This is a genomic window from Streptomyces sp. Q6 (assembly GCF_036967205.1).
GTDB lineage: Bacteria > Actinomycetota > Actinomycetes > Streptomycetales > Streptomycetaceae > Streptomyces > Streptomyces citrinus.
This window is the reverse complement of the sequence record NZ_CP146022.1, coordinates 2664528-2720331: the sequence shown is the minus strand read 5'-3', so window position 1 is coordinate 2720331 and position 55804 is coordinate 2664528. Positions and strand designations below refer to the sequence as shown.

Sequence of the window (55804 nt, the reverse complement as noted above, 5' to 3'; positions counted from 1 at the left end):
GGTCGGGCCAGAGCGGGACCGGCCACAGGAGGGCCTCGCACTCCATGTCGCCGATCCGGCGCGTCAGGCGCTGTTCGGGGGCGCCGAGGATCGCGCGGTAGCGGGAGACCGCCGAGCGGCCGCCCCGCGCGCGCAGCATCGCCTGCCAGCGGCGATTGGCCTCGCGCAGGTCGGCGACGGACACCCCGAGGTCGGCGCGGGCCGTCTCGACCAGGTGCGGATTGTGGTCGGCCATGCGGCGCAGCAGCACCAGCTGGAAGTGGAGCGGCGTGAACGGTTCAGCGGGTCCGGTGGGCGGGCGACGGGGCATGCCGCCCATGGTCGCGCACCCGGCCGGGGACCCGCCCGTCGGGAAGGAAGAGGACCGAGTTCACATAGCGCGGGCGGCGGGCGGACGGGGTCAGGGCCCGGCGCAGGAGACCCTGGGACGCGATGTGGGCCGTGCCCCGCTGGTGGGCCGCCAGGTCGAAGCGGGGCAGCGGGAGCCAGCTGTCCGCCGGCAGGACCCAGCCCTCGTAGCCCCGCGCCCGCAGATGGCCGACGACCGGCGCGATCGGCTGGATACGGGTCTCCAGCTCGATGAAGAGGGCCGGGCGGTCGCGGGCGATCAGCGCGCTCGCGCCGCGCAGCACCTGTAGCTCGGCCCCGTCCACGTCGATCTTCATCAGGTCGACCTCGCGCAGGGCGAGTTCGTCGAGCGTGACGCAGGTGACCTGGTGGCCGGTCTCCGCGTGCAGGTCCGCGCGGCGGACCAGGGACGAGACGCCGCGTTCGCCGCGCTCGTCGTGCGGCGGCTGCCACAGCGGCGCCGTCCCCGGCCGGTCGCTGGCCGCGGCCCGGACGACCTTGACGTTCGAGGGTGCGGAGGCGGTGAGCGTACGGGCGAGGTGCGGGACCGGTTCGAGGGTGACGACGTGCCGGGCGCGGGCCGCGAGGCGGTGGGTCCAGGGCCCGTACCAGCCCCCGACGTCGACCGCCGTGCGGAACGTGCCGCCCGCCGGGGACATGTCGGCCAGGCGGGCCAGCTCCGGTTCGAAGCGCGGGTACAGGGCACGGGCCGCCGCGGCGGTCAGCCGGGCCGGGAGGTAGGGGGCGAGGCGGGCGGCGAGCGTCGTCATGGGGTCGCCCGGCCCGCCTGCTCCACCTGTTTGAGGAGCTGTTCGTGGACGTCCTCGGGGAGCTGCTCGCCGGAGGAGGGCAGCAGTTGCGGGATGCCGTCGACGATCGGGTAGCGGCGGTGCAGGCGCGGGTTGTAGAGGGCCTGGCCGTGCGCGCCGTCGTCGGGCACGAGCAGCAGCGGGCCTTTGTCGAGCGGGCAGGCCAGGATCTTCAGCAGCGGGTCGTCGGGGGTCATGGGGCGGCAACTCCGGTGGGGTGAGGGTCGGACGAGGACGCGGAGGCGGGGGGTGGGTCGTGCTTCGGCATCAGCAGGAGCACGGCCACCGCGAGGGCCGTGCCCGCCACGCGCAGCGCGAGCCGCAGCGGTTCGTGCGGCAGTGACTCGCCGAACGCGAGGGTGCCGAGTACGGCGGTGAACAGGCAGGTCACCGTCGTGCACACCGGCACGATCAGCGAGGCCCGGCAGCGTTGCAGCGCCGCCTGCGACATGACGAGGCCGCACGCCCCGGTGCACAGCAGGAGGTACGGGTAGGGGGACGTGAACAGGGCGGGCACGTCGGGGAGCACCCCGGACACGCCCTTGATCGCCAGTGAGCTCACCCCGTAGAGCAGGCCCACCGCGACGCCGTACTCGACGCCCGTGGTCGGCAGCCGGTGCCGGTGGCGGGCCCTGCGTTCCGCGGACGCGTACAGGAACAGGCCCGCGGCGAGCGACGGGACGCAGACCGTGAGGATCAGCGGTGCCGGGGCCCGGCCGCCGATCGCCTCCTGGCCCTGTCCGGCGTCGCGCAGCGAGAGCACCACCATGAGCAGCGCCGCCAGGATCGCCCCGATCGCGTACCGCTCGCGGCCGCTGGTGCGCTCGCCCAGGAGGCGCGAGGACAGCAGCAGGAGCAGCACCAGACCCGAGACGAAGATGCCCTGCGCCGCCGCGATGGGCAGCGTCCGGTAGACGGCGAGCTGGGCGCCGAACCCCGAGGCCAGGGCGATCGAACCGGCGAGCCACAGCGGGCTCGTGACCACCTGGCGCAGGAGGTGGGCCGGGCGGCGCACGCTCACTTCGGGCAGCCGGGTGAGGGCACGTTTCTCCAGGACGAAGCCGACGCTGTACAGGGTGTTCGCGAGGAGCGCCGCGCCGACTCCCCATGCCACGGCGGGCATCGCCGGTCACGTCCTTCGGGCGTGCAGCAGGAGGATCGAGGCCAGGGCGGGTGCCGCGCAGGCGAGCCGGTCCAGGGGGCGCAGCGCACGGGGCACTCCGTGGAAGGGCGCCCCGGTCAGGCGGACGACCTCGAAGCCGGACGCGGCGACGAACTCGCGCAGCGCACGCGCCGTGTAGAGGCGCAGATGGCCGACGACCTCCGTCCCCGGGCGGCCGTGGATCGCGCGCAGGCTCACCTCGGAGAAGACCGGCTGGACTCCGGCGAGGAGCAGCGCGCGGTTGTACCAGGCGGCCAGGTTCGGTGTGGAGAGCATCAGATGGCCGCCGGGGCGCAGCACGCGGCGGATCTCGTCGAGCGCCGCGTCCGGGTCGACGAGGTGCTCGACGACCTCGGAGAGCAGGACCGCGTCGGCGGCGCCGTCCCTGAACGGCAGCCCGTGGTCGGTGAGTTCGCCCCGTACCACGTGCGGGACGCGGGGCGCCGCGCGGCGCAGGGCGTCCTGCGACCAGTCGACGCCGATCAGCCGGTGGCCGGGCAGCAGCCGGGCGGCGACCGCCGCCGCCGAGCCGTCGCCGCAGCCCACGTCGAGGACCGTGGCGGCCCGGGTCCCGGTCAGCGCGGTCGCGAGGACGCGGGTCTGGCGCAGGGTGCGCGGGGTGCCCGAGGCGACCGGGACGGCGGGGTTCTCGTAGAAGTCCCGCAGCCCGGGGAGCGTGCTCGTCATGGTGCCTCCTCGGCTTCCTCCTGGGTCGTGCGGAGGTGGTGCTCGAACAGGTCGCGCAGGTGCGCCCCGTCACCGTGGCCGAGGAGCGTGCGCGACCAGCGCAGGGCCAGGTGCAGACGGCCCGCCGTGGACGCGGTGGTGAAGGTCAGGCCGCGCGGCATCCGGGCGGGCGCCGAGAACCACACGGCGCTCGCCCGGCCGCCGTCCCCGAAGTCCAGCGGGTACGGGATGCGGCCGATGTTGCTGAGCAGGGTCGTCGATGTCCAGGGCGCGGCCGCCGTGCGCAGGGCGCGGGTGGCGGCCGCCCGCCAGGCGACCGGCGCGTACGGCGCCGTCAACAGAGCGGCGCCATGGCCGAGTTGGGGTCGTGGCACGGACTTCAGGGCGGTGGTGCGGGTGGACGTGAGGTGCAGCAGGCGGGGCGTCGGCAGGCGCAGATCGGCCGGGGTGAAGGGCACCTCGACCAGCCGGGTGCCGTTGCCGATGGGCATCGACGCGTCCCGGGGCCGGTCGTCCACCGGCATCGTGATGCGCAGCGGCCTGCGCCGGCTCGGGGCCGTGCCGTGCTCCTCGTTCCAGTCGGCGAGGGTCCGGGCCGTGGCCACCATGAGCTGGTCGTTCACCGTGTAGGGGGCGCCCTTGGGGCGGCGCGGCACCGGCAGCTCGCAGACCAGGAGGCCGTTGCCGGGGCGCGGCTCGGGTGTGCCGTGCGCGACGCGGGCCGGCCGCGACCAGGTCGAGGGGAGGTCGGGGGCGGCGTGGTCGCGGCGGGCGGGGGCTGCGTCGGCGGGGGCGCGTTGTCGCGGCCGCCGTACAGTTCCGCGGCGGTGGCGAGGACGCGCAGGCACGCGGGACCGTCGAGAGCCGTGTGGTTGATGGTGAGGAAGAGGACCGTGGCGCCCGACTCCGACGCGGGGTCCGCGACCGCCTCCAGGCGGATCGGGGGCGACGCGGTGAGCGGCGGGGCCTCGGCGAGCGCCCGGACGCGGGCCTCCTTGAGGGCGTCGGGCGTGGCCTCGGGGAACGCCACGGGCGGCACGTCCGGGTCGCCGGTCAGCTCCCACTCGTAACGCCGCGCGTACCAGGGCCGGTGCGCCTCCCGCATCAGGATGCGCGGATGGCGGCGCAGCGCCTCGGTGAACGCGGTCGTCAGGCGGTCCGGGTCGAGGCGGCCCGTGAGGTGGACCTCGATGTGCACCGTCTCGGGTTCCTCGCCCTGGAGGCAGTGCCGGGCGATCTCGTCGACGGTGGGGAACGGGACCCTGCGGGGGGCGCGGGTCCGGGGGGTGTCCAGGGTTGTCATGGGGCGGTCCCGTCGTCGGCGTTCTTGCCCTGTCCGGAGGCGGTTCCCCGCGTGGGGGTGCGGGTCGCGGTGCTCTGTCCCGGACTCCGCTCCTCGATCGTCGGAGGGGCTCGCACGGCGTCCGGAGAGGCTTGATCGGTGCGGGTTCGTGTGGCGTAGGGCGTGACCAGGGCCGCGAACAAGGCGATCAGAGCCAGGAGTTGGGCCGCCGTGCTGTACGCGCCCTGCCCCTCGCGGACCGGATGGCCCGCGCCCGTCGCCGCGATGACGCCCGCCGCCGTCATCGCCAGGAACGCGATCGGTACGAGCAGCGCGTGGCGTTTCCACGCGAGCAGGGCCAGGGCCGGGACGAGCGCCGCCCACGGGCCCGCGATCACGATCCCGACGAGGGTGAGGACGACCGTGCCGAGGATCCAGCCGGGCGCCGGTGGCTCCGCGGGGAGCTCGGGGTGCTCGGGCGGTTCGCGGCGCCACAGGGCCAGGGCGCCCAGGGCGAGCAGGGCCACGCCCGCCGCGATCAGCCCGATGTCGTACGTCCCGGCCGGCTCGTACGACAGCTTGACCGTGCCGCTCGCGCCACCGGGGACCAGCCACGCCTGCTGCCAGCCGTCCAGGCGCAGGGACGTGAGCTCCTTGCCGTTCAGGGTGGCCTTCCAGCCGTCGTTGGCGTTCTCGTAGGTGGTCAGGTAGGTGGCCTCGCCCGCCCCGACGTGGACCTGGCGGCGGTCGCCCCGCCAGTCCTGGATGCTCAGGTCCCGGGTGGTGGGCGTCGTCCTCTCGTCCGCGTCCGTCGCGGAGCGGGTGAGGCCGATGTCCGTGAGGGCCAGCGCGCCGCCGCCGGACGAGGTGAGGGTGTGCTCGCCGGCCGGGAGGGTGAGCGTGTCGCACAGGGTGACGTCGACCGGGCGGCGCTCGGTGAGGTCGCGGAGCGTGCCCCGCGCGGAGGTGCGGTGGCGGGTGCCGTCGATCGTGACCGCCGGGCCCTTTCCGCAGGGGAGCTTGAACTCCCGCTCCGGAGTGGGCTGTTGGACGCGGTACTTGTCGAGCGTCGGGATGTAGGCCTCGGTCAGGCCGACCGGGAGCTGGAGGTCCTCGTCCGCGATCGGGTTGTAGACCTTGAGCGGCGCCGTCCTCGTGACGGTGACGTCGAGGCGGTCGGTGGTGATCGGGTCGAAGTGGGCGACCCCGTTCTCGTCGACGCCGGCGACCGCCGCGCCGTCGGGGCTGCTGATCTCGATCTTCTCGGGCCGGGTGGACAGGCCGCCGGCCGCGGGCAGGACGAGGGTGGAGACCGGCTGCTTGTCCGGCCAGCGCAGGTGGATCGTCGGGTCGTCGCCGGCGATCCACGCCGTGGTCAGGTCGCCGTCGGTCAGATTGCGGGCCGAGGTGTTCGTGCCGATCCGCGCCGTGGAATCGGCCGTCGCCGTGATCGCGCGGCGCTGGTCGGGAGCCACGTCGTAGAGGAGCTTGTCGAGGGCCGCGGTGGGGGTCGGGGTGGCCGTCGCCTCGAACGTGTAGCGGCCGGAGGACTCGGTGGTGAAGACACGGTCGAGGTCGGACTCCGTGTCGGTGAGGGTCAGGGCGCCGTCGCCCGTGGCGCGGTGGAAGGTGAACCGGTCGGCCCGCGTGGAGTCGGCGGGCAGGACGAGCGAGCGGGTCGCCTCGACGCCCGGGATCTCGATGTCGGAGAAGCCGGCGCCGGTCACACCGGGGCGGACGCGCTGGGTGTCGAGGATCGTCACCTTCAGCCACTTCGCCGTACCGCCGGGCGAGTCGACGCGCTGCCGCTCGCCGTCCGGCTGGAGGGTGGCGGTGGCCGAGCCCTTGTCCGTCTCGATACGGATGCGGGTGGGCGCCGCCCGTACGCCGTCCTGCGGGAGCGGGGTGACGGCGAGCGTGGTGGGCAGGTCGGTCGGCCCGTCGAAGTCGATGCGCAGCCACTCGCCGTTCGCCGAGTCCGGGCTGCCCTCGGCCCACGCCGTGTCCGGGTCGCCGTCGAACGCGTTCACCGGGTCGAACTGGGGGAGGTACAGCAGCCAGTTGCCGCTGGACGACGCCGTGACCGAGCGCGCGCCCTCGATGCGGGCCGTCGTCTGGTGGCCGCCGCCCTTGGTGGGCAGCAGCTGCTTCGGCTCCTCGCCCGGGTTCTGCGCGGCGTCGGGGCTGTTGCGTTCCTTCGGGGTGTACGGGTACGAGGTGTTGGTGTTGACCAGGCCGAACCGGGTGTCGGCGCGCCGCAGCCCGTCGACCGCCGTACGCAGGGCGGGAGTTCCGATGCCGGGGTGGTTGTCGCCGGTCAGCACGGTCGGGCGGTCGCGGAAGGACGGGTCGGCGGAGAGCGGCAGGAGCGACTCGGGGCCGCCGCTGACCTCCGCCGTGTTGCGCACCGGCAGCAGTCCGGCCTGGCCGGGGCGCTGGGTGGCGGTGGCGGGCGCGTAGATCTCGACGGAGCGGGTGCGCGGGTACAGGCCCTCGACCTGCGTCGGCGTGTCCTCGGCGATACGGCCGCCGGTGATCATCGGCCCGAAGCCGGTGACGCGGTGGAAGCCGGACTCGCTGAGGGTGCGCTTGACCGTGGCCGTGGGGACGTAGCCGAACTGGTCCGGATCGAGGTCGTTGCGGACCACGACGTAGTAGAGGCCCGCGCGGCTCAGGAAGTCCTGGAGGCCCGGGACTTCGACGCCCGACATCAGGGCCTGCTCGACCGCGTCGAGCGCGCGCCGGTTGCCCGCCGTGCCGAACGGCACGAAGTCGCGCTGCGCCCACCGGGAGTCCGCGAGGACGTCGAGCGGCTGGTCGATGGGCGAGCCCCAGGTGTAGATGCCGTGGGCCGTCGCGGGGACCACCAGGGCGCGCGAGTCGGGCGAGTACGTGTGCAGCCAGTCGGCGGTCGTCTCCCAGTACGTGGGGAGCTTCTGGAACGAACCCGGTTGCAGGATCGAGCCGTTGAGGTACGGCCACGCCAGGCCCGGCAGGATCAGGATCGCGGCGATCAGCGGGGCGTGCCCGCGGACGCGCAGCGGGCGCGTGCCCCGGGACTCCGTGGCGATGCCGACGAGGTGCGCGAGACCGAGGACGAGGGCGAGCGCGAGGCCCGTCTCGAACTTGTAGACGTTGCGGAACGGGGCGAGGCCCCCGTCCAGCCACGACTGCACCGTGCCGTGGAAGGGGGCGCCGAGCGAACCCCCGTACCCGGCGAGGGTGATGAGGGCCGCCGTCATGACGGTGAGCAGCAGCCAGCGGCGCTCCGGCACGTCGCGGCGGGCCAGGCCCGCGAGGCCGAGCGCGGCCGCGAGCGCCGAGCAGACGATCGTGACGGCGGCGGTCGCCACGGTCCAGCCCGCCGGGAGCCAGGCGTCGCCGAGATGCAGATAGGCCACCCAGTTGCCGGCGCCGCGCAGGGTCTCCGTCGCCGACATCGTCTCGGTCGTGGTCCGCGCGCTCTCCACGTACGGAAGGAAGTTCTCGCCGTGGATGCCGAGCAGCAGCAGCGGGATCACCCACCAGGCCGTCGCCAGGATCACGGCCGGGATCCACCAGGCGATCTGCTGCCGCTTACGGGGGGAGGGCGGCCGGGACAGGAGGTACAGGCCGACCGGCACGAGCGAGGCGAGGGTCGACGACGCGTTCACACCGCCCATGAACGGAATGAGGAGCGCCGACCGGACCGCCGAGATGCGGCCGGACGTCAGGGGGTTGGTCAGCGGGAGCAGCACCCAGGGAAGGAAGGCTCCCGGCAGGGCCGCCGCCGAGGTCGACCCGACGACGATCGTGAACGTCGGCCACAGCGCGTACGCGACCGCGCCGAGCAGGCGGCTGCGCGGCGTGCCGACGCCCAGCCGTTCCATCAGCCGCAGCGCGCCCCAGAACGCGACCGTCACGACGATCGACAGCCACAGCCGTTCCGCCAGCCACACCGGAACGTGCAGCAGATCGGTCAGGCCGTAGAACGGCAGCATCGGGAACGCGTAGCCGATGTACTGGTCCGCGATCCCGCCGAACCCGGCTCTGTCGTGCCACAACTGGCCCAGGTCCGCGATGAACCGCCACGGATCGAGCGCGACGCCGAGCTTCGTCTCGAACGTCGCCCGGCCCGGGTGCACCGCGCAGAACGCGACGAACAGCACGGCCCAGAACGTGAACAGCCAGCGGCGCGAACGCGGGCCCGGACCGGGCTCCGGGTTCGTCGCCGCGGCGGGTGGGGCCTGGACCATGGTCGTCATGGGGGACACCGCCTGAGGATGAGGAGAAGGTTCCAGGTGGCGAACTCGCGCACCCCGGGCACCCGCGCGACCGCCTCGGTGAGGAACGGCCAGTAGCGGGAGCGCGCCGAGACGACGCTCACGTCGTCGCGGGCGCGGACATGGCGCAGCGTGGGCCCGATGTGATGGGCGAAGAGGTTCTCGCCCAGCGTGTGCTTGGGGGCCTTGCCCGTGCGGCGCCGGTAGCGGGCCTGCGCGCGCTCGGCGCCCAGGTAGTGCCAGGGCGCCCACTCGTGGCCGCCCCAGGGTGAGAACCAGTTGGTGAACGAGACGTAGATCAGGCCGCCCGGACGCGTGACCCGGACGAGCTCGCTCAGGAACGTGTCGCGGTCGGCGACGTGCTCCAGGACGTTCGAGGAGAACGTGACGTCCGCCGACCCGTCGGCCAGCGGCAGCAGATAGCCGTCCGCCACGACCGTCGCCGCCGGCGGCCGCGGGCCCAGCTCGCCGGTGTCCGGCTCGAAGAGGATGCCCGTGGCGCCGCGCGCCCGGAACTCGCGGGTGAAGTGCCCGCTGCCGCCGCCGACGTCCACGACGACCTTCCCGGCCACCTTCCCGTACGCCTCCACCTGGTCGGCGGCGTCCCTGGCGAGCAGCGCGTAGCACGCCTCGGGGTCGCGCTGCTCGCGCAGGAACGCGCGGAAGAGCGTGAGGGAACGGCGCGGCGACGGGTCCCTGAACCCGGCCGCGGTCACGGCGCCCAGCCCCTCACCGCCTCCGCGGCCACGCTTCTGAACTGCCGTACGGAGTGCGCCCAGCGGTACGCCGACGCGCGCTCCTCCGCCGCCTTGCCCATGAGCTCGCGGCGGTGCGTGGACAGGGCGAGGGTGCACCAGGCCGCCGCGAACGACGAGTCGCCGTGGGCGAGCAGGCCGGTGACGCCGTCCTCGACGGAGTCGCGCACGCCGGGCACGTCGAAGCCGACCGCTGGCGTGCCGCGGGCCGCCGCCTCCGTGATCACCAGACCCCATCCCTCGACGGCCGACGGGTGCAGCAGCAGCCACGCCTCGCACAGCAGCCGGTGCTTGTCGGCCTCGGAGACATGGCCCGCGAACTCGACTCCGGCACCCGCCAGTTGACGCAGTCGGGCGCCTTCCGGACCGTCGCCGACGATCACCAGGCGACCGCCGGTCACCGGACGCACCCGCTCCCACAGCCGCAGGAGCAGATCGATCCGCTTGTACTCGACGAGCCGGCCCATCGCCAGGAAGAGCGGCTCGGGGGACCGGTCGGCGCGCGGGCCCGGCTCCTCGACCCCGTTCGGGACGAGGCGGATGCGCGCCGGGTCCACACCGATGCCGTGCAGGGCGTTCGCCGTCGACGGCGAGACGGCGACGAGCAGATTGCGGCGCTGGGCGACCCCGGACAGGGCCCAGTGCTCAAGTCTTCGGCCGAGGTGGGCCGCGGGCGCCAGCGGCCCGCGCAGCCGCATCCGCCACAGGTCCGTGTGGACGTGGTTGACCAGGCAGAGCGTCGGGCCGTGGTGCCACAGCGGCGCCAGGTACGGCATGCCGTTGCAGACCTCGACCAGCAGATCGCAGTCGCCGACCTGACGGGCGAACGCCGAGCGTGCGCGCAGGTAGTGGCCGGCCTGGCCGCCCGCCGACACCACGCGGTAGTCGCGGTACGCGGCCGGCCCGCCGCACAGCAGCGTCACCTGGTGACCCTGGCGCGTCAGCCCGTCGGCGAGCCGGTCGACGAGCAGTTCGGACCCGCCCGCGGCCGGGTTGCCCAGGTCGCGGTGGGCGAGGAACACGATCCGGCGCGGTGGTGGGGGACCTGCCGGAAGCCGCTGCGCGCCGGGTGGGGACGCGGTGCGCAGCGACGAAGGCACGTGCTGGGGCATCGGTGCTCCAACTCGTCTCAGGGTGCGGAACTGTGGGGGGGGGTGGGGTGGTGCTTCGGGTTCCGTGGGGTGGGGCTACCGGGGGGTACTGTGCTGGGCATGTGCGGGGACTGTGCACGGGGTGGGGTGGCACAGTTTTCGCCGCGGCGTTCGCCGCGGCTACTCACCGGCGTGACAAGTTTCGGGCTTTGCTGAGCTGACGTACCGTCACATCGTGGACGTTTCCAGGGTCGTCGGGGACGTATCGGGATCCGGACGCTTCGGCCCTTCGGGCTGCTCACGGCCACCCCTGCCCCGTACGACGAAGACGATCCCGGCCGCCACGAGCAGCACACCCAGCGCACCCGCACCGATGGGCAGCGTCGTGCCGAGCAGCGTGAGGCGGTCGTTGTCGTCCCGGGCGAGAGCGACCTGCTCGCGCTGGGTCCGGGGGGTGAACGCGATCCTCCGGCTGTCCAGCAGGACGGCCGCGTCCTTCGTCCCGCCGGGGGTGCGCAGCGTCTTGCGCGGGCCGATCGCCGCGTACAGGACGCGGCCCGTCAGCTGGTCGACGACCAGCTCGACACGGTGGTTGGCGTACCACTCCTCGGCCAGCACCTGGCTCTTCTCGGGCTGCCCCAGGATCGATCCCGGCACCAGCCGCGAGCCGGTCCTGGCGGGCGCGACGGTGCCGGTGAACCGGTAGCCCTCGTAGCCCTGGATCTTCTTCGTGCCGCTGAAGCGGAGCGGGACGGTCGCGCCCAGCGTGTTGTCCCACCAGGTGTACGTGCGCTTCTCGACGTCGAAGGGGAACTTGAGGTACGCCTCGCCCTCGAACGTCGGCTCCTCGCCGCAGCAGTGCACCGGGGCGTTGGTCGCGCGGTGGGTGACCCAGCGCTCCTGGGTCCACTGGAGCGCGTCGTGCGGATCGGCCGCGGGCAGCGACTTCGCCGTGTCGACGGACGTCACGACGTCCCACACGGCCCGGCCGCTCTTCTCGCTCGCGGCGACGTCGGCGCGCACCTGCCGGGTGATCGTCAGGCGCTTGCCGCGCACCGTCTCGATCTTGTCGGTGTCGAAATAACTCCCGGTTCCGGTGAACACGGTCGTCGTGTCGGTGTCGATCGGCGTGCGCTCGGCGCGCGGCTCCACGTACCAGGCGAGCAGTGCCGCGAGGACGAGCAGAAACGTGCCGAGACCCAGGCTGACCAGGGAAAGAGGTGAGGCGGTACGGGAAGTGGTTCGGCTCATCCGGCACTCCTGATGGATGGGGCACCACGGTGTGCCCGTGGTCTGCCGGTCATGGGCCGGGAACCGTAGACGCGCTCTTGACGAGGTGTCAATGCACTGTCAAGACTGGGGACTTGACGGGGATGAACCGATGTACGGGGCGTACGGGGTGGGGACCAGATCTCGGACGAGAGGCTGACCCTGCGATGAACCGACTGCTCGCCGCCGCGCTGTCCGCGGCCGCCGGCGCCGCGCTCGCCGTGGCCGCCGCCATCGGCGTGCTCGCCCTGATCAACGTCACACCCGACCAGCCCAACACCCCACTCGTGACCTACGAGACCCCAGGGCAGGGGCGCTGAGCCGTGCCCGCCACCACGCGATCCGCCTGGTGCGACGTGCCGCGCCTCCAGGTCAAGCAGTTCGCCGCGCTCGCCATGGACGAGGCGCCCCGGCTCGCCGAGGACATCCTCGACGAGATCCGGCGCGAGTTCCCCCATCTGCCGCTGGTGCTCGACGAGTCGGGCGAGCCGATGGCCCTGGTCGGCATCCGGCGCGCCATCGAGGGCTTCGTGCACCAGCTCACCCATGTCGCCACCACCTCCCCCCTGGAGGGCCAACCGCCGTCCGTCTTCCAGGAGTTCGGGCGCGGCCAGTCCCTGCACGGCCGCAGCCTCGACTCGCTCCAGGCCATGTACCGGCTCGGCGTGAAACTGGCCTGGCGCCGCCTCGCCGACATCGGGCAGCGGCTGCACATCCCGCCGCCGGCGATGTACGAACTCGCCGAGTCCGGTTACGAGTACCTCGACGGCCTCGTCGACCAGTCGGTGCGCGGCTACGCCGAGGCCGCCGCCCGCAAGGAGGGTGAACGCCTGCGCCAGCAGCGCAAGTTGATGGACCTGTTGCTCGAAGGGCGGGCCATGGCGCCGCCCGACCCGGTCAAGGCGCTCACCGAGCGCGCCGCCCGCATCGGCTGGCCGGTCCCCGACCAGGTCGCCGTCGGCGTGCTGCTGCGCCCCGCCCGTGACGCCGTCGCCCCGGCGGTCGGCCCGGACGTCCTGCTCGACATGGAGGCCGAGCGGCCCCGGCTCGTCATCCCCGACCCCGACGCGGCGGGCCGGCCCGATCTGTTGCGCCGGGCCCTGTCCGGCTGGTCCGGCGCGATCGGGCCGCCGGTCGCCCCGCCCGAGGCCGCGAAGTCGCTGCGCTGGGCCGAGGCGGCCGTCGCCCTCATGGAGCGCGGCCTGCTCCCCGCCGACGGGGTCCTGCGCTGCACCGAACACACCCAGGCCCTCGTCCTGCTCCAGCCCGAGGAGCTCGTCGACGACCTGACCCGGCGCGCCCTCGCCCCCCTCGCCCACTGCGGCCCCACCCACGCGCGCCGGCTGGCCGAGACGCTGCTCGCCTGGCTGGAGACGCGCGGCGGCGCCCCCGAGGTCGCCGCCCGGCTCGGCGTCCACCCGCAGACCGTCCGCTACCGCCTGCGCCAGATCCGCGAGTTGTGGGGCGACGAGGTCGACGACCCGGACCGCCGCTTCGAGCTGGAGCTGGTGCTGCGGGCCCGGCGGTTGCGCGGCGAACTCGGTCCCGTATAACCGCGATCAAGGCCGTGTCCTGGGGATTCGGCAGACCCATTGCCGGGTCGAGGCGGCTATGACTAGCCTATGTTCGTCATACCGACCGACCGTTGAAATCTCGAACACCGGAAACGGGTCGACGGAACAACGGCATCTCGACTTGGAGGGGGGCCGGACGTGGGACGCCTCGTACCCGCCGTGACCCGGGCTCTGGACATATTGGAGCTCTTCCTGGACGGGGACGGCACGCTGTCCGCCCCCGACATCGTCCGCAAGCTACAGCTCCCGCGCACCACCGTGCACGAACTCGTCACCACCCTCGCCGCCCGCTCCTACATCGTCCAGGTCCCGGGCCAGCCCGGCCGCTATCGGCTCGGGGTACGCCCCTACCAGCTCGGCAGCCGGTACGCGGAGCAGCTCGACCTCGCCGCCGAGGGCCAGCAGGTCGCCCGTACCGTCGCCGAGACCTGCGACGAGACGGTCCACGTGGCGATCCTCGAAGGCACCGACGTCATCTACATCGCCAAGGTCGACTCCACGCACGCCGTGCGGATGGTCTCCGCCGCCGGACGCCGGCTGCCCGCCCACTGCACCTCGGTCGGCAAGATGCTCCTCGCGTCGCTGCCCGAGCCCGAGCTGGCCGCGCGGATCCCGGACGACGCCGACCTGCTCGCCATGACGGAGAACAGCATCACGGACCCGGCCGTGCTGCGCGAGCACCTCCTCGGCATCCGCGAGCGCGGCTGGGCCGTCGAGAGCCGCGAGTCGAACACGGACGTGTCCTGCGTCGCCGCCCCCGTCCACGACCGCACCAACCGGGTCGTCGCCGCCCTCTCCATCTCCGTACCGATGATCCGCTGGAGCGACGCGCGCGAGGACGAGCTGGCGCAGCTCGCCACCAAGGGCGCCGCCGACCTGTCCGAGCGGCTCGGCCACCGCGGGGTGGCCCGATGACCACGGCGCCCGACGTGGCGGTCCTCGCCACCGCCGAACTGGGCGAGGGCCCGACCTGGGACGCGGCGAAGGACCGGCTGATCTGGGTGGACATCCTCGGCTCGCGCGTCCACACGTACGAGCCCGGCAGCGGCCGCCGCACGGTCCTGGCCACCGAGCAGCACGTGGGCGCCGCGAAGCCGCGCACCGACGGCGGTCTCGTGGTCAACCTCCGGGACGGCGTGGGCGGTTACTCGCCCGAGGGCGCCTTCGCCTGGCTGCACCGCGACCCCGTCCCCGGCCGCCGCGGCAACGACGCGGCGGTCGCCCCCGACGGCTCGCTCTGGGCGGGCTCGATGGCGTACGACGAGACGCCCGGCGGCGGCACCCTGATCCGCCTGGCGCCCGACGGCGCGGTGGCCGGGATCCTCGACGACGTCACCGTCTCCAACGGCACCGGCTGGAGCCCCGACGGCACGCTCATGTACTACGTCGACACGGCGACCCGCCGCATCGACGTCTTCGACGTGGACAGTGAACAGGTGCGCGGGCGCAGGGAGTTGGCGACCGTGGAGGAGGGCGCCGGCTTCCCCGACGGCCTCACCGTCGACGCCGACGGCTGCGTCTGGGTGGCCCTGTGGGACGGCGGAGCCCTGCGCCGCTACACGCCGTCCGGCGCCCTGGACCGGGTCGTCCCGCTGCCGGTGCGCCGCCCGACGGCGTGTGCGTTCGGCGGCCGCGACCTGACGGACCTGTACGTCTCCACGGCCCGCGTGGGCCTCAACTCACCGTCCCCGCTGGAGGGTTCACTGCTGGTGCTGCCCGGCGCGGGACAGGGCTGCCGCAGCCCGCCTTCGGATAGCCGCCGCCGGCCGCACACCCGGCCGCACCCACGCCGCAGCCGCGTCCGCCCGCACACCGGGCGGGCGCGGCTGCGGCTTTTCCGTGCCGTCACGCGACCGAAACTTTTCGGTGTCCAACCCATTGACGGTCGAAGCGCTTCAACCATACGGTCCCGTTCGAAGTTACGGGCAGCAGCCGAAATCTCGAACATCAACAGTAAGGGCAGGGCATGGGACGACCTGGCCTGAGTCGCAGGCAGATCCTTGGCGGGATAGGCGGGTTGACGGTCGCCGGAAGCTTCGGCTTCGCGGCGCTCGGCACCGGCGCCGACGCGCTGGCCTCCGGCGCGGACACCCGAGTGCGCTACTGGAACCTCTTCAGTGGCGGCGACGGCGCGAACATGATCGCGATGCTGGACTCCTTCCGTAAGGAGCATCCGGACATCGACGTGAAGGACTCCACCCTCCAGTGGGGCAACCCCTTCTACACGAAACTCGCCATGGCGGCCGCGGGCAACCGCGCCCCCGAGCTCGGCGTGATGCACCTCGGCCGGGTCGCGGGCTTCTCGCCGGGTCGCCTCCTCGACCCCTGGGACATGGACCTCCTCGCCAAGTACGGCGTACGGAAGGAGGACTACAACCCCGATCTGTGGAACCGCGGCATCATCGACGGCAAGCTCTACGCCCTGCCGCTCGACATCCACGTACAGCTCTGCTTCTACCGCAAGGACGTCCTGAAGAAGGCGGACCTGCTCGACGACGACGGCCGGATGATCCAGGCCACCTCCACCGCCGACTGGTTCGACGTGCTGAAGAAGGCCAAGAAGGTCCAGAAGAAGGGCCTCCAGACCATCGGCCTGTGGACCAACGACCAGAACTTCCAGTGGTGGTTCTTCGTCGCCTTCTACACCCAGCTCGGCGGCGAGTGGTTCAACGACGAGCGCACCGACGTCCGCTTCGACGCCGACAAGGCCACCCAGGTCCTGGAGTTCCTCCGCCGGCACGTCACCGACGGCTATGTGATCCCGGGCGCGCCCACCGGCGAGCAGTTCATCAACGGCGCCCCCTTCACCTGGGAGGGCAACTGGTCGGTGCCCGTCTTCTCCGGCGCCGAGCTGGACTACGGCGCCACCCCGCTGCCGCCCGTCTTCGGCAAGCAGGCCACGCACGCCGAGTCGCACTCCTTCGTCCTGCCGCACCAGGGCGACCGCGGCGGCGCCACCAACGAGGGCGCGCACGAACTCGCCGCGTACGTCGTCAAGCACGCCCAGCAGTGGGCGGCCGGCGGCCACATCCCCGCGTACACGCCGAACCTGTCGACGGCCGCGTACAAGAAGCTCACCCCGCAGAACGAGTACGTGAGCGCCATGGACCACCAGGCCACCGAGCCCAAGGTGTGGTTCGCGGGCTCCACCGGCGTCCTCGCCCAGGACCTCGGTCCGATGGTCGTCTCCTCGACGATGGGCTCCGCCAAGCCGGACGCCGTCGCGCGGCGCATGAAGACGGAGCTCGGCAAGCTCCTCGCCTCGAAGAACCCGATGGACGGCAAGACCGCCGCGCAGGGAGGTGCGGTCGCATGACGACGACCAGTGCTGAGAGCGTCATCGCCCCGGCGCGCGCGAAGAGCGCGGTCGTGAGCACCACCGTCCGCCGCAAGCAGGGCTTCCAGCACGGGGGCTGGTTCGTCGCCCCCTTCCTGGTGCTGTTCGCGCTGTTCGTGATCTGGCCGCTGCTGCGTGGCGTCTACCTCAGCTTCACGGACGCCAACATCTCCGGCGACGGCGCCAGCTTCGTCGGCCTCGACAACTACCGCGACGCCCTGAACGACCAGGCCATGTGGGACGCGCTCGGACACAGCGCGTACTTCACGCTCCTCGTCGTCCCGTGCATCACGCTCCTCGCGTTCCTGCTCGCGATGCTCGCGCACCACATCGAGCGCGCGAAGTGGCTGTGGCGGCTGTGCTTCTTCGCCCCGTTCCTGCTGCCGTCGACGGTCGCGGCCAACATGTGGCAGTGGCTGTTCACGCAGGGCATCGGCCTGTTCAACCACACCTTCGGCATCGAGACGCCCTGGCTGACCGACAAGTCGTACGCGATGCTCGCCATCGTCATCACCACCCTGTGGTGGACCGTCGGCTTCTCCTTCCTGCTGTACCTCGCCGCGCTCCAGGGCATCCCCGGCCACCTCTACGAGGCCGCGAAGCTGGACGGCGCCAACGCCTGGCACCGCATGGTCCACATCACCCTGCCGATGCTGCGCCACATCACGGGGCTCGTCGTCGCGCTCCAGATCCTGGCCTCGCTCCAGCTCTTCGACCAGGCCGTCGTGATGATGGACTTCGGTCCAGGACCCGAGCTCTCCACCCGCTCCTTCGTGCAGTACACCCTCGAACAGGGCTTCACCAGCTACCGCGTGGGCTACGCCTCCGCGATGTCCATCATCTTCTTCGTGATCATCGCGGCCGTCGCCCTCGGGCGGATGGTGCTGCTGCGCAACCGTGAGGAGGGCACTCGATGACCGCCACCGAGACACCGGTCGGGTCCCGCAAGGCACGCAGGCCCTGGACGCCCAGCCAGATCGTCCTCACGCTGCTCGGCGTGGCCGTCTCCGCCGCCTTCCTGGCGCCGATCGCCGCGGCCCTGCTCACCTCCCTCAAGTCCGAGGCCGAGGCCGCCGAGATCCCGCCGCACTGGCTGCCGAAGGTGTGGACGACCCAGGCGTGGAAGGCGCTGTGGGAGACCGGCAACGTCTCCAACTGGTTCGTGAACTCGCTCGTCGTCTCCGTCTGCGTCACCGCGATCGTGCTCGCCGTCGCCGCACTCGCCGGATACGGCTTCGCCCGCACGGAGTTCAAGGGCAAGAACGTCCTGATGGGCGTCGTCATGGCCGGCCTCATGGTCTCCCCGGCGGTCCTCGGCGTCCCGCTGTTCACCACGGTCCAGCAGATGGGGATGGTCGACACGTACTGGGGCATGATCCTGCCGCAGTGCGCCCCGGCGGCCATGGTCTACATCCTCTACAAGTTCTTCCAGGGCATCCCGCGCGAGCTGGAGGAGGCCGCGTTCATCGACGGCGCGGGCCGCTGGCGGGTCTTCTTCACCATCGTCGTCCCGCTCGCCCGCCCCTCCCTCGCGGCGGTCGGCATCTTCACCTTCATCGCGTCGTGGAACAACTTCCTGTGGCCGTACATGGTCACCAACAACCCCGACCTGATGACCATGCCGAACGGCATCGCGACCGTCATGAACTCCTACGGCATCCAGTGGGCCCAGCTCATGGCCGGCGGCCTGATGGCGGGCCTGCCGCTCATCATCGTGTTCGTCTTCTTCCAGCGGCAGATCGTGGCGGGCGTCGCCCACACGGGATTGGCGGGACAGTGACCACGACCGTGCGCGCGGCGATCGGCGCGGCGGCCGCGGCGAGCATGCTCGCCCTCCTGCCGAACGCGGCCCAGGCGGCGCAGAGTTACCCGGACCCGCAGACCATCACCGGCCAGCAGATCATCCACGACCCGACCGTCGTCAAGCTCAAGGACGGCCGCTACGTCGCCTACTCCACCGGCGGGATCATCGGCGCCCGCCTCTCGTCGAACCGCGTCGACTGGTCCGACGAGGGCAACGCCTTCGCCACCCCGCCGAGCTGGTGGTACGAGTACAACGCCACCGGCGACCCGTGGGCCCCGGACATCTCGTACCGGGACGGCAGATACTGGCTCTACTACGCGGTCTCCTCCTGGGGCACGAACCACTCGGCGATCGGCGTCGCGACCTCCGACTCCGGACTCCCGGGCACCTGGACGGACCACGGCAAGGTCTTCTCCTCGGAGACCGGCGACAGCTGGAACGCCATCGACCCGGGGATCGTCCGCGCGGGCGGCAGGCTCTGGATGTCCTTCGGCTCGTACTGGACCGGCATCCGCATGGTCGAGCTCGACCCCCGCACGGGGAAAGCGATCACCGGGGCCACCGTCCACCACCTCGCCACCCGCCCCGACGCCCCGTACGCCGTGGAGGGCCCGGCGGTCGTCAAGCACGGCCGCCACTACTACCTCCTCGCCTCGTACGACGCGTGCTGCTCCGGTGTGAACTCCACGTACAAGATCCGGGTGGGCCGCTCGACGTCGGTCACGGGCCCGTACGTCGACAAGGACGGCAAGGCCCTCCTGGACGGCGGCGGTTCGCTGCTCCTCGCCGGGCACGGCCGGTTCGTCGGCACCGGCGGCGAGTCCGTCTTCCAGGACAAGGGGCGCGACGTCCTCGCGTACCACTACTACGACGCCGAGGACAACGGCACCCCGAAGCTCGGCCTCAACGAGCTGAGCTGGGGCAAGGACGGCTGGCCGGCCGTGTCCTGACGACGCGGCCCACCGGCGCCGGGGCGGGCGCGAAGCATTGACGACGGTTCGCGCCCGCCTTACGGTTTGTCCGCTGGTTCGACCAATGTCCGTGATTTCGAACGAAGTTGGCGTGATCCCTCGCCGGGGGCGCCAGACCCAACCGACACACCACAGAGGCAGTCCTTCATGACTCGTACCGCCCGATTCGCCCTCGACCCCGCGTTCACCGTCGGCAAGGTCGATCCGCGCCTGTTCGGCTCGTTCGTGGAACACCTCGGCCGCTGCGTCTACACCGGCATCTTCGAGCCGGAGCACCCCACGGCCGACGAGGCCGGACTGCGCACGGACGTCCTCGAACTGGTCCGTGAACTCGGGGTCACGGCCATCCGCTACCCCGGCGGCAACTTCGTCTCCGGCTACAAGTGGGAGGACTCCGTCGGCCCCGTCGAGGACCGCCCCAAGCGCCTCGACCTCGCCTGGCGCACGACGGAGTCGAACCGGTTCGGCCTGTCCGAGTACATCGCCTTCCTGAAGAAGGTCGGCCCGCAGGCCGAGCCGATGATGGCGGTCAACCTCGGCACGCGCGGGGTCGCCGAGGCCATCGAGCTCCAGGAGTACGCCAACCACCCGCAGGGCACGGCGCTCTCCGACCTGCGCATCGCCCACGGCGACAAGGACCCCTTCGGCATCCGCCTGTGGTGCCTGGGCAACGAGATGGACGGCCCCTGGCAGACCGGCCACAAGACGGCCGAGGAGTACGGGCGGATCGCGGCCGAGACGGCCCGCGCGATGCGCCAGATAGACAAGGACGTCGAACTCGTCGCCTGCGGCTCCTCCGGCCAGGGCATGGACACGTTCGCCGAGTGGGAGGCGACGGTCCTCACCGAGACCTACGACCTCGTCGACTACATCTCCCTGCACGCCTACTACGAGGAGCACGACGGCGACCGCGACTCGTTCCTCGCCTCCGCGGTCGACATGGAGTCGTTCATCGAGAACGTCGTCGCGACCTGCGACCACGTGGGCGCCAAGCTCAAGTCGTCGAAGAAGATCAACCTCTCCTTCGACGAGTGGAACGTCTGGTACATGTCCCGCACCGACGCCCAGGTCTCGGCCCTGGACTGGCCGGAGGCCCCCCGCCTCCTGGAGGACGTCTACTCCGTCACGGACGCGGTCGTCTTCGGCTCGCTCCTGATCGCGCTGCTGCGCCACGCGGACCGCGTCACGGTCGCGTGCCTGGCCCAGCTGGTCAACGTCATCGCGCCGATCATGACCGAGCCCGGCGGCGCGGCCTGGCGCCAGACGACGTTCTTCCCGTTCGCGGCCGCCGCCAAGTACGGCCGGGGCGAGGTCCTCGACGTCCGCGTGTCGGGTCCCACCTACGACACGAAGCGCCACGGCACCGCGGACCTGCTGCACGCGACGGCCGTCCGCGCCGAGGACGGCACGGTTACCGTCTTCGCGGTCAACCGCAGCCAGACACAAGCGCTTCCCCTCGAAGTCGCCCTGCATGCACTTGAGTTGACGACGGTCGTCGAGCACTCGGTGCTCGCCGACGCCGACCCGGACGCCCGCAACACCCTCACCGACCCGGAGCGTGTGGCCCCGCACGCCGGCACCGGCACGACCCTGGACGCCGGCACGCTCAAGGCCACCCTCGAACCGCTGTCGTGGAACGTGATCCGGCTCGGCTGACCCGCACCGACCCGTCCCCGAGGTGCGATCGGCCGAGGCCGTCCGCGCCTCGGGAACGCGGTGCCTACTGAAAGCTCAGCCGGTGCGGGTGCGTGAGGTCGTCGGGGCACACGAAGACGCGCATCTCGTCCCGGCCCAGATGTACTTCCGTCGGCGTGGACGCTCCGGGGGCGCCGATCAGATGGCGGTCCTCCAGCGGCACCCAGCTCGTGGTGCCGTCCCACTCGCCGGAGCCGACGGTGAGCAGCGGCCGCATCGGCGTCCGGCAGACGGAGCAGTCGACGCGGGCCGGGTCGGTCAGATGCCACGAGGCGTAGCCGCCGACCTTCCAGCCCGGGGCGATGGACAGATCATGCCGGTACGAGAAGGTCTCCGGCGGCGCGGGGCGCGCGGCCATCGCGGCCTCGTACTCCGCGAAGGAGGCGTAGCTCCCGCCCGGCTCCTCCTCGGCTGCCTCCAACGCCGCCTCCTCCAGGGCGAGTTGCTCGTCCTCCCAGGCGTCCACGGCGTCCCGCAGCGCGTCGTCGAGCAGATCCGCGTACTCGTGCTCCACGACCTGCTCCGGATCGAGGACGCACGGGGCAGGAACGCACTCCCGGCGCCCGGCGAGCCGCGGCTCCGGCATGACCGCGAGGGCCCGCGTGACGTCCGCCGCCCGCCGCCACCGCAGCACCACGTCGATCGACCGCTCGGGGCCGTGCGCCTCGAACGGACACCACAGGACCTGGAGCAGGTCGGCACCGTCCGGACCGGCCGGCAGATCGGGGATGTCGCGGGCGTAGAACTGGGCCGCGGCGAGCAGCGGCACCGGGTCCTCGTCCTCGATGCCGGGCACGCGCCGCTCCCGCCGCCCCAGCCGCGTCAGCTCCTCCCGCTCCGCCTCGGTCGGCCCGTGCCCGGGGTCCCGGCGCCAGGCCGCCGCGAGAAGCTCGCGGTACGCGCGTACGTGCGCGAGCCGGTACCCGGTGTTCTTGCGGTGCGCGGCCGCGCACACCGGCCACGGCTCGTCCGCCGGCCACAGCAGCGGCCCGCCCACCGAACTCTCCGCGGGCCCCGCGGTCCCGGGCCGCGGATGCAGCCGCGTCGTCGTGCGCCGGTAGGCCCGCAGCCCGGGGAAGAGCGCCTCGGGGTCCAGCGGGCGCGGGGGAGTCGTGCGGGTCACGGGGGCGGTCCCTTCCGGTGCGACGTGCGGCGGTGCGGCGGCCACTCCATCACGTCCGCGTCTGGTGGCGGGAATCGCCCGGGTCCGTTCCGGCATCCGAGATCCTGGCCCTCCTCATACCTTCCCCATAGGGAACGTCGGCACAGTGGGCGCCATGGACTTCTCGTGGACGATCGTCGTCGCCGGCGCCCTCGTCGGGCTCGCCGTGGGCCTCACCGGCATGGGCGGTGGCGCCCTGATGACCCCGATCATGGTCATGTGCTTCGGGGTCGACCCGACCGCCGCCATCGGCAGTGACCTGGCCACGTCGCTGTTCATGAAGCCGTTCGGCGCCGCCGTGCACCAGAAGGCGGGCACCATCCGGTGGGACATCGTCCGCCGGCTGCTGCCCACCGCCCTGCCCGCGGCCTTCGGCGGTGCCCTGCTCCTGCGGGCCTTCGGGGACGGGGAGCAGCTCCAGACCCGCGTGAAGTACGTCATCGGCGGCGCCCTGCTGCTCGCCGTGACCGGCATGCTCGCCCGGATGTGGCTCGACCGGCGCCGCGGGCTCGGCTCCGCCGCGGCCGAGGACGCCGCCGTGCGGGTCAGGACGGTGCCGACGCTCCTGATCGGTCTGGTCGGCGGGCTCGTCGTCGGGATGACCTCGGTCGGCTCCGGGTCCCTGATCATCGTCATGCTGATGCTCGCCCACCCCCGGCTCAAGGCCAACCACCTGGTCGGCACCGACCTCGTCCAGGCCGTCCCGCTGGTCGGCGCCGCGGCCCTCGGCCACTTCCTGGTCGGGGACGTGTCGCTCGGCCTGGCCGGAACGCTGCTCATCGGCGCGATCCCGGGTGTGCTGGCGGGCGCGCTGCTCTCCACCCGAGTCTCCGGGCCCGCGCTGCGCTGGGCCCTCGTCGTGCTGCTCACCGGCTCCGGCCTCGCCATGTGGGGCATGTCCGGGACCCCGCTGGTCCTGGTCTGCCTGGCGTTCGCGGCCCTCGGCGTGGCCGTGACGCGGCGCACCCGGCGCGCGGAGCGACGCGCACCGGCCGCGGAGCCCGCCGCCGGCACCGAGGAACCGGCCCCCCTGCCGTCCCCGACAATGACCCCGTGAGGATCTCGGCCCGAGTCGACTACGCGGTGCGCGCCGTCCTGGAGCTCGCCGACGGCGGCGACCCGGTCGGGGCGGAGGCCGTCTCGGCCGTCCAGGAGATCCCGCACAAGTTCCTGGCGGGCGTCACGCTCGCCGACATCGCGCACGACCAACTGGCGGACGCCGTCGGGGAACTGGCCGCCGACCCGGCCGCCTGGCGCAACCCCTGACCGGAGCTCAGGCCCCGGCCGTCCGGATGAGCCGGTCCACCGCCGCCGTGCCCGAGCTGTAGGTGGTCCCTCCGCCCAGCTCGGGCACGGCGGCGGGGTTCTGGGGGTGTCCCCCAGAGGACACAGCCCTCCCGCGCCCCATCAGGGCCTCCAGGCCGGCCACCAGGCGCAGGACGTCCGGCTGGGGGCGCACCACGAGGCGCAGGAAGCTACTGGAAGATCCGATCTTGTTGCCGCACTCGCGCACCAGGACCCCGTGCTCGGCGAGCAGCCGGTCGCGCACCTCGACCCCGTCGACGCCGTCGGGCAGGCGCACGTACAGGAAGTTGCCCTGCGACGGATAGACGGTGAGACCGGGCAGGCGGGCCAGGTGCCAGCGCATGTCCTGGCGGTCGCGGCACACCTGGCGGATGCTGTCGGTGTACTCGGGGCGGTGGTCGCGCAGCATGAACACCACCGTCTCCGCGAAGGAGTTGAGGTTCCACTTCGGCAGCGCGGCCCGCACCCGTCCGGCGAGGCCCGGGTTCGCGACGAGATAGCCGAAGCGGATGCCGTGCAGCCCGAAGTTCTTGCCGAGGCTGCGCAGCACGATCACGTTCGGGCGGAGCACCGCCTCCTGGACGAGGCTCGGGTCCTGCCCGCCCTCGGCGTCCGCGAAGTCGAGGAACGACTCGTCGATCACGATCAGATCGAGATGGCGCAGCTCGTCGACGAGGGTGAGCAGGGCGCGCCGCCCGAGGAGTCCGCCGTCGGGGTTGTTCGGATTGCAGACGACGGCGACCCGTGAGCCGCGCGCGTGGATGAACTCGGCGTACTGCGCCGGGTCCAGGGCGAATCCGTCCCGCTCCGCCAGCGGGAACATGTCGACCCGTTTGCCCGTCTCCATCGGCTGGTCGGTCCACCGCCCGAACGTCGGCACCGGCACGGCGAGCGACTCGCGCACCAGCAGGTGGTCGATCCAGGTGATGAGTTCGGTCGAGCCGTTGCCCATCGCGACGGTCTGCGGATTGAGCCCGAGGACCTGGCACAGCTCGGCCGTGATGGTGTCGGCGCCGCTCGGGTAGTACGTCAGGATCTCGTGCAGCCGCCCGCGCAGCGCGTCGAGCATGGCGGGGGTGGGGAAGTACGGGTTGCACGGGATGCAGAAGTCGACGGGGGCCGCGACGGGCCCCGCGTGCTCGGGGTGACCGGCCGCCGCGCCGCTCCGACCGATCTCGGCGAACGAGGGGCTGTGTGCCGCCGTGGTGCGGAACAGCGCGGTGACCTGGCCTGCCACTGCCGCCTCCCTCCCTGTGTGTCGTTACCGGATAGGTGATGTGGGGTGCCCAGGAGTACGCGGGAGAGCGGTGCCGTGTTCAACGCGTGGGGCGGAAATTGCCGCACGGGACACGACACCGGCCCCGCCCGTGGTCGACACAGGGCGGGGCCGGGGGTTTTGGGGTGACGGGTCAGGCGCTGAAGGAGTGCACCGTCGTCGTCCGGTAGGTCTCACCGGGCCGCAGCACGGTGGAGGGGAACGAGGGCTGGTTCGGCGAGTCCGGGAAGTGCTGCGTCTCCAGGCAGAGGCCGTCGCCCTGCCGGTAGGTGCGCCCGGACGGGCCGGTGAGCGTGCCGTCGAGGAAGTTGCCCGAGTAGAACTGGACGGCGGGCTGGTCGGTGGCGATCTTCAGGGTGCGGCCCGACGACGGGTCGCGCAGCGTCGCGAAGTGCACGGGCTTCGCGGTGATCCCCTTGTCGAGCACCCAGTTGTGGTCGAAGCCCTTGGCCGTGACCAGCTGCGGGTGCGCGATCCGGATGTCGCGGCCGATCGGCTTCGCGGAGCGGAAGTCGAACGGGGTGCCCGCGACCTTCGCCAGCTCACCGGTCGGGATGAGCCCCGAGTCGGTGGGCGTGAAGCGCGAGGCGGCGAGGGTCAGTTCGTGGTCGTAGATGCCGCCGCTGCCCTCACCCGCCAGGTTGTAGTACGTGTGGTTGGTGAGGTTCACGACGGTCGCCTTGTCCGTCGTGGCCGTGTAGTCGATCCGCCAGTCGCCGCGCGCGGTCAGCGTGTACGTGACCGTGGTGCGCAGCGTGCCGGGGTAGCCCATCTCGCCGTCGACCGACGTGTAGTGCAGCTTCAGGCCGACGTCGGAGCCCGAGGTGAAGCCCTCCACGTCCCACACCCGCGTGTTGAAGCCCTTGGCGCCGCCGTGCAGGGAGTTGACCCCGTCGTTCACGGAGAGCTGGTACGTCTTCCCGTCGAGCGTGAAGCGGCCGTTCGCGATGCGGTTGCCGTAGCGGCCGATGGTGGCGCCGAAGAACGTGGTGCCCGCGACGTAGTCCTCGATGTTGTCGTAGCCGAGGGAGACGTTCTTGTAGCGGCCGTGGCGGTCAGGGATCTCCAGCGACTGCACGATGCCGCCGTAGGAGAGGACCTTCAGGCGGGTGCCGCCGTTCTCCAGGGACCAGCGGTAGATCTTCGTGCCGTCGGCGAGCTTACCGAAGGGCTCCTTCACCGGCTTCCTTCCTGACGCGGCGTGCGCCGTGCCACCGACGGTGGTGGTGGCGGCGATGCCCGCGGCAGCGGCCGCCGCGAGCACCGTTCGTCTGGTCGTGTCCATCTGACGCTCCTAGCTGGGGGAGTGGTGCCTGATGACGTGCGACGTACGAGTTGCGACTCCTGATCGACGCGCGAGCGGCTACGAGCCGACGCGGCGCTTGTTCCAGACGTCGAAGCCGACCGCGGCGAGCAGGGCGAGCCCCTTGATCACCGACTGCCAGTCGGAGCCGACGCCGAGCAGGTTCATGCCGTTGTTCAGCACACCGAGGACGAGACCGCCGATGATCGCGCCGAGAACGGTGCCGACACCGCCGCTCATGGAGGCGCCGCCGATGAACGACGCGGCGATGGCCTCCAGCTCGAAGTTGAGGCCGGCCTTCGGCGAGGCCGCGTTCAGGCGGGCGGCCACGACCAGACCCGCCAGGGCCGCGAGCACGCCCATGTTCAGGAAGACGTAGAAGGAGACCTTCTTGTCCTTCACGCCGGAGAGCTTCGCCGCCGGGAGGTTGCCGCCGATGGCGTAGATGTGCCGGCCGAAGATCGAGTTGCGCATCAGGTAGCCGTAGCCGACGACCAGGACGCCGAGGATCAGCAGGACGATCGGGGCGCCCTTGTAGCTGGCGAGCAGCATCGTCACCACGGCGATGGCGGCGACGATCGCGACCAGCTTCAGGACGAACAGGTTGAACGGCGGCAGTTCGAGCGCGAACTCCTGCTGGCGGCGCCGGTCGCGCAGCTCCTGGATCACCACGGCGGCGGCGAGCACGACGCCCAGCAGCAGGGTCAGGTTGTGGTAGTTCGTGTTCGGGCCGACCTCGGGCAGGAAGCCGTTGCCGAGCTTGCCGAGGCCCTCGGGGAACGGGCCGAGCGTCTGGCCCTTCAGCAGGATCTCGGTGAGGCCGCGCCACACCAGCATGCCCGCCAGCGTCACGATGAAGGAGGGTATGCCTCCGTACGCGATCAGCCAGCCCTGGATGCAGCCGGCGGCGCCGCCCATCGCGAGGCAGATGATCGCGGCGATCGGCCAGGCCACGTCGTGGCTGACCATCAGGACGGCGGCCGTCGACCCGACGAACGCGGTCAGCGAGCCGACCGACAGGTCGATGTGCCCGGCGATGATGACCAGCATCATGCCGATCGCGAGGATCAGGATGTAGCTGTTCTGCAGCACCAGGTTGGAGACGTTGCGCGGCAGGATCAGGTCGCCGTTGGTCCAGATGGCGAACACGATCACGAGCAGGCCGAGCGCGAGCAGCATGCCGTACTGGCGCATGTTGCGGCGCATCCCGTCGAGCACGAGACGCAGCAGTCCGCCTTCGGCGGTGGTCCCGCCCTTGCCCGGCGGCGCGGGCGCCGGGGACTTGTCCATCACGTCCGTGCTCATCGCGTTACCTCTTCTGTCCCGTTCTTGTCCTTGGTCATCAGGCGCATCAGGGACTCCTGCGTCGCCTCCGCGCGGGTGACCTCACCGGTCAGCCGTCCCGCGCTCATCGTGTAGATGCGGTCGCACATGCCGAGCAGTTCGGGCAGCTCGGACGAGATGAAGACGACCGCCTTCCCCTCGGCGGCCAGCTTGTCGATGACCGTGTAGATCTCGTACTTGGCACCGACGTCGATCCCGCGGGTCGGCTCGTCGAGGATCAGCACCTCGGGACCCGCGAAGATCCACTTGCTGAGGACGACCTTCTGCTGGTTGCCGCCGGACAGCTTGCCCGCCGGTTCGAAGACCGTCGGGGCCTTGATGTTCATCGACGTGCGGTACTCCTCGGCGACCTGACGCTCGCCGTGCTCGTCGACCACACCCCGCTTGGAGACCTTGCCGAGCGCGGCGAGGGAGATGTTGCGGTTGATGGTGTCGATGAGGTTGAGCCCGTAGTGCTTGCGGTCCTCGGTGGCGTAGGCGATGCCGTGTCCGACGGCCTCCGCGACCGACTTCGTACGGATCTCCTTGCCGTCCTTGAGGACGGTGCCGCCCGCGTACCGGCCGTAGGTCCGCCCGAAGACGCTCATCGCGAGTTCGGTGCGGCCGGCGCCCATCAGGCCCGCGACGCCGACGATCTCCCCGCGGCGTACGTGCAGCGAGACGTCGTCGACGACCTTGCGCTCGCGGTCGATGGGGTGGTGCACGGTCCAGTTGCGGATCTCCAGGGCCGGGGCGGCGCCCTTCTCGGCCTGGTGCGGGGTCCGCTCGGGGAAGCGGTGCTCCAGGTCGCGGCCGACCATCCCGGAGATGATCCGGTCCTCACTGGTCTCGTCGGCGTGCACGTCGAGGGTCTCGATGGTGCGGCCGTCGCGCAGGATCGTCACCGAGTCGGCGACGCGCCGGATCTCGTTGAGCTTGTGCGAGATGATGATCGAGGTGATGCCCTGTTCCTTCAACTCCAGGATCAAGTCGAGGAGTTTGCCGGAGTCCTCGTCGTTGAGCGACGCGGTCGGCTCGTCCAGGATCAGCAGTTTCACGTCCTTGGCGAGCGCCTTGGCGATCTCCACGAGCTGCTGCTTGCCGACACCGATGTCGGCGATCCGGGTGTTGGGGTTCTCGGACAGGCCCACCCGGCGCAGCTGCCGGGTGGCGTGGCGCAGGGTCTCGCGCCAGTCGATCATTCCGCGGGTGGCGTGCTCGTTGCCGAGGAACATGTTCTCGGCGATCGACAGGAACGGCACGAGGGCCAGTTCCTGATGGATGATCACGATGCCGCGCTTCTCGGACGCGTTGATGTCCTTGAACTCGCAGGGCTGCCCCTCGAAGAGGATCTCGCCCTCGTACGTGCCGTGCGGATGGACGCCGGAGAGCACCTTCATCAAAGTGGACTTTCCGGCGCCGTTCTCACCGCAGATGGCGTGGACCTCGCCCTGACGTACTGTCAGCGTGACGTCCGAGAGCGCTTTGACACCGGGAAAGGTCTTGACGATCGAGCGCATTTCCAGGACGGGTCCCGCCATGGTCGTGCCCTTCAACTAGTGGTCGGACAGGGGTACTTACAGGCCCAGGTCGGCCTTGGTGTAGTAACCGCCGTCGACCAGTTCCTTCTCGTAGTTCTCCTTGGTGACCAGGACGGGCTTGAGCAGGTACGAGGGGACGACCTTGGCGCCGTTGTCGTACGTCTTGGTGTCGTTGACCTCGGGCTTCTTGTCGTGCAGCACGTCGTCGACCATGGTCACCGCGACCTTGGCCAGCTCACGGGTGTCCTTGTAGACGGTCGAGTACTGCTCGTCCGCGATGATCGACTTCACCGAGGCGACCTCGGCGTCCTGGCCCGAGACGGCCGGCAGCGGCTTGGACTTGGAGCCGTAGCCGTCCGACTTCAGGGCGGAGAGGATGCCGATGGAGATGCCGTCGTACGGGGAGAGCACCGCGTCCACGCGGGTGCTGCCCTTGTACGTCGAGGTCAGGATGTCGTCCATGCGCTTCTGGGCGGTGGCGCCGTCCCAGCGCAGCGTGGTGACCTGGTTGAGCTTGGTCTGGCCGGACTTGACGACGACCTGCTTCTTGTCGATGTACGGCTGGAGCGTCTTCATCGCTCCGTTGAAGAAGTACTTGGTGTTGTTGTCGTCGTTGGAGCCGGCGAACAGCTCGACGTTGAACGGGCCCTTCTTGCCGGAGTCGAGGCCCAGCTTGGTGACCAGCGAACCGGCCTGGAGCTCGCCGACCTTCTCGTTGTCGAACGTCGCGTAATAGCTGACGTTCTTCGAGTCGAGGATGAGCCGGTCGTAGGCGATGACCGGGATGTCGGCGTCGGCGGCCTGCTGGAGCACCGAGCTGAGCGACTTGTTGTCGATCGCGGCGACGATCAGCGCCGAGACGCCCTGCGTGATCATGTTCTCGATCTGCGAGACCTGCTGGTCGGGGTCGTCCTCGCCGAAGACCAGCTTCGTCTTGTAGCCCTTCGCCTTCAGCGACTTCACGACGTTGTTGCCGTCGGCGATCCAACGCTCCGAGGACTTCGTCGGCATCGCGATGCCGACCGTCGATCCTTCGGCACTCTTCTTGCCCTCGTCCTTGCCGCCCTCGCTGCTTTGACCGCAGGCGGTCAGCGTCAGGGCGAGGGAGGCGGAGGCGGCTATCGCTGCGAGAGCGGCTCGGCGGTTTCGCATGGTCATCATCCTTGATGTGTGAGTGCAGAGCTCGGTCGGCGGTGCGAAGTCGCTGGTGAGGAGCGGGGGTTGACCGAGGAGAGTTGCGTCGGATTCTGCGCGGCCTTGTGCGGATCTGGGAAGTTGTGTTTCCGGAACGTTATTGGGCCGTGTCGAAGCGCTTGAGATCACCGGGCAGCCGGGACCCGAGCGGTGACATCCCGGTGTCGGCGCCGTGCCGCTCCAGGAGGTCGAGCGCGAGCCGTCCGCGGCGCACCCGCTCGCGCGCGGTGTCGAGGGTGACGTCGCGCAGGTGGGCGCCGTAGGGGTAGATCGCCGGAGCCTTGGCGAGCCCGAACTTCAGATACAACGGAGCGCCGCGCCGCACGAGTTCGGCGATCTCGTACATCCGGACATACCCGCCGAGGTCGTCGGGGGCCTCGACGTACATGTCCATCGGCGCGGCCGAGACCCGCCGGATCTCGGTGAGGTGCTGGAGCGTCAGGTCGCTCGGCACGTTCAGGGAGTCGGCGCCGAGCTGCTCGTAGACCGCGTACGCGGCCGGATTCACGGGTCCGATCAGCGCGGAGACCTTGAGGGTGGTGTCGGCGGGGATGACCCCCTGGGTACGCGCCCGGTGCAGGGTCCACAGGACGCCCTCGTCGGCGACCAGCAGGCACTTCACGCCCAACTCCGTGGCGCGCACGGCGTCTTCGACGCATCCGGCGACGGCGTCGTGGCCCCGGGCCCGCAGGCCCGCGCCGCGCGAGTCGGTGCGCACGGAGGCGCCGGTGTCCCAGGTGCCGCGCGGCCCGGTGAACAGGCACAGCTCGATGTCGCGCTCGGCGGTCGCCTCGACCATCTCGACGATCTCGGCGTCGCGCAGCATCCAGACGCCGCTGCCCTGGCTGATCCGGTGGATCGGCACATCGAGCCGCGAGGCCTCCTTGAGCACGACCCCGACGGCCTCGGGCCCCTCGACGGAGGGGATCTCGACCCGCCAGGTGCCCCCGTCCGGGAACGCGTGCGCGGAGGCGTCGGCCGGGTCGAGGGCGGGTGCGCCGAGCCCGAGTGCGGAGAGGGCGGGTTCGCCGGGGAGACGGGGGGAGGAGGTCACGCTGTTGTCCTTACGTTCCATAGGTTCGAGATTTCGAACAGGGTTCGGATGAAAGCGCCCCGTAAGGGGTGCGGGGCGGTGTCGATCTGCGGCTCCGCCGCGGGGCGCGACCTGCCACGACGAGCGGGAACCGGTCCAACAGGTCGGCTCCCGCGGCCGGTTGGACCGCCGCAGATCCCCCGCGCACGACTCAAGGACGCAACAGAACCTTCCCCACCTTCGGATCCCCGGCGCCCACCAACTCGATGGCCTCGGCGAAACGCTCCAGCGGAACCTCGTGCGTCACGAGCGGCAGCGGATCGAGCAGCCCTGCCCCGAACACCCGCACCGCGTGGGCCCACGCGTCCGGCGCGGCCCCGAACACGGTCCGCACCTCCAGCTGCCGCACCACCAGGTCCGTCGGGTCGAGGCCCTCGGCCCCGGCCGCCGGAATCCCGGTGAGGACGAGCCGTCCGCCCCGCCGCAGCAGCGACGCGGCGGTCCGCGCGGCCGAGGCCGACCCGGCCGTCTCGATCACCACGTCGAAGTCGTCCGGCAGCTCGTCGCCCCGAAGGCGGAAGTCGGTGGCACCGAACTGCCGTGACAGCGCGGCCCGTTCGTCCCGCGAGCCCACCACGAGCAGCTCCGACGGCGACCCCGCCGCGAGGAACTGCACGGCGAACATCCCGAGCGTCCCGGTCCCGACCACGGCCACCCGCTCACCGGGCAGCGCCTGCGCCTTGATCGCCGCGGCCGCGATGCACGCGGCCGGTTCGAGCAGCGCCGCGGCCGTCAGGTCGGCGTCGTCCGGCAGTACGTGCAACAGCCGCGCCGGCAGCGTCAGCGTGGCCGCCATGGCCCCCGGCTGGGTGAACCCGGTCTCCTCGTACCCGGCGGTGCACAACGTTGTCTCGCCCGCGTGGCACCGGTCGCACACCTGGCAGTTCCGGAAGCCCTCGCCGACGACCTTCCGCCCGAGCAGACTCTCCGGCACCCCCTCGCCCACGGCGTCCACGACACCGGACCACTCGTGTCCGGGCGTGAGCGGGTAACGGACGTACCCCTCGGGCCTGTTGCCCTGGTACACCTCGCGGTCGGAGCCGCAGATGCCCACGGCGTGCACCCGCACCCGGGCCGCGCCGGGCCCCGGCGCGGCGGGCTCGTGCGCCACGACCCGGTGCTCGCCGGGCGCCTCGACGACGACGGCGCTGCTCACTTGGAGCCGCCCGTCGGGTCGCGCTTCTCCCAGCCCTCGGCCCACAGGTCGAACCGGGCCTGCTGCTGCGGGAACTCGGCGGCCGCGTCGGCGTCGAACTCGACGCCGAGGCCCGGCTCGTGCGACAGCTCGAAGTAGCCGTCGACGACCTTCGGGGCGCCCTTGACGACCTTCTTGATGTCGGCGTCGGCGAAGTCGTTGAAGTGCTCCAGGATCTTGAAGTTCGGCGAGGTGAAGCCGACCTGGAGCGAGGCGGCGGTCAGCACCGGGCCGCCCACGTTGTGCGGGGCGACGAGCATGTAGTGCGTCTCGGCCGTTGCGGCCAGCTTCCGCGTCTCCCAGATGCCGCCGATGTGACCGACGTCGGGCTGGATGATGTCGACGGCCTGGCTCTCGAAGAGCTCCCGGAACTCGATCCGGTCGTGGATCCGCTCACCGGTGGCGACCGGCATGTCGACCTTCGCGGCGACCTTCTCCAGCGCCTTGAGGTTCTCCGGCGGCACCGGCTCCTCCAGCCACGCGGGCTTGAACGGCGCGAGGTCGCGGGCGAGCCGGATCGCCGTGGCGGGGGAGAACCGCCCGTGCATCTCCAGCATCAGCTCCGCGTCGGGCCCGATGGCGTCGCGGACGGCCTCGATCAGGGAGACCGCGTACAGCGACTGCGCGTGGTCGAGCTCGAAGTGGCCGGTCCCGAAGGGGTCGATCTTCAGCGCCTTGTAGCCGCGCTCCATCACCGTGCGCGCGGCCTTGTGGTACGCCTCGGGCGTCCGCTCCGTGGTGTACCAGCCGTTGGCGTACGCCTTGACCTTGTCGGTGACCTTGCCGCCCAGCAGCTGCCAGACGGGGACGCCGAGGGCCTTGCCCTTGATGTCCCAACAGGCCATCTCGATCACCGCGATGCCGGACATGACGATCTCGCCGGCGCGGCCGTAGTCGCCGTACTTCATCCGCTTGACGAGGTCCTCGACGGCGAACGGATCGGAGCCGAGAATGTGGTTGGCCTTGGCCTCGTTCAAGTAGCCGATGAGAGCGTCGGTGTGGCCCAGCATCCGGGTCTCGCCGACGCCCGTGATGCCCTCGTCGGTGTGCACCTGGACGTAGGTCAGATTCCGCCACGGAGTCCCGACCACATGCGTGCTGATTCCCGTGATGCGCAAGGCAGTTGCCCCCTGAGCTGTTCGATATTTCGTCACACGTTCGAAATGCTGGCGTGACAGTAAGGACGGCCCTGGGGAGGTGTCAATGGGTCTGCCCGAACAGGCCCGCTCCCGTGATGTCGGAACGGAGTGTTCCGCACAGAAGTTTCACAGCACAGGCTTCTTCCGTCACCGCTCGGGCGCCTAGCCTCCCTACGTCATGGACTACTGCCACCCGTGCCGCAGGCACCTCAACGGCGCTCTGGCCTGCCCGGGGTGCGGCACCCCCGCCGACGCCGTGCGCGCGTACGCCGAAGCGCTCGCCGCGCAGGAGGCCGCCGACGAGACGGAGGCGCTGCCCGACGGCGAGCCGGGCCGCCCGCGCGGCCGACGCCGCCCCCGCACGGCACACCGCCGCCGCAGACGCCGGGTCCTGCTCGCGACAGCGGCGCTCGCTCTCGCGGCGGGCGGTCTCGGCCTCGCCGAACTCGGCACGGAGTCCGCGGGGAACGACGACACCCGGGCGGCCCCGGACGCCACGGGGAACTCCTGGAGAGCGACCCGACGTCCCCGCCGCCTTCGGGCTCGGACGCGGATCCGGCCGCGCCGACCACCGCGCGCACCACCACCACGACGGCCGCGTCCACGTCGGCGTCCCCGACCCCCGGCAGTACCGAGGGCTCCCCGTCGGCGCGGCCCACGCGGCACGACGACACCCCGGCCGGCGCCACGTCCTCGGCGGCCACCTCGCCCCAGGGTTCCCCGACGACAGCGCGTCCGACCACCTCGGCCCCGCGCCCGACGGCCACCAGCGCGGCCCCCGACCCGTCGCCGTCCCCGACCTGCGACCGGTTCCTGTGGTGGTGCACGTAGCCCGAGGCGAACCGGGCGGGCGTCCCGGGGGTCAGTCCACCCCGAGCATCCGCCGCAGCATGTCCCGGAACACCACGCGCTCCTCCCGCGAGAGTCCGGCCAGCGGCTCGCGCGCGAAGTCGAGGGACTCCCGCAGGCTTTCGGCCACCCGCGTGCCCTCGTCCGTCGGCGCGGCCACCTTCACGCGCCGGTCCCCGGGCGAGGGCCGCCGCTCCACGAGCCCGCGTGCCTCCAGGCGGTCCACGATCCCCGTGATGTTCGACGGCTCGCACTTCAGCCGCTGGGCGATCTGCCGCATCGGCAGCGGATCGAGCGCCAGCAGGCCGAGCACCCGCGCCTGCGCCCCGGTCAGCCCGTGCCGCCCCGCGGCCTGCTCGTACTCCTCGTGATAGCGGGCGACGACGGCGCCGATCAGCTCGACGACTTCGAGCGTGAGTGCGTCCGTACGGCGGGGGCGGGTACTGGTCATGTCATTCAGGGTACCCAGTTACTTGACATCATGAAATATTCAGGAGCATGGTTGTTTCACGTACTGAAATATTCTTCCCGTGACGCTCCCCCCAGCGGCGCGTGAAGTTCCCCCTCTGCGACGAAGGATTCAGCGCATGGCCGCCGAGACCCCCCAGATCCCCGCCACCGGCCGCGAGTGGGCCTTGATCAGCCGCCCGGTCGGCTGGCCCAAGCCCGAGGACTTCGAGCTGCGCGAGGTCCCCGTGGAGGCGCCCGGCCCCGGTCAGGTGCTGGTCAAGAACCTGTACGTGTCGGTCGACCCGTACATGCGCGGCCGGATGAGCGCCGCGAAGTCGTACGTCGCCCCGTACGAGCTGGGCAAGGCCATGCAGGCCGGTGCCGTCGGCGTCGTCATCGCCTCGAACGACGAGGGCGTCGCGGTCGGCGACCACGTCCTGCACTTCTTCGGCTGGCGCGAGTACGCGACGTTCGACGCGAAGCAGGCCGTCAAGGTCGACCCCGAGGCCGCGCCCCTGTCCACGTACCTCGGCGTGCTCGGCATGACCGGCCTCACGGCGTACGCGGGCCTGCTGCGCACCCTCGCCTTCAAGGAGGGCGACAGCGTCTTCGTGTCCGGCGCGGCCGGCGCGGTCGGCGGCCAGGTCGGCCAGATCGCCAAGCTCAAGGGCGCCTCGCGCGTCGTCGGCTCGGCCGGTTCGGACGACAAGGTCAAGCTCCTCATCGAGGAGTACGGCTTCGACGCGGCCTTCAACTACAAGAACGGCGACGTCCACGAGCAGCTGAAGCAGGCGGCCCCCGACGGCATCGACGTCTACTTCGACAATGTCGGCGGCGACCACCTGGAGGCGGCCATCGCCCGCCTGAACCGCGACGGCCGCATCGCCATCTGTGGCGCGATCTCGGTCTACAACAGCACGGAGCCGGCTCCCGGCCCGCGCAACCTGGCCCGCCTCATCCAGACCCGCGGCCGTATCGAGGGCTTCCTCGTCGGCGACCACTACGACCTTCAGCCGCAGTTCGTGCAGGAGGTCGGCGCCTGGATCCGCTCCGGCGAGCTGAAGTACCGCGAGACGGTCGTCGAGGGCATCGAGAACAACCTGGAGGCGTTCCTCGGCGTCCTGCGCGGCGACAACACCGGAAAGATGGTCGTCAAGCTCGGCGAGTGACCCACGCCACACCGTGATGTTCCATGATTCGGTAACCTCCTTCCGCCTATTGAAATGAGCGAACGAGGGAGCCGGTCATGGCCATCACGCAGTCCGATGTCGTCTACACCGCCGTAGCCACCGCCGAGAACGGTCGCGACGGCCGCGTCTCCACCGACGACGGCAAGCTCGACGTCGTCGTCAACCCGCCCAAGGAGCAGGGCGGTTCGGGTGCGGGCACCAACCCGGAGCAGCTCTTCGCCGCCGGCTACAGCGCCTGCTTCCAGGGTGCCCTCGCCGTCGTCGCCCGCCAGGAGGGCGTGGACATCACCGGCTCGACCCTCACCGCGAAGGTCGGCATCGGCAAGAACGACGAGGGCTTCGGCCTCATCGTCGACATCTCGGCCTCGATCCCGAACGCCGACGCGGCCACCGCGCAGGCCCTGATCGAGAAGGCCCACCAGGTCTGCCCGTACTCCAAGGCGACCCGCGGCAACATCACGGTCACGCTTTCCGTCTGACCTTTTTCGGGTGTCGGACCCGTCCCGTAAGGTTTGCGCCATGCGTGATCTCGGGGCGGGCTTCGGCTATTTGATGAAGGGGCAGCGCTGGGTTGCCCAGCACGGCAAGCGGTACGGCTGGAGTCTGCTGCCCGGCCTGATCACCCTCGTCCTGTACGCGGTGGCGCTGGTCTGCCTCGGGGTCTGGGGCGACGACGCCATCACCTGGGTGACCCCGTTCGCCGACGACTGGTCGTCCCCGTGGTCCGGCCTCTTCCGCGGCTTCTTGACGGCGGTCCTCTTCGCGCTCGCCCTGCTCCTCGCGGTCCTCACGTTCACCGCGGTCACCCTCCTGATCGGCCAGCCCTTCTACGAGTCGCTGTCCGAGGAGGTCGACCGGGCGGAGAGCGGCGGTGAGGTCCCCGAGTCGGGCCTCCCGCTCTGGCGCGAGCTGTGGATCTCCGCCCGCGACAGCCTGCGCATCCTGGCCCGCGCGGCGCTGTGGGGCCTGCTCCTCTTCGCGCTCGGCTTCGTCCCCTTCGTCGGCCAGACGGTCATCCCGGTGCTCGGTTTCTTCGTCACGGGCTTCTTCCTGACGGAGGAGCTGACGGCGGTGGCCCTCCAGCGCCGAGGCGTCCAACTCCGCGACCGGCTCACCCTGTTGAGGTCCCGCAAGGGCCTGGCCTGGGGCTTCGGGGCGCCGCTCGCGGTGTCCTTCCTCGTCCCGTTCGTGGCGGTGTTCCTGATGCCGGGGGCGGTGGCGGGGGCGACCTTGATGGTCCGCGACCTGGAAGGCGACCCGGAGGCGCGGGGGGCCGCGCCGACGACCGCGCCACACCCGCACCCGGCACCCCACATCGCGGGGGCCGACGAAACCCCGCGAGGTCTCACGTCGTGAAGGCGCTGAATCTGGGCGTGCTCTTCGCCGTGGAACTGGTCGCGCTCGGCGCCGTCGGCGCCTACGGCTTCACCCGGGACGTCCCCACGGCGGCGGCCTGGCTGCTCGGCCTCGCCGGGCTGGCGGTGATGATCACGACGTGGTCCCTCTTCGGCTCCCCGAGGGCCCGCTACAAGACCCACGGGGCGACCCGCGTCGCGTTCGAAGTGCTCTGGTTCGGCGCGGGGGTCGCCGCCCTCGCCCTCTCCGGCGCGTACGTCTGGGCGGCCGTCTTCGCGGCGGTCTGCGCGGTGAGCAAGGCCCTCGCGGTCACCTGGAACCAGTAGGACCCGTACCCGTACCCGTATCCGTATCCGTATCTGCGTCCGTACCCTCGCCCGTGCTCGCGTCCGTCGACTGCCCGCCGCCGCCGAGCAGTTCGAGGAAATCGCGGAACGCACCCGGCATGTCCACGGCCTCCGGGTCGAGCAGCCACTGGTACTGGAGCCCGTCCATCACGGCCACGAGCAGGGGCGCGGCCCGCTCCGGGGTGAGCCCGCCGGGCAGTCGGTCCCCGTACTCCGTGCGCAGCACGTCCACCATCGACTCCCGTACGCCGACGTAGCGCCGCGTGAAGAAGTCGCGCGCCGGGTGCCCCTCGGTCACCGACTCCCCGAGCAGCGCCGAGAACGTCTGGACGATGGCCGGCCGCATCGCGTTGTACTCCACCAGTGAGCCGAGCAGATCGAGCCGCCACTGGCTGTTCGGCACCGCGTCCCACTGGTCCCGCTCCTCCAGGACGGCGACGAGCAGCGCCTCCTTGGTCGGGAAGTGGTGCAGCAGCCCCTGCTGGGTGAGCCCCACCCGCTCGGCGACGGCCGCCAGGCTCGCGCCCCGGTAGCCGCGCTCGGCGATCACTTCGAGCGTGGCCCGCAGGATCTCGGCCCGCCGCTCCTCGCTCCTGGCGCTTCTGGTGCTGCTCATGCGGTCACCGTACGACATCGACGAGGTGCGGCCGCCATCGTTTATAACGTCCAGATAACAAAACCTACCGCTCTACAGGTATCGGGTGCAGGATGGACGTGCTCCGACGGGCACCCCGCCCGGACCCGGAGGTGACGACCTCGACGAGGAGGCGCCGGCATGGCGAACCAGGCGAACCGCACGGACCAGGTGGACGGCGAGAGGGCGCGGGCCCGCGAGGCGGTGGTGGAGGCCGCCCTCGGCAAGCTCGACCTCGACACCAAGGCGCGACTCCTCGCGGGCCAGGACATGTGGTCGCTGCCGGAGATCCCCGAGATCGGCCTGGCGTCCCTGGTCATGTCCGACGGCCCGATCGGGGTGCGCGGCGTGCGCTGGACCGCGGACGACCCGTCGATCGCCCTGCCGTCCCCGACCGCGCTCGCCGCCACCTGGGACCCGGAACTCGCGCGCAGGGCGGGGGAGTTGCTCGCCCAGGAAGCCCGCCGCAAGGGCGTCCACGTCCTCCTCGCGCCGACCGTGAACCTGCACCGCTCCCCGCTCGGCGGCCGCCACTTCGAGGCGTACAGCGAGGACCCGTACCTCACCGGCGCCATCGGCACCGGATACGTCCGGGGCGTCCAGTCCGGCGGCGTCGGCACCACGGTCAAGCACTTCGTCGCCAACGACGCCGAGACCGACCGCTTCACCGTGAACAACCTGCTCAGCGAACGCGTCCTGCGCGAGCTCTACCTGGCCCCCTTCGAGGCCATCGTCGCCAACGCCCACCCGTGGGGCATCATGACCGCCTACAACACCGTCAACGGCACGACGATGACCGAGCACCGCTACCTCGTGAACGAGGTCCTGCGCGGCGAATGGGGCTTCGACGGCTTCAACGTCTCCGACTGGATGGCCGCCCGCTCGACGACCGGCGACCTCAAGGGCGGCCTCGACGTCGCCATGCCGGGACCGCAGACGGTCTACGGCCCGGCGCTCGCCGCGGCGGTCCGCGCGGGCGAGGCCGAGGAGTCCGAGGTCGACGACGCCGTGCGCAACGTGCTGCGGCTCGCCGCCCGCGTCGGCATCCTCGACGGCGCCGAGCCCGTCGTCACCGAGGTGCCCGCGGAGATCGACGGCGAGGCGCTGGCCCGCGAGATCGCCCGCCGCGCGTTCGTCCTCGTCCGCAACTCCGGTGTGCTGCCGCTGCGTTCCGACACCCGGATCGCCCTGATCGGCGCCGCCGCCCGCGACGCCCGCGTCCTCGGCGGCGGCTCCGCCACCGTCTTCCCCTCCCGCATCGTCTCCCCGCTCGACGGCCTGAGCGCGGCCGCGACCTCCCTCACGTACGCCGTCGGCGCCGACCCGAGCGACGAACTCGGCCCCGCCGACAAGGGGTTCGAGCTGCGCGCGGTCTGCCGGGACGCCGACGGCACCGTCATCGGCGAGGGCTCCCTGCCCAGCGGCCAGCTCCAGTGGATGGGCGACGACCTGCCCGACGGCGTCACCCACGAGGCGCTGCACAGCATCGAGATCACGGGCACCTTCACCCCGCGCGAGAGCGGCGACCACGCCTTCGGCACGCGCGGCCTCGGCGCCTTCACCCTCACCGTCGACGGCACCGTCCTCTACGACGGTGTCCAGCCGATGGGCGACGAGTCCGACCCCTTCGAGGCGTTCTTCGGCGCCCCGCTGGAGCGCGGCAAGGTGGCGCTGACCGAGGGCGTGCCCGTCGAGGTCTCCCTCCTGCACCCCCTCGACAAGTCCCTCGCCATGCCGCTGCCCGCCGTGATGTTCACCTTCACGCACCTCGGCCCCCGCCGCGACGAGGACGCCCTGATCGCCGAGGCCGTCGAGGCCGCGCGCGACGCCGAGGTCGCCGTCGTCGTGGTCGCCACGACGGAGCGCGTCGAGTCCGAGGGCTTCGACCGCACCGACCTGCGACTCCCGGGCCGCCAGGACGACGTGGTGCGCGCCGTCGCCGCCGCCAACCCGAACACCGTCGTGGTCGTCAACTCCGGCTCCCCGGTGGAACTCCCGTGGCGGGATGACGTGGCTGCCGTGCTGCTCAGCTGGTTCCCCGGCCAGGAGGGCGGCGACGCGCTCGCCGACGTCCTGTTCGGCGCCGAGGAGCCCGGCGGCCGACTGCCCACCACCTGGGGCTCGCTCACCGACGCCCCGGTCACCCAGGTCACCCCGACCGACGGCGAACTCGCCTACACCGAGGGCGTGTTCATCGGCTACCGCGCCTGGGACAAGGCCGGCGCCACCCCCGCGTACCCCTTCGGCCACGGCCTCGGCTACACCGACTGGACGTACGAGTCGATCGAGGTCACCGGCACCACGGCGACGATCCGCGTCCGCAACACCGGCGAACGCCCCGGCCGCGAGGTCGTCCAGCTCTACCTGTCGCCGACCGAGCCCGACGCGGCCCGCCCCGAGCGCTGGCTCGCCGGATTCGCGGGCGTCGGCGCGGCCCCCGGCGAGAGCGTCGAAGCCGTCGTCGAACTCCCGCGCCGCGCCTTCGAGATCTGGGACGAGCACACCAGGTCCTGGTCCCACCAGGCCGGTTCCTACGAGCTGTCGGCCGGCCGCTCGCTCACCGACCACCGCGTGAGCACGACGCTCACCGTCTGACCGGCGGCCCCACGACCAGGGGCGGCGGCACCTGACCCCGCCGCCCCTTTGCCGTCCTCACACCTCCGACGGCTCTTTACGGGCGGACACCGAACCCGTACACCGTCTGCGACCGGTACACCTCGCCGGGCCGCAGCACGGTGCTCGGGAACTCCGGCCGGTTCGGCGAGTCCGGGAAGTGCTGCGTCTCCAGCGCGATCCCGTCACCGGGCGCGAACGGCACATCGGCGTCGAAGTGGTCCGCGGTGTAGAACTGCAACCCCGGCTCGGTCGTGGCCACGCTCAACGTCCGCCCCGACACCGGGTCGCGCACCTCCGCCACCGTCACGGCCTCGCCGGTGACGCCCTTGTCGAGCACATAGTTGTGGTCGTACCCGGGCCCGGCCTTCCGGCTCTCCCGGAAGTCGAACCGCGTCCCCTCGACCGGGCTCAGCTCACCGGTCGGAATCAGGTTCTCGTCCACGGCGGTCACCCGCCCGGCGTCGATGCGCACCTCGTGCCCACCGGCCGCGTCCCCGGCACCGGCCCCGCCGAGATTCCAGTACGTGTGGTTCGTGAGGTTCACGACCGTCGGCGCGTCGGTCACGGCCTCGTACGAGATCCGCAGCGCCCCGCCCTCCTCCAGCGCGTACGTCGCCGACACCTCGAGACGCCCCGGGAACCCCTCCTCGCCGTGCGGCGAGACCCGGCTCAGCCGCACCGCGTGCTCGCCGACGGCCTCCGCGCCCCACACCCGCTTGTCGAAGCCGCGCTCACCGCCGTGCAGCGAGTTCGATCCGTCGTTCTGCGCGAGGTGATAAGTCCGGTCGTCGAGCGGGAACCGGCCGCCCGCGATCCGGTTCGCGTACCGCCCCACCAGCGCGCCCAGGTAAGGACCCGGGTGCGCGAGATAGCCGGCGAGATCGGGGAACCCGAGCACGATCTGCCCCTCGGTCCCCTCCCGGTCGGGCGTCTCGACGGTCTGCACGATGCCGCCGTACGTCAGGACACGGACCCGCACCCCGTCCCGCTCCAGGATCCAGCGGTGGACGTCGGTGCCGTCGGGGAGGGCGTCGAAGAGTTCGCTGCGCATGATCGAGACCCTACGCCCGCCCTGTGACACTCAGGCGGCCGGATCCTTCGCGGTCACCGCGCGATAGGCGAGCTCGGCCAGCCGCGCCTGCCCGTTCACACTCGGGTGGAACCAGTCCCAGTGACTCAACTGCGTCTGCCCGAACCGGTATCCGAAGACCGCGCCGTCGTCGTCACGGCACCGCTTGTCCTTCGCGCAGACGTCCTTCAGCACCTTGTTGTACGCCACCACGCGCTCCTGCACGGCGTCGCGCCGCGCGGTGGCCGCACTGTCGACGGCGTCCGGATCGGCCAGCATCGACGAGCAGATGCCCAGCTTCCACACCTGCTTGCCCAGCGGATTCGCCCGCCCCTCGGACCACAGCCGCTTCAGGTCCGGCACGCTCATCACGTACACCTGCGCCTTCGGCGCCGTACGCCGCAACTGCCGCAGGGACTCCTCGAAGTCGGCCCGGAAGTCGGCCACGGGCGTCATCGCCGCCGCGGTCGTCCGGCACGCGTCATTGGCCCCGGCCATCACCGTCACGAGCCCCGGCCCGCGCTCCGCCGCCCGCCGCATCTGCTCCGGCAGATCGGCCATCCGCGCCCCCGTCTGCGCGTAGTTCCAACTGTGCGACGCGGCACGGCTCTTGCCGAGCAGCCGTACGGCGAGACTCTTGACCTGCGCGTCGGAACCGGTCGCCCACGAGACCTCGGGGCAGTCCGACAGCACGGAGCAGGCGTCGAACCCCCGCGTGATCGAATCGCCCACGGCGGCGACGGAACGCGGACTCGTGTCCCACGTCGGAGTGGGCTTCGGCGACGGCTTCGTGGCCGCTGTCGAACCGCCGGGACCGGGGGAGTTGTCACCGGAGGCGTCACAGGCCGTCAGCCCCGCGACCCCGAGCACCGCGACCACCGCACCGGCGACGGCCGCCCGAACGGCGGTCGACCGGTGGCTTCGCTCCCGCATCCCGTGTCCCCTCCGTCATATGCCGTGGCCCTGTCGGGTGAAAGGTCGGTGTTTGTCGGCCTCGGGACCGACAGTACGTCACACTCCTTGCACCGCTGCGCGATAGCCTCGCCCCGGGGTCCCCGGTCGACCCAGTGAGACCCCGCTGTACCGGTTCCGCTAAATTACAACACGTCAGATGTGTCCCTTTTTGTCTGAACCTCATGGGTCGGGCTCAGAGGGAAGAAGGCTCGGCACGGGCGCGAGGCCGCTGGGGAAGGCGAACCTCGACCCACACTGGAGGTCCCGGTGACGACACGTGGAGTTCTGTACGTGCACTCCGCGCCGCGCGCGCTGTGCCCGCACGTCGAATGGGCGGTCGCGGGCGTCCTAGGCGCGCGCGTCAGCCTCGACTGGATCAGGCAGCCGGCGGCGCCGGGCACCTGGAGATCCGAGTTCTCGTGGCGGGGCGAGGTGGGCACCGCGTCCCAGTTGGCCTCCGCGCTGCGCGGCTGGCAACTGCTGCGCTTCGAGGTGACGGCCGAACCCTGTGCCGCCGCCGAGGGCGAGCGCTACAGCGCCACCCCCGAACTCGGCATCTTCCACGCCGTCACCGGCATCCACGGCGACATCCTCATCCCCGAGGACCGTCTGCGCGCCGCTCTCGCCCGCTCCAAGGCCGGCGAGACGAACCTGGAAGCAGAACTCGCCAGACTCCTCGGCAAGCCCTGGGACGACGAACTGGAGCCTTTCCGCTACGCGGGCGAGGGCGCCCCGGTCCGCTGGCTCCATCAGGTGGTCTGACGAGTGGTCTGACGCCTCTGCGAACGGCAGTGGGCCCGCCCCGGGTTACCGGAGCGGGCCCACTGCCGTGTTCAGCGGAGCGTCGGGGCGTGTCAGACCGTCCGGAAGGCCAGGACGACGTTGTGCCCACCGAAGCCGAACGAGTCGTTCAGCGCGGCGATCCGGCCCTCGACGGGCAGCTTGCGCGCCTCGCCACGGACGATGTCCGCGTTGGCCTCGGCCTCGGGGTCCAGGTTCTCCACGTTGATCGTCGGCGGAGCGACCCGGTGGTACAGCGCGAGCACCGAAGCGACGCTCTCGACGCCACCGGCGCCACCCAGCAGGTGACCCGTCATGGACTTCGTGGCGGAGACCGCCATGTGGTCGGTGTCGTCACCGAAGACCTTGCGCAGCGCCTTCAGCTCGGCCACGTCACCGGCGGGCGTCGACGTCGCGTGCGCGTTCACGTGCACGATCTCGGCCGGGTCCAGGTCGGTGTTGTCGAGCAGGTGCTGAAGGGCCTGCGCGATACCGCGGCCCTCCGGCTCCGGCTGCACGATGTCGTGGCTGTCGGCGGAGATGCCCTGGCCGACGGCCTCCGCGTAGACGCGGGCGCCACGCCGTGCGGCGTGCTCGGCGGACTCCAGGACGACGACGCCGGCACCCTCACCGAGGACGAAGCCGTCCCGGCCGGTGTCGTAGGGGCGCGAGGCACCCTGTGGGTCGTCGTTGTTCTTGGACATCGCCATCATGTTGCCGAACGCGGCGATGGGCAGCGGGTGGATGGCCGCCTCGGTGCCACCGCAGACGACGACGTCGGCGCGGCCGGTGCGGATCATCTCGATGCCGTAGCCGATGGCCTCGGCGCCCGACGCGCAGGCGGAGACCGGGGTGTGCACACCCGCGCGGGCGTTCACGGCCAGGCCCACGTTGGCCGACGGGCCGTTGGGCATCAGCATCGGCACGGTGTGCGGGGAGACGCGGCGAACGCCCTTCTCCTTCAGCACGTCGTACTGGTCGAGCAGCGTGGTCACACCGCCGATGCCGGACGCGATGACGGCGCCCAGACGGTCGGGGTCGACGGCCGGATCGTCACCGGCCTTGTCGGTGAAACCGGCGTCGGCCCAGGCTTCCTTGGCGGCGATCAGCGCGAACTGCGCGGAGCGGTCCAGCTTGCGGGCCTGAGGACGAGGAATGACCTCGCCCGGATCCACGGCGATCTGCGCCGCGATACGGACCGCCTGGTCGGCGGCCCACTCCTGCTCGAGGGGCGTGACACCGGAACGTCCGGCGACCAGACCCTCCCAGGTGGATGTCGCGTCGCCACCCAGCGGTGTGGTTGCGCCGATACCGGTGACGACCACGGTGCGATTGGTCGAGCTCACAGGAATTCTTTCTCCAACGGATGCGAGGGATTCAGCGGCGCCACCGCCGGGTGGCGGAGCGACTGACCTTAGGGACTGAAGCCGGTGGCTCAGGCCTGGTGGTCGAGGATGTACTTCGTGGCGTCGCCGACGGTCTTGAGGTTCTTGACGTCGTCGTCCGGGATCTTGACGTCGAAGCGCTCTTCGGCGGCGACGACGACCTCGACCATGGACAGCGAGTCGACGTCCAGGTCGTCGGTGAAGGACTTGTCCAGCTGGACGTCCTCGACCGGGATGCCGGCGATCTCGTTCACGATCTCGGCGAGACCGGCGACGATCTCTTCCTGAGTGGCGGCCATTGTGGCGCTCCTTCGGTGTGTATCCAGAGGGTGTGGCGCCCGCCGCGGAGCGGCAGGTGAGTGGCAGCTGTGCGGATCAGGTGATCCGCACAGGATGCCTAGGGGAGGGTAACGACCGTGGCGGCGTATACGAGACCCGCCCCGAAGCCGATGACGAGCGCGGTGTCGCCGCTCTTCGCCTCGCCGGTCGCCAGAAGCCGCTCCATCGCGAGCGGAATCGAGGCGGCCGACGTGTTGCCGGTGGTGCGCACGTCGCGGGCGACCGTGACGTGCTCCGGCAGTTTCAGAGTCTTCACCATCGAGTCGATGATTCGCTCGTTGGCCTGGTGAGGAATGAAGACATCCAGGTCGTCCGGGCTGATCCCGGCCGCGTCCAGTGCCTGCTGGGCGACCTTCGCCATCTCGAACACGGCCCAGCGGAACACCGCCTGGCCCTCCTGCGTGATCGCAGGGAACTTGACGTTGCCCTCGGAGTCCAGGGGCAGCTGCGACACGTCGCCGATGCGGAACACGTCCCACGGCACGGTCTGCTTGATCGTCCCGGCCTTGTCGCCCTCCGAGCCCCACACGGTGGGGCCGATCGCGGGCTCGGCGGACGGACCGACGACCACGGCACCGGCGCCGTCACCGAACAGGAAGGCCGTCGCGCGGTCCTCCAGGTCGGTCAGGTCCGACAGCCGCTCCACGCCGATGACGAGCACGTACTCCGCGCTGCCCTCGACGATCATGCCCTTGGCGAGAGTCAGGCCGTAACCGAAGCCGGCACAGCCCGCCGAGATGTCGAACGCGGCGGCCTTCTGCGTCCCCAGCTTGTCCGCGATCTCCGTCGCGATGGCCGGCGTCTGCGCGAAGTGCGAGACGGTCGACACGACCACGGCGCCGATCTGCTCGGCCTGGATGCCCGCGTCGGCGATGGCCTTGCCGGACGCCTCGATGGACATCATCGCGACGGTCTCTTCGTCGTTCGCCCAGTGACGGGTGGAGATACCGGAGCGCGAACGGATCCACTCGTCGGACGAGTCGATCTTCTCGAGGATCACCTCGTTCGGCACGACCCGCGTCGGCCGGTAGCCACCGACGCCGAGGATGCGCGCGTACGGGGCACCCTTGCTGGGCTTGATCTTCGACATGCTGCTCGGATCTCCTTGTCAGGCCGTTGCTTGAGTGGCTTCGGCGATCAGGGCGCGGGCTGCGTCGAGGTCGTCGGGGGTCTTCAGGGCGAGGGTCTTCACACCCGGCAGCGCCCGCTTGGCGATACCGGTGAGGGTGCCGCCCGGGCACACCTCGATGAGCGCGGTCGCGCCGAGCTCCTGGAACGTCTCCATGCACAGGTCCCAGCGGACCGGGTTCGCGACCTGGCCCACCAGCCGGGAGACGACCTCGGCGCCGGTCGCGACCGTTCTGCCGTCCTTGTTCGACACGTACGTGACCGTGGGGTGGGCCGGGGCCAGCGCGGCGGCGGCCTCCTCCAGCTTCGCCACGGCGGGGGCCATGTGCCGGGTGTGGAACGCGCCGGCCACCTTCAGCGGCACCACGCGGCGCACACCCTCGGGCTTGTCGGCCTCGAGCGCGGCCAGCTCCTCGAGCGTGCCGGCGGCCACGATCTGGCCCGCCCCGTTCACGTTCGCCGGGGTCAGCCCGAGCTTCTCCAGGTGCGCCACGGTGACCTCGGGGTCGCCGCCGAGCAGCGCCGACATGCCGGTCTGCGTGATCGCCGCGGCCTCGGCCATGGCCAGACCGCGCTTGCGCACGAGCTGAAGAGCCGCGGAGTCGTCGAGCACGCCCGCGAACGCCGCAGCGGTGATCTCACCGACGCTGTGCCCCGCCACCGCGCCCGGCGCCACGTCGCCGAGGGCGGCCGCGGACAGGAGCCCGGCCGCGACAAGGAGCGGCTGGGCCACGGCCGTGTCACGGATCGCGTCCGCGTCGGCCTGCGTGCCGTAGTGGGCAAGGTCGAGTCCGATGGCGTCGGACCACGCGGCGACGCGGTCGGCGGCGCCGGGGAGTTCGAGCCAGGGAGTCAGGAAGCCGGGCGTCTGGGCGCCTTGGCCGGGAGCGACGAGTACGAGCACTCTCACACTCTCTCTTGTGGACGGTGCGGGCCGCCCGTGGGGACAGGGACGAAGAACCGAAGGGGGAATTGTAGACCCCCGACAAAAGCCTACGACTGAGGATCCGCGTCGGCCAGACGCCCCAGGATCAGCGCGATGCGCAAGGTGAACGCCGACCGGACATCGGATGGCGACCACCCGGTGACGTCGGTCACACGTCGGAGCCGGTAGCGGACGGTGTTCGGGTGCACAAAGAGCATCCGGGCCGCGCCTTCGAGGCTGCTCGCCTGTTCCAGATAGACGCTGAGCGTCTCCAGAAGCGCCGAGCCCGCCTCCTCCAGCGGTCTGTAGATCTCCTCCACCAACTGCTCCCGCGCGGACGGGTCTCCGGCGATCGCCCGCTCCGGAAGCAGATCGTCCGCCAGCACCGGCCGCGGAGCGTCCTGCCAGGCGCCGCAGGCCTTGAGCCCGGCGGCCGCCGCCTGGGCGGACCGCGTGGCGGCGAGCAGGTCCGGCACCACGGGCCCCGCGACCACGGACCCCGCGGCGAACGGCCCGATCAGCGACTTCGCCACCGCCAGCGGATTGTCGCTGCCGCCCGCGATCACCACGAGCCGGTTGCCGAGCACTCCGGTCAGGACCTGGAGCTTGGCGTGGCGCGAGGCCCGCCTGATCGCCTCCACGGTCAGCTCGCTGTCGCCGTCGGGGGCCGTGCCGAGCACCACGCAGACATGCTCCGGCGAGTTCCAGCCGAGCGCCGCGGCCCGGCTGACCGCACCCTCGTCGGCCTCCCCGGACAGGACCGCGTTCACCACGAGGGACTCGAGCCGCGCGTCCCACGCGCCCCGCGCCTCCGCCGCCTGCGCGTACACCTGAGCGGTCGCGAACGCGATCTCCCGTGCGTACACCAGCAGCGCCTCACGCAGCACGCTCTCGTCGCCGGGCGCCGCCACCTCGTCGATGGCCGACTCCATGACCTCGATCGTGGTGCGCACCATCTCCACGGTCTGACGCAAGGTGATCGCCCGCGTCAGCTCCCGCGGCGCCGTGCCGAACACATCGGTCGAGATGGCCTGCGGGGCGTCGGGGTGCCGGAACCACTCGGTGAACGCGGCGATACCCGCCTGTGCCACCAGGCCGATCCACGACCGGTTCTCCGGCGGCATGGCCCGGTACCAGGACAGCGTCTCGTCCATGCGCGTGATCGCCTGCGCGGCGAGCGACCCGGACGACTTCTCCAGACGCTTCAGGGTCGCCGAGTGCGGGTGGGAGGCCGCGAGGGCATCCGGGCGACGGTCCGCCGGTTCGTTCTCTGAGGGCTGCGCTGATTCCGATTGGGGCACGGGGACAAGACTGCCTTATCAGGGCGGCTCAGCGGAGTGGAGGGTCCTAGCCGACCCCGGCCAAGTCCCGGACCCGGCGGCTACCGTGTACCGGGTGATTGATGTACGTCGCTCCGGCGACCGCTATCCCGGGGGCGAACCCGAGGCAGGGATCGAGTCCCTCCACGCCTTCTCCTTCGGCCCGCACTACGACCCGGACAACCTGCGCTTCGGCGCGATCCTCGCCTGCAACGAGGAGCACCTGGCCCCGGGCGCCGGCTTCGACGAGCACCCGCACAGCCACACCGAGATCATCACGTGGGTCGTCACCGGCGAACTCACCCACCGCGACTCCGCCGGCCACGAGTCCGTGGTGCGGCCCGGCGACGTCCAGCGCCTCAGCTCCGGCGGCGGCGTCCGGCACACCGAGCGCAACGACAGCACCGAGCCCCTCACCTTCCTCCAGATGTGGCTGGCCCCCATCGACCCGGGCGGCGATCCGCTGTACGAAGTGGTGCACGGCATCGCCGACTCGACCCCGTACGACGTCCCCGCCGCGGGCGCGATGCTCCACGTCCGCCGCCTGACCGGAGGTGAGCGCACGGCGCTGCCGGTGGCGCCGTACGTCTACCTGCACGTCGTGCGGGGTGAAGTGCGCTTGGGCGACGCGCGATTGGGGCCGGGCGACGCCGCCCGCATCACGGACGAGGCGAACCTGGAGGCATCGACCACGGAGGAAGCCCACCTGCTCATCTGGGAGATGAGCAGGTGACCCGGCGGAGGCACAGGGGGTTCCGGGGGTTCCGGGGGGTCTTGGAGTTCCGCGGGTTCTGGGGCATGCGGCGGTAGGCGAGCCCAGAGTCCAGCGCCCAGAGCCTGCCGCCCAGAGCCTGGCGCCCTGCGTTCAGGGCTGTCGGATCAGACCTCGGCGCGCACCGCGTCGGTGAACGGCGGCCACACCTCGGCCGCCCACGGCCCGAACGCCCGGTCCGTCAGGGCCACGCAGGCCACTCCCGCGTCCGGGTCCACCCACAGGAACGTGCCGGACTGCCCGAAGTGCCCGAACGTCCGCGGCGACGACGAACCGCCCGTCCAGTGCGGCGACTTGTGGTCCCGGATCTCGAAGCCGAGCCCCCAGTCGTTCGGGTTCTGATGCCCGTACCCCGGCAGCACCCCCTTCGTGCCCGGGTACTGCACCGTCATCGCCTCGGCCACGGTCCGCGGGTCGAGCAGTCGCGGTGCCTGCACCTCCGCGGCGAACCGCACCAGGTCGTCCACCGTGGACACCCCGTCCTTGGCGGGCGAGCCGTCCAGCGTGGTCGCGGCCATCCCGAGCGGCTCGAACACGGCCTGGCGCAGATACTCGGCGAACGGGATGTCGGTCGCCTTCGCGATGTGGTCCCCGAGCACCTCGAAGCCGGCGTTCGAGTACAGCCGGCGCGCCCCCGGCTCGGACGTCGTCCGGTGCTCGTCGAAGGCGAGACCACTGGTGTGGGCCAGCAGGTGCCGCACTGTGGAACCCGCCGGTCCGGCCGACTCGTCGAGTTCGATGGCACCCTCCTCGTACGCGACGAGCGCCGCGTACGCCGCGAGCGGCTTGGTGACCGAGGCCAACGGGAAGCGGTGCGCCGTGGGTCCCCGCGTCCCCAGGACCGTGCCGTCCGCACGGACGACGGCTGCTGCGGCGGTCGGTACCGGCCAGTTCTCGATCATCGCGAGGCTCTGCATGCCTACGAGCCTAGAGCGTCAGCCTCATCGAGGGCGCGGGGGTGCGGGCGAACCCGAGGGAGGCGTACAGCGGCTCGCCCGCCTCCGTCGCGTGCAGATCGATCCAGCGGACGCCGCGCTCCCGGAACCAGTCGAGGAGCGCCTCCATGCACGCCCGCGAATAGCCCCGGCGCCGATGCCCCGGCCCGGTGCACACGTTGAAGACGTGCCCGGACGTGCCGAGGGGGTTGCCCGGGCTGCCCAGGCCGTGGTGGAGCGCCCCCGTCGCGCACGCGGCGAGACTTCCGGGGACGTCCGGATCGTCGACCACGAAAGCCGTCAACTCGCCCGCCGGATCGGCGAGATGGCGGCGCAGGGCATCGGCCGTGGCCGGCTGCCAGGCCACATCGGCGCTCGGGCTCATGGAGTCCAGCATGATCTTGCGCAGCCGGACCAGCTCGTCGGCGTCCCCGGGGACGGCACGGCGTACGGGAGTCATGATCCGCACCGTAACGAGGGGGCCACGCCGCTGTCGCCCGGAAATCCCCACGATGTGCTTGCTTGGAGTGCACTCCAAGGTTCTAGCGTGGGGCCCATGACGGTGATGGAGACCACGCCCGCACCTGCCCGGACCAAGGTCGACGCCTGCTCCGCCGCGCCCGAAGCGCACCCGCGTCCGGACGGCCAGGACCGCTACACCATCAGCGAGGTCGTCGCCTTCACCGGGCTGACCGCGCACACCTTGCGCTGGTACGAGCGGATCGGCCTGATGCCCGACGTCGACCGCTCGCACACCGGCCAGCGCCGCTACACCAACCGTGATCTGGACTGGCTCGCCTTCGTCGGCAAGCTGCGGCTCACCGGGATGCCGGTGGCCCACATGGTCCGCTACGCCGAACTCGTGCGCCTGGGCGAGCACACCTTCGAGGAGCGCAAAGAACTCCTCGAGTCGACCCGCCGCGACGTCCTGAACCGGATGGCCGAACTCCAGGACACTCTGGCCGTGCTCGATCACAAGATCAATTTCTATGCGGGCGCCCGCCAGGCGCCTGAGAGGGCGTGAACCGCATGAACAGCACGCAACGGACGCCGCAGCCGGGCGAGCGGCAGCGCATCTCCACTGTTGAGTTGGGAAGCAACGGGCCCGTGGTGGGCATTCAGGGCCTCGGCTGCATGGGGATGAGCTGGGCCTACGGACCGACGGACGCCGACGAGGCCAGGGCCACCCTGGAGCGGGCCCTGGAACTCGGCGTCACCCTGTACGACACCGCCGACGCCTACGCCGCCGGTGAGAACGAGAAGTTTCTTGCTCCTTTCGTCAAGGCGCACCGTGACGAGATCGTCCTGGCCACCAAGTTCGCCATCGGGCTCGACCCGAGCGACCCGTACAAGCGCGTCATCAGCAACGACCCCGCCTACATTCGGACCTGCATCGACGCCAGCCTCCAGCGGCTGGGCGTCGACTCGGTCGACCTGTACTACATGCACCGCCGTGACCCGAAGGTCCCCATCGAGGAGACGGTCGGCGTGATGGCCGAACTCGTCGCCGCCGGCAAGGTCAAGCACCTCGGCCTCAGCGAGGTCACCGCCGACGAACTCCGCGCCGCCCACGCCGTCCACCCCATCGCGGCGGTCCAGTCCGAGTGGTCGCTGTTCAGCCGTGACATCGAACGCGCGGTGGTGCCCACGGCCGCCGAACTCGGCGTCGCCCTCGTTCCGTACTCCCCTCTCGGTCGTGGTTTCCTCACGGGCTCCTTCGTCAGCGCCGACAAGGAGCTCGCTGACGACGACTTCCGCCGCCAGCAGCCCCGGTTCACCGGGGACAACGCCGCCGCCAACGCGGCCCTGCTCGAACCGGTCCGCCAGGTCGCCGACGCCCATGGCGCCTCCCTCGGCCAGATCGCACTGGCCTGGGTGCAGCGGCAGGCGCAGGCGTTCGGCCTCGCCGTCGTCCCCATCCCCGGCACTCGCAAGCGCACCCGGATCGAGGAGAACACCGCGGCGACCCATGTCGTCCTCGCCGACGAGGAGTTGACGCTGCTGGAGCCGATCGCCTCACAGGTGTCCGGCGACCGCTACGCCGACATGAGCTTCACCTCGGCGGGCCGCGAACAGTAGCCGTGCCGGCGACGCCCCGGCCGGCGCCTCCTGCCCGGCGCCGGACCGGGCGTCCGCCCCGCAGCGGGTCAACCTCCACGGCGGCGCGGGTCGCCCAGGCCCTCACGCGAGCCCCAGGGCGAACGCCGTGAACCCCGCGGCGAGCAGCCCCGCCAGCACGCCGCGCCCCCGGCTCGCACGCCGCCACGGCGACTCGAAGCCGCGCGCATAGCGACCTATCAGGACGAGCAGCGCCGCGAAGAGCGGCAACCAGGCGAGCCGAGTGGCCGTCCAGGCGAGCGTGTCCGGCGCTGCCGTCAGCCCCGGTATCGCCCCGGCGAACGAGGCCGGGACCGCCGCCGCGAGCATGGCGGTCTGATGCCAGCACAGGATCGTCATCGCCGACAGGTTGATCACCACCACCGGCGCCCACAGGGCGGGCCGCCGCAGCAGGCGACCGATCCGGTCCCGCAGCAGAATCGCGGCGCCGCTCTGCGCGGCCGCCAACGCGAGGACCAGCAGCGACGGCGGGTGCGAGTTCGTCCGTGCCTCACCGGGCACACCGACCATCGATGTCGGGTAGTGGAAGGCGAGCAGCAGCAGCGCGAACAAGGCCGTTCCTCCCACGAGCAGTACCCAGGCGCCCCGGCGGCCCAGCCTCTTCTCGCCCCAGCAGACGCCCAGTTGGTAGGCGAACATCCAGCCCGGCAGCAGATTCAGCAGGCTCAGCCAGGACGGCATGACGGACGAGGGCGGCCCGTACCGCAGGAAGTCGACGGCGGCGACCGAACCGAGCAGCGGTGCGGCAGCCCAGGCACCGAGCCGGTGTGCCGCCCGGATGCACCACGGGGTGAGCGCGGTCATCACCGTGTAGATGCCGACGAACCACAGTGGCTGGATGACCAGCGTGGACCCGGTCCGCAAGGTCGTCGCCGGTATCCCCAGGGCGTAAAGGAGCGGAATCATCGCGGCCCAGACCGCGGTGACCCCGAGGACGGGTCGGCCGAGCCGGGCGATCCTGCCCCGCAACCAGCCCCCTGTGGAGACACCGCGCTCCTGGGCCCGCCGGTACGACAGGACCGACGCGTACCCGCCGACGAGGAAGAAGACGCCGAGCATCTGTAGCACCCAGCTCAGCGGCGCGAAGAAGCCGAAGGCGGACAGCGGACTCGCGTTGTGCAGGGCGCCCTGAGAATCCACGGTGAAACCACCGAGGAGCCAGTGGCCGGTCGGCACGGCGAGCAGGGCCAGAGCGCGCAGCCCGTCCACGGCCCGGTCACGGTGAGCGGGGGTCTTCGCGTCGATCCGCGACATGGCCGAGGACACGCGGGCGCGCAAGGTGGTGAGAGTCATGACGATGCTCCGGTGGCGATGGCGGCGAACGCGCGCAGCGAGTCCGTGCCTGGTGCGAAATATCCGGTGTGGCCCTCAGCGCGCTCGGCGGGCACCCGTCGGGCACCGAAGGCGCGGTCGGTGGGATCGACGCCGTGGCCCAGGCCGAAGAGTTCGACGTTCGGGACCTTCGCGATCCAGTCGCTGTCGTCCCGCGCCGCCCATACCCGGGCCCGCGTGTGCAGGTCGGCCACGCTGTCCGCGCGCATTCCGGGTGAACCGAGGACCACCAGGTCCGACGCGGGCAGTCGCTGTGCCGCGAGTCCGCAGACCACCGATCCGTAGCTGTGGCAGAAGACGGCCGGATCCGGGACCCCGGCAGCGGTGAGGCCCTGCACGAACCGGGCGAGGCGTGGTGCTCCCGCCTCGGCCAGCCGGCCCGTGGCGGCATCGGGGCCGAGCCCCAGCGGCGTGGTGTACCCGGCCCATGCGATCACGGCGGTGTGCTCACCCGTGGCGGAGTGCAGGGAGCGGGCCATTCCGGTGGGTGTTCCGTAGACGTCCTTCGTCCGGTCGAACGACCCCAGGTCGATGTCCGACCCGGGCACGATCACGGAGACATGTCGAGCACCGCGCAAGTCGCCGTGGACTTCGGCTACTTGGCCGCGCCCTCGCGGGTCGAAGGCGAGTATCCGGCGGTCAGGGGCGAGTAGTTCGGTGCAGCGCTCGGCCAGTGCCTGAGCGGTCGCGCGGGCCTGTGGCGTCAGCGAGCGGTTCCGCGCGTCGGCACGGGCGCGTGCCTCCTCGGCGCGTAGAGCCATCGCGTTCGCCTGGTAACGCAGGGCGATCGGGGCGCCGTCCAGATTGCCGACGACCGTCGGATGGCGAGCCGCCAGATCGGTCCGCTGATATGCGCTCAAGTCGGCGAAGAAGGCGGCGACTTGAGCGGGATTCGATCTCGCGGGATCGGGGAGCGCGGCCCCCAGCGAGTCGTCGGCGCGCCAGGATCCGGTACCGGGCGGAGGGCCGGTGAGCGGACGCTGCTCATGGCCCGTCGCCCACCCCGCCGTGCCCGACACGATCGCCGTCGTGAGTGCGGCGGCGACCAAGGTGCGGCGACCGCGTCGCTTCCAAGAGCCAAGGCCCATCGCCCGTCTCCCCTCCGTCTGTTGGTGTGACGAGGGAAAGGTAGGGAGACGGCCTCGGGCAGCACGTCACACCGGGGAGCCAATTCACGGGTGATACCTGGGTATCCGTATCTGATACCGCAGTAGGGGGTGACGGAGCCGCACACCGCTGAGCTGGTAAGACGCGGTGATACCACGGGCGTTGGTCACAGCGCGGGGATGCTACTGCCCGCCGGGGGTGACGAGCCCGGACTCGTACGCGAAGATCACGGCCTGGGCGCGGTCGCGCAGCCCGATCTTCGCCAGGACGCGGCCGATGTGGGTCTTCACCGTCTGTTCGGCCAGGACCAGCTTCTGCGCGATCTCCTGGTTGGACAGTCCCCGCGCGATCAGCTCGAGCACTTCGAGCTCACGCGGTGTCAGGCTCTTCAACTTCGGCGAGTGCTCCTTGCGGCGCACCGGCTGGGCCTGTGTGAAGTCCGCGATGAGCCGCTTGGTGACGGTCGGCGCGAGCAGTGCCTCACCCGCCGCGACCACGCGCACGGCGGCGATCAGATCGGCGGGCGGCGCGTCCTTGAGCAGGAAACCGGACGCGCCCGCCCGCAGGGCCGCGTACACATAGTCGTCCACGTCGAACGTCGTGAGCATCAGAACCTTGGGAC

50 protein-coding genes and 4 pseudogenes (2 of these 54 only partly in view) are annotated in these 55804 nt (G+C 71.4%); 21 read left to right on the top strand and 33 right to left on the bottom strand.

The genetic code is table 11. The annotated features are described in order from the left end of the window. The 10 genes and pseudogenes from V2W30_RS12720 to V2W30_RS12675 form a co-directional block, all read right to left on the bottom strand. On the bottom strand, positions 1 to 310 hold the 5' portion of the coding sequence (locus V2W30_RS12720; RefSeq protein ID WP_338696210.1) for a hypothetical protein. It extends 284 nt beyond the left edge of the window; only the first 310 of its 594 coding nucleotides appear in the window; its start codon is at positions 308 to 310; its stop codon lies off the left edge, out of view. Beyond that, positions 279 to 1118, bottom strand: a complete 840-nt coding sequence (locus V2W30_RS12715; protein ID WP_338696209.1) for an FkbM family methyltransferase — start codon at positions 1116 to 1118, stop codon at positions 279 to 281. The genes V2W30_RS12720 and V2W30_RS12715 overlap by 32 nt, the downstream gene beginning before the upstream one ends. Beyond that, positions 1115 to 1354: a Trm112 family protein gene (locus V2W30_RS12710; RefSeq protein WP_338696207.1), complete on the bottom strand. Its 240-nt coding sequence runs from the start codon at positions 1352 to 1354 to the stop codon at positions 1115 to 1117. The genes V2W30_RS12715 and V2W30_RS12710 overlap by 4 nt, the downstream gene beginning before the upstream one ends. Before the next feature lie 13 nt (positions 1355 to 1367). Beyond that, a pseudogene (locus V2W30_RS12705) lies at positions 1368 to 2280 on the bottom strand (hypothetical protein); the annotation flags it as partial. A 6-nt stretch (positions 2281 to 2286) separates the two neighbouring features. Further along, positions 2287 to 3006 carry a class I SAM-dependent methyltransferase gene (locus V2W30_RS12700; RefSeq protein ID WP_338696203.1) on the bottom strand — a complete coding sequence of 240 codons (720 nt, stop codon included), beginning with the start codon at positions 3004 to 3006 and terminating at the stop codon, positions 2287 to 2289. After that, a pseudogene (locus V2W30_RS12695) lies at positions 3003 to 4309 on the bottom strand (condensation protein). Before V2W30_RS12695 ends, V2W30_RS12700 begins: the two are co-directional and overlap by 4 nt. Next, positions 4306 to 8532 (bottom strand): alpha-(1->3)-arabinofuranosyltransferase domain-containing protein, encoded by a 4227-nt coding sequence (locus V2W30_RS12690; RefSeq protein WP_338696201.1) that lies wholly within the window; start codon positions 8530 to 8532, stop codon positions 4306 to 4308. Before V2W30_RS12690 ends, V2W30_RS12695 begins: the two are co-directional and overlap by 4 nt. Then, the gene (locus V2W30_RS12685; protein ID WP_338696199.1) at positions 8529 to 9266 is read right to left on the bottom strand and encodes a class I SAM-dependent methyltransferase; all 738 of its coding nucleotides are present in this window, start codon (positions 9264 to 9266) and stop codon (positions 8529 to 8531) included. Before V2W30_RS12685 ends, V2W30_RS12690 begins: the two co-directional genes overlap by 4 nt. Next, positions 9263 to 10417, bottom strand: a complete 1155-nt coding sequence (locus V2W30_RS12680) for a glycosyltransferase family 4 protein (RefSeq protein WP_338696197.1) — start codon at positions 10415 to 10417, stop codon at positions 9263 to 9265. Before V2W30_RS12680 ends, V2W30_RS12685 begins: the two co-directional genes overlap by 4 nt. A 207-nt stretch (positions 10418 to 10624) precedes the next feature. After that, positions 10625 to 11647, bottom strand: coding sequence for a DUF3068 domain-containing protein (locus V2W30_RS12675; RefSeq protein ID WP_338696195.1), 1023 nt, complete (start codon positions 11645 to 11647; stop codon positions 10625 to 10627). A gap of 185 nt (positions 11648 to 11832) precedes the next feature. On the opposite strand from V2W30_RS12675, the gene V2W30_RS12670 reads away from it, so the two are divergent. The 9 genes and pseudogenes from V2W30_RS12670 (at position 11833) to V2W30_RS12630 (ending at position 21007) form a co-directional block, all read left to right on the top strand. Continuing rightward, positions 11833 to 11985, top strand: coding sequence for a hypothetical protein (locus V2W30_RS12670; RefSeq protein WP_338696194.1), 153 nt, complete (start codon positions 11833 to 11835; stop codon positions 11983 to 11985). 3 nt (positions 11986 to 11988) lie between these two features. Beyond that, positions 11989 to 13218 carry a helix-turn-helix domain-containing protein gene (locus V2W30_RS12665; protein WP_338696193.1) on the top strand — a complete coding sequence of 410 codons (1230 nt, stop codon included), beginning with the start codon at positions 11989 to 11991 and terminating at the stop codon, positions 13216 to 13218. A 159-nt stretch (positions 13219 to 13377) separates the two neighbouring features. After that, positions 13378 to 14154: an IclR family transcriptional regulator gene (locus V2W30_RS12660; RefSeq protein ID WP_338696192.1), complete on the top strand. Its 777-nt coding sequence runs from the start codon at positions 13378 to 13380 to the stop codon at positions 14152 to 14154. Then, positions 14151 to 14984 (top strand): annotated as a pseudogene (locus tag V2W30_RS12655) (SMP-30/gluconolactonase/LRE family protein); the annotation flags it as partial. The gene V2W30_RS12660 and the pseudogene V2W30_RS12655, both read left to right, overlap by 4 nt. A gap of 221 nt (positions 14985 to 15205) precedes the next feature. Further along, a complete protein-coding gene (locus V2W30_RS12650; RefSeq protein WP_338696190.1) occupies positions 15206 to 16555 on the top strand; it encodes an extracellular solute-binding protein in 1350 nt (449 codons plus the stop codon). Then, entirely contained in the window at positions 16552 to 17493 is a 942-nt protein-coding gene (locus V2W30_RS12645) for a sugar ABC transporter permease (protein WP_338696189.1), read from the top strand. Before V2W30_RS12650 ends, V2W30_RS12645 begins: the two co-directional genes overlap by 4 nt. Then, a complete protein-coding gene (locus tag V2W30_RS12640) occupies positions 17490 to 18356 on the top strand; it encodes a carbohydrate ABC transporter permease (protein ID WP_338696188.1) in 867 nt (288 codons plus the stop codon). Before V2W30_RS12645 ends, V2W30_RS12640 begins: the two co-directional genes overlap by 4 nt. A gap of 44 nt (positions 18357 to 18400) precedes the next feature. Further along, positions 18401 to 19330, top strand: a complete 930-nt coding sequence (locus V2W30_RS12635; RefSeq protein WP_338703581.1) for an arabinan endo-1,5-alpha-L-arabinosidase — start codon at positions 18401 to 18403, stop codon at positions 19328 to 19330. 168 nt (positions 19331 to 19498) lie between these two features. Then, a complete protein-coding gene (locus tag V2W30_RS12630) occupies positions 19499 to 21007 on the top strand; it encodes an alpha-N-arabinofuranosidase (RefSeq protein ID WP_338696187.1) in 1509 nt (502 codons plus the stop codon). Between the two features lie 64 nt (positions 21008 to 21071). On the opposite strand, the gene V2W30_RS12625 is transcribed toward V2W30_RS12630, so the two are convergent. Continuing rightward, positions 21072 to 22169 (bottom strand): hypothetical protein, encoded by a 1098-nt coding sequence (locus tag V2W30_RS12625; RefSeq protein WP_338696186.1) that lies wholly within the window; start codon positions 22167 to 22169, stop codon positions 21072 to 21074. A gap of 154 nt (positions 22170 to 22323) precedes the next feature. On the opposite strand from V2W30_RS12625, the gene V2W30_RS12620 reads away from it, so the two are divergent. Further along, positions 22324 to 23265, top strand: coding sequence for a sulfite exporter TauE/SafE family protein (locus V2W30_RS12620; RefSeq protein WP_338696184.1), 942 nt, complete (start codon positions 22324 to 22326; stop codon positions 23263 to 23265). Beyond that, entirely contained in the window at positions 23262 to 23474 is a 213-nt protein-coding gene (locus V2W30_RS12615; RefSeq protein WP_338696183.1) for a hypothetical protein, read from the top strand. The genes V2W30_RS12620 and V2W30_RS12615 overlap by 4 nt, the downstream gene beginning before the upstream one ends. Positions 23475 to 23481: 7 nt before the next feature. Here the strand turns inward: V2W30_RS12615 and V2W30_RS12610 are convergent, their stop codons facing one another. The 8 genes from V2W30_RS12610 to V2W30_RS12575 form a co-directional block, all read right to left on the bottom strand. After that, positions 23482 to 24750, bottom strand: coding sequence for a pyridoxal phosphate-dependent aminotransferase (locus V2W30_RS12610; RefSeq protein WP_425244526.1), 1269 nt, complete (start codon positions 24748 to 24750; stop codon positions 23482 to 23484). Positions 24751 to 24922: 172 nt separating this feature from the next. Beyond that, positions 24923 to 26074, bottom strand: coding sequence for an aldose epimerase family protein (locus V2W30_RS12605; protein WP_338696182.1), 1152 nt, complete (start codon positions 26072 to 26074; stop codon positions 24923 to 24925). Between the two features lie 78 nt (positions 26075 to 26152). Beyond that, a complete protein-coding gene (gene mmsB, locus V2W30_RS12600) occupies positions 26153 to 27397 on the bottom strand; it encodes a multiple monosaccharide ABC transporter permease (protein ID WP_338696181.1) in 1245 nt (414 codons plus the stop codon). Then, positions 27394 to 28956: a multiple monosaccharide ABC transporter ATP-binding protein gene (gene mmsA / locus V2W30_RS12595; RefSeq protein WP_338696180.1), complete on the bottom strand. Its 1563-nt coding sequence runs from the start codon at positions 28954 to 28956 to the stop codon at positions 27394 to 27396. Before mmsA ends, mmsB begins: the two co-directional genes overlap by 4 nt. 36 nt (positions 28957 to 28992) lie before the next feature. Beyond that, positions 28993 to 30108, bottom strand: coding sequence for a multiple monosaccharide ABC transporter substrate-binding protein (gene chvE / locus V2W30_RS12590; RefSeq protein WP_338696178.1), 1116 nt, complete (start codon positions 30106 to 30108; stop codon positions 28993 to 28995). A gap of 139 nt (positions 30109 to 30247) precedes the next feature. Beyond that, on the bottom strand, positions 30248 to 31225 hold the full coding sequence (locus V2W30_RS12585; RefSeq protein WP_338696177.1) for a hypothetical protein: 978 nt from the start codon (positions 31223 to 31225) through the stop codon (positions 30248 to 30250). Between the two features lie 169 nt (positions 31226 to 31394). Further along, positions 31395 to 32399, bottom strand: coding sequence for a zinc-dependent alcohol dehydrogenase (locus V2W30_RS12580; RefSeq protein WP_338696176.1), 1005 nt, complete (start codon positions 32397 to 32399; stop codon positions 31395 to 31397). After that, positions 32396 to 33556: a mandelate racemase/muconate lactonizing enzyme family protein gene (locus V2W30_RS12575; RefSeq protein ID WP_338696175.1), complete on the bottom strand. Its 1161-nt coding sequence runs from the start codon at positions 33554 to 33556 to the stop codon at positions 32396 to 32398. Before V2W30_RS12575 ends, V2W30_RS12580 begins: the two co-directional genes overlap by 4 nt. Before the next feature lie 199 nt (positions 33557 to 33755). On the opposite strand from V2W30_RS12575, the pseudogene V2W30_RS41570 reads away from it, so the two are divergent. Further along, a pseudogene (locus V2W30_RS41570) lies at positions 33756 to 33830 on the top strand (SCO2400 family protein); the annotation flags it as partial. Positions 33831 to 34439: 609 nt separating this feature from the next. Here the strand turns inward: V2W30_RS41570 and V2W30_RS12570 are convergent. Continuing rightward, the gene (locus V2W30_RS12570) at positions 34440 to 34877 is read right to left on the bottom strand and encodes a MarR family transcriptional regulator (protein ID WP_338696174.1); all 438 of its coding nucleotides are present in this window, start codon (positions 34875 to 34877) and stop codon (positions 34440 to 34442) included. 136 nt (positions 34878 to 35013) lie between these two features. Here V2W30_RS12570 and V2W30_RS12565 point away from each other — a divergent pair, with 136 nt between their 5' ends. From V2W30_RS12565 to V2W30_RS12550, 4 genes are all read left to right on the top strand, one after another. Further along, positions 35014 to 36045 carry an NADP-dependent oxidoreductase gene (locus V2W30_RS12565; RefSeq protein WP_338696172.1) on the top strand — a complete coding sequence of 344 codons (1032 nt, stop codon included), beginning with the start codon at positions 35014 to 35016 and terminating at the stop codon, positions 36043 to 36045. A 77-nt stretch (positions 36046 to 36122) separates the two neighbouring features. Then, positions 36123 to 36545: an organic hydroperoxide resistance protein gene (locus V2W30_RS12560; RefSeq protein WP_338696170.1), complete on the top strand. Its 423-nt coding sequence runs from the start codon at positions 36123 to 36125 to the stop codon at positions 36543 to 36545. A gap of 40 nt (positions 36546 to 36585) precedes the next feature. Next, positions 36586 to 37422, top strand: coding sequence for an EI24 domain-containing protein (locus V2W30_RS12555; protein ID WP_338696168.1), 837 nt, complete (start codon positions 36586 to 36588; stop codon positions 37420 to 37422). Beyond that, positions 37419 to 37748 (top strand): YrdB family protein, encoded by a 330-nt coding sequence (locus V2W30_RS12550; RefSeq protein WP_338696166.1) that lies wholly within the window; start codon positions 37419 to 37421, stop codon positions 37746 to 37748. Before V2W30_RS12555 ends, V2W30_RS12550 begins: the two co-directional genes overlap by 4 nt. On the opposite strand, the gene V2W30_RS12545 is transcribed toward V2W30_RS12550, so the two are convergent. Next, positions 37732 to 38403, bottom strand: a complete 672-nt coding sequence (locus V2W30_RS12545) for a TetR/AcrR family transcriptional regulator (protein WP_338696164.1) — start codon at positions 38401 to 38403, stop codon at positions 37732 to 37734. The two genes, V2W30_RS12550 and V2W30_RS12545, sit on opposite strands and share 17 nt — an antisense overlap. Positions 38404 to 38544: 141 nt before the next feature. On the opposite strand from V2W30_RS12545, the gene V2W30_RS12540 reads away from it, so the two are divergent. Next, on the top strand, positions 38545 to 40998 hold the full coding sequence (locus V2W30_RS12540; protein ID WP_338696163.1) for a beta-glucosidase family protein: 2454 nt from the start codon (positions 38545 to 38547) through the stop codon (positions 40996 to 40998). A 76-nt stretch (positions 40999 to 41074) separates the two neighbouring features. On the opposite strand, the gene V2W30_RS12535 is transcribed toward V2W30_RS12540, so the two are convergent. Together V2W30_RS12535 and V2W30_RS12530 are read right to left on the bottom strand one after the other, a co-directional pair. Continuing rightward, entirely contained in the window at positions 41075 to 42070 is a 996-nt protein-coding gene (locus tag V2W30_RS12535; RefSeq protein WP_338696162.1) for an aldose epimerase family protein, read from the bottom strand. A 30-nt stretch (positions 42071 to 42100) separates the two neighbouring features. Beyond that, the gene (locus tag V2W30_RS12530; protein ID WP_338696161.1) at positions 42101 to 43021 is read right to left on the bottom strand and encodes an SGNH/GDSL hydrolase family protein; all 921 of its coding nucleotides are present in this window, start codon (positions 43019 to 43021) and stop codon (positions 42101 to 42103) included. Positions 43022 to 43309: 288 nt separating this feature from the next. Here V2W30_RS12530 and V2W30_RS12525 point away from each other — a divergent pair, with 288 nt between their 5' ends. Continuing rightward, positions 43310 to 43804: a DUF3145 domain-containing protein gene (locus V2W30_RS12525; RefSeq protein ID WP_338696160.1), complete on the top strand. Its 495-nt coding sequence runs from the start codon at positions 43310 to 43312 to the stop codon at positions 43802 to 43804. A 92-nt stretch (positions 43805 to 43896) separates the two neighbouring features. Here the strand turns inward: V2W30_RS12525 and V2W30_RS12520 are convergent, their stop codons facing one another. From V2W30_RS12520 to V2W30_RS12500, 5 genes are all read right to left on the bottom strand, one after another. Further along, positions 43897 to 45168 (bottom strand): beta-ketoacyl-[acyl-carrier-protein] synthase family protein, encoded by a 1272-nt coding sequence (locus V2W30_RS12520; protein ID WP_338696158.1) that lies wholly within the window; start codon positions 45166 to 45168, stop codon positions 43897 to 43899. Between the two features lie 89 nt (positions 45169 to 45257). Beyond that, the gene (locus V2W30_RS12515) at positions 45258 to 45506 is read right to left on the bottom strand and encodes an acyl carrier protein (protein ID WP_103834200.1); all 249 of its coding nucleotides are present in this window, start codon (positions 45504 to 45506) and stop codon (positions 45258 to 45260) included. A gap of 98 nt (positions 45507 to 45604) precedes the next feature. Next, positions 45605 to 46636 carry a ketoacyl-ACP synthase III gene (locus V2W30_RS12510; RefSeq protein ID WP_338696149.1) on the bottom strand — a complete coding sequence of 344 codons (1032 nt, stop codon included), beginning with the start codon at positions 46634 to 46636 and terminating at the stop codon, positions 45605 to 45607. Positions 46637 to 46654: 18 nt separating this feature from the next. Continuing rightward, the gene (locus V2W30_RS12505; protein WP_338696148.1) at positions 46655 to 47578 is read right to left on the bottom strand and encodes an ACP S-malonyltransferase; all 924 of its coding nucleotides are present in this window, start codon (positions 47576 to 47578) and stop codon (positions 46655 to 46657) included. Positions 47579 to 47667: 89 nt separating this feature from the next. Then, positions 47668 to 48900, bottom strand: coding sequence for a helix-turn-helix domain-containing protein (locus V2W30_RS12500; RefSeq protein WP_338696147.1), 1233 nt, complete (start codon positions 48898 to 48900; stop codon positions 47668 to 47670). Between the two features lie 85 nt (positions 48901 to 48985). On the opposite strand from V2W30_RS12500, the gene V2W30_RS12495 reads away from it, so the two are divergent. Then, positions 48986 to 49651 (top strand): pirin family protein, encoded by a 666-nt coding sequence (locus tag V2W30_RS12495; protein WP_338696146.1) that lies wholly within the window; start codon positions 48986 to 48988, stop codon positions 49649 to 49651. A 146-nt stretch (positions 49652 to 49797) separates the two neighbouring features. Here V2W30_RS12495 and V2W30_RS12490 read toward each other — a convergent pair whose 3' ends face one another. Then, positions 49798 to 50607: a serine hydrolase domain-containing protein gene (locus V2W30_RS12490; RefSeq protein WP_338696145.1), complete on the bottom strand. Its 810-nt coding sequence runs from the start codon at positions 50605 to 50607 to the stop codon at positions 49798 to 49800. 10 nt (positions 50608 to 50617) lie between these two features. Beyond that, positions 50618 to 51085 (bottom strand): GNAT family N-acetyltransferase, encoded by a 468-nt coding sequence (locus V2W30_RS12485; protein WP_338696144.1) that lies wholly within the window; start codon positions 51083 to 51085, stop codon positions 50618 to 50620. Positions 51086 to 51181: 96 nt separating this feature from the next. On the opposite strand from V2W30_RS12485, the gene V2W30_RS12480 reads away from it, so the two are divergent. Continuing rightward, positions 51182 to 51649 (top strand): MerR family transcriptional regulator, encoded by a 468-nt coding sequence (locus V2W30_RS12480; protein ID WP_338696142.1) that lies wholly within the window; start codon positions 51182 to 51184, stop codon positions 51647 to 51649. Between the two features lie 5 nt (positions 51650 to 51654). Beyond that, on the top strand, positions 51655 to 52704 hold the full coding sequence (locus V2W30_RS12475) for an aldo/keto reductase (RefSeq protein WP_425244525.1): 1050 nt from the start codon (positions 51655 to 51657) through the stop codon (positions 52702 to 52704). A 102-nt stretch (positions 52705 to 52806) separates the two neighbouring features. On the opposite strand, the gene V2W30_RS12470 is transcribed toward V2W30_RS12475, so the two are convergent. From V2W30_RS12470 to V2W30_RS12460, 3 genes are all read right to left on the bottom strand, one after another. Next, complete coding sequence (locus V2W30_RS12470; RefSeq protein WP_338696140.1) at positions 52807 to 54036, bottom strand: acyltransferase; 1230 nt, start codon at positions 54034 to 54036, stop codon at positions 52807 to 52809. Next, positions 54033 to 55163 (bottom strand): alpha/beta hydrolase, encoded by a 1131-nt coding sequence (locus V2W30_RS12465; RefSeq protein WP_338696139.1) that lies wholly within the window; start codon positions 55161 to 55163, stop codon positions 54033 to 54035. The genes V2W30_RS12470 and V2W30_RS12465 overlap by 4 nt, the downstream gene beginning before the upstream one ends. A gap of 201 nt (positions 55164 to 55364) precedes the next feature. Next, positions 55365 to 55804, bottom strand: partial view of a response regulator transcription factor gene (locus V2W30_RS12460; protein WP_338696138.1) — the 3' portion only. Its footprint extends 238 nt past the window's final position; only the last 440 of its 678 coding nucleotides appear in the window; its start codon lies off the right edge, out of view; it ends in the stop codon at positions 55365 to 55367.

Bases quoted from the DNA above. Each gene is read 5' to 3' on its own strand.
- V2W30_RS12715 (WP_338696209.1), bottom strand. From the start codon at position 1,118: ATGACGACGCTCGCCGCCCGCCTCGCCCCCTACCTCCCGGCCCGGCTG.
- V2W30_RS12710 (WP_338696207.1), bottom strand. From the start codon at position 1,354: ATGACCCCCGACGACCCGCTGCTGAAGATCCTGGCCTGCCCGCTCGAC.
- V2W30_RS12700 (WP_338696203.1), bottom strand. From the start codon at position 3,006: ATGACGAGCACGCTCCCCGGGCTGCGGGACTTCTACGAGAACCCCGCC.
- V2W30_RS12690 (WP_338696201.1), bottom strand. From the start codon at position 8,532: ATGACGACCATGGTCCAGGCCCCACCCGCCGCGGCGACGAACCCGGAG.
- V2W30_RS12680 (WP_338696197.1), bottom strand. From the start codon at position 10,417: ATGCCCCAGCACGTGCCTTCGTCGCTGCGCACCGCGTCCCCACCCGGC.
- V2W30_RS12675 (WP_338696195.1), bottom strand. From the start codon at position 11,647: ATGAGCCGAACCACTTCCCGTACCGCCTCACCTCTTTCCCTGGTCAGC.
- V2W30_RS12670 (WP_338696194.1), top strand. From the start codon at position 11,833: ATGAACCGACTGCTCGCCGCCGCGCTGTCCGCGGCCGCCGGCGCCGCG.
- V2W30_RS12650 (WP_338696190.1), top strand. From the start codon at position 15,206: ATGGGACGACCTGGCCTGAGTCGCAGGCAGATCCTTGGCGGGATAGGC.
- V2W30_RS12645 (WP_338696189.1), top strand. From the start codon at position 16,552: ATGACGACGACCAGTGCTGAGAGCGTCATCGCCCCGGCGCGCGCGAAG.
- V2W30_RS12640 (WP_338696188.1), top strand. From the start codon at position 17,490: ATGACCGCCACCGAGACACCGGTCGGGTCCCGCAAGGCACGCAGGCCC.
- V2W30_RS12635 (WP_338703581.1), top strand. From the start codon at position 18,401: ATGCTCGCCCTCCTGCCGAACGCGGCCCAGGCGGCGCAGAGTTACCCG.
- V2W30_RS12630 (WP_338696187.1), top strand. From the start codon at position 19,499: ATGACTCGTACCGCCCGATTCGCCCTCGACCCCGCGTTCACCGTCGGC.
- V2W30_RS12620 (WP_338696184.1), top strand. From the start codon at position 22,324: ATGGACTTCTCGTGGACGATCGTCGTCGCCGGCGCCCTCGTCGGGCTC.
- V2W30_RS12605 (WP_338696182.1), bottom strand. From the start codon at position 26,074: ATGGACACGACCAGACGAACGGTGCTCGCGGCGGCCGCTGCCGCGGGC.
- mmsB (WP_338696181.1), bottom strand. From the start codon at position 27,397: ATGAGCACGGACGTGATGGACAAGTCCCCGGCGCCCGCGCCGCCGGGC.
- mmsA (WP_338696180.1), bottom strand. From the start codon at position 28,956: ATGGCGGGACCCGTCCTGGAAATGCGCTCGATCGTCAAGACCTTTCCC.
- chvE (WP_338696178.1), bottom strand. From the start codon at position 30,108: ATGCGAAACCGCCGAGCCGCTCTCGCAGCGATAGCCGCCTCCGCCTCC.
- V2W30_RS12585 (WP_338696177.1), bottom strand. From the start codon at position 31,225: ATGGAACGTAAGGACAACAGCGTGACCTCCTCCCCCCGTCTCCCCGGC.
- V2W30_RS12570 (WP_338696174.1), bottom strand. From the start codon at position 34,877: ATGACCAGTACCCGCCCCCGCCGTACGGACGCACTCACGCTCGAAGTC.
- V2W30_RS12565 (WP_338696172.1), top strand. From the start codon at position 35,014: ATGGCCGCCGAGACCCCCCAGATCCCCGCCACCGGCCGCGAGTGGGCC.
- V2W30_RS12560 (WP_338696170.1), top strand. From the start codon at position 36,123: ATGGCCATCACGCAGTCCGATGTCGTCTACACCGCCGTAGCCACCGCC.
- V2W30_RS12555 (WP_338696168.1), top strand. From the start codon at position 36,586: ATGCGTGATCTCGGGGCGGGCTTCGGCTATTTGATGAAGGGGCAGCGC.
- V2W30_RS12545 (WP_338696164.1), bottom strand. From the start codon at position 38,403: ATGTCGTACGGTGACCGCATGAGCAGCACCAGAAGCGCCAGGAGCGAG.
- V2W30_RS12540 (WP_338696163.1), top strand. From the start codon at position 38,545: ATGGCGAACCAGGCGAACCGCACGGACCAGGTGGACGGCGAGAGGGCG.
- V2W30_RS12535 (WP_338696162.1), bottom strand. From the start codon at position 42,070: ATGCGCAGCGAACTCTTCGACGCCCTCCCCGACGGCACCGACGTCCAC.
- V2W30_RS12530 (WP_338696161.1), bottom strand. From the start codon at position 43,021: ATGCGGGAGCGAAGCCACCGGTCGACCGCCGTTCGGGCGGCCGTCGCC.
- V2W30_RS12515 (WP_103834200.1), bottom strand. From the start codon at position 45,506: ATGGCCGCCACTCAGGAAGAGATCGTCGCCGGTCTCGCCGAGATCGTG.
- V2W30_RS12510 (WP_338696149.1), bottom strand. From the start codon at position 46,636: ATGTCGAAGATCAAGCCCAGCAAGGGTGCCCCGTACGCGCGCATCCTC.
- V2W30_RS12490 (WP_338696145.1), bottom strand. From the start codon at position 50,607: ATGCAGAGCCTCGCGATGATCGAGAACTGGCCGGTACCGACCGCCGCA.
- V2W30_RS12485 (WP_338696144.1), bottom strand. From the start codon at position 51,085: ATGACTCCCGTACGCCGTGCCGTCCCCGGGGACGCCGACGAGCTGGTC.
- V2W30_RS12480 (WP_338696142.1), top strand. From the start codon at position 51,182: ATGACGGTGATGGAGACCACGCCCGCACCTGCCCGGACCAAGGTCGAC.
- V2W30_RS12475 (WP_425244525.1), top strand. From the start codon at position 51,655: ATGAACAGCACGCAACGGACGCCGCAGCCGGGCGAGCGGCAGCGCATC.
- V2W30_RS12470 (WP_338696140.1), bottom strand. From the start codon at position 54,036: ATGACTCTCACCACCTTGCGCGCCCGCGTGTCCTCGGCCATGTCGCGG.
- V2W30_RS12465 (WP_338696139.1), bottom strand. From the start codon at position 55,163: ATGGGCCTTGGCTCTTGGAAGCGACGCGGTCGCCGCACCTTGGTCGCC.